We start from the raw sequence: 57671 nt of genomic DNA on the forward strand, positions 1-57671 counted from the left end.
GGCTGAAGGCCGAGCAAGCCTGACAGGCCCGAAAAGCCCGGCACGGGCGTCGGCGGCGATGACGGCGGCGGCATTATCCAGGGTTGATGATGGAAGTGGAGGATATCGACAACCTCTCGCGCAACCAAGACATCGCGGTCGGACTGCAAGTGATCTTGAAGCCACGGGCCCGTCCCACCCCGACATGGACCTCGATGCCCGAACGGACGTTAGATTTCGAGTTCTAGGCGTTCTGCGATGAAGGTTGGATCCCAGCCGGGATTGAAAGTGTCGACGTGGGTGAATCCGAGCCGCTCGTATAGGCCACGCAGGTTCGGGTGGCAGTCGAGCCGCAGCTTGGCGCACCCCTGCGTTCGCGCGGCATGGCGGCAAGCCTCGATCAGCGCGGAGCTGACACCCCGGCCCGCATGTGTCCGTCGCACCGCGAGCTTGTGCAGATATGCGGCCTCCCCCTTGAGGGCGTCGGGCCAGAACTCGGGATCCTCGGCCGACAAGGTGCAACAGCCGACGATGCCGTCGCTGCAACTCGCGACTAGGAGCTCGGATCTCAGGACGAAGGTCTCCGCGAATGTCCGGTCGATCCGCGCGACGTCCCAGGCGGGCGTTCCCTTGGCGGACATCCACGCCGCAGCGTCGTGCATCAGCCGCACAACCTCGTCGATATCACCCGAGCAGGCGACCCGAACGTTCGGAGGCTCCTCGCTGTCCATTCGCTCCCCTGGCGCGGTATGAACCGCCGCCTCATAGTGCAGTTTGATCCTGACGAGCCCAGCATGTCTGCGCCCACCTTCGCGGAACCTGACCAGGGTCCGCTAGCGGGCGGCCGGAAGGTGAATGCTAGGCATGATCTAACCCTCGGTCTCTGGCGTCGCGACTGCGAAATTTCGCGAGGGTTTCCGAGAAGGTGATTGCGCTTCGCAGATCTCCAGGCGCGTGGGTGCGGACGTAGTCAGCGCCATTGCCGATCGCGTGAAGTTCCGCCGCAAGGCTCGCTGGACCCAGATCCTTTACAGGAAGGCCAACGGTGGCGCCCAAGAAGGATTTCCGCGACACCGAGACCAATAGCGGAAGCCCCAACGCCGACTTCAGCTTTTGAAGGTTCGACAGCACGTGCAGCGATGTTTCCGGTGCGGGGCTCAAGAAAAATCCCATCCCCGGATCGAGGATGAGCCGGTCGGCAGCGACCCCGCTCCGTCGCAAGGCGGAAACCCGCGCCTCGAAGAACCGCACAATCTCGTCGAGCGCGTCTTCGGGTCGAAGGTGACCGGTGCGGGTGGCGATGCCATCCCGCTGCGCTGAGTGCATAACCACCAGCCTGCAGTCCGCCTCAGCAATATCGGGATAGAGCGCAGGGTCAGGAAATCCTTGGATATCGTTCAGGTAGCCCACGCCGCGCTTGAGCGCATAGCGCTGGGTTTCCGGTTGGAAGCTGTCGATTGAAACACGGTGCATCTGATCGGACAGGGCGTCTAAGAGCGGCGCAATACGTCTGATCTCATCGGCCGGCGATACAGGCCTCGCGTCCGGATGGCTGGCGGCCGGTCCGACATCCACGACGTCTGATCCGACTCGCAGCATTTCGATCGCCGCGGTGACAGCGCCGGCGGGGTCTAGCCGCCGGCTCTCATCGAAGAAGGAGTCCTCGGTGAGATTCAGAATGCCGAACACCGTCACCATGGCGTCGGCCTCCGCAGCGACTTCCACGATGGGGATCGGGCGAGCAAAAAGGCAGCAATTATGAGCCCCATACCTACAAAGCCCCACGCATCAAGCTTTTGCCCATGAAGCAACCAGGCAATGGCTGTAATTATGACGACGCCGAGTCCCGACCAGACTGCATAAGCAACACCGACAGGGATGGATTTCAGAACCAGAGAAAGAAAATAAAATGCGATGCCATAACCGATTATGACAACGGCGGAAGGGGCAAGCTTAGTAAAGCCCTCGCTAGATTTTAATGCGGATGTTGCGATTACTTCGCCAACTATTGCGATAACAAGAAAAAGCCAGCCTTTCATGATATATCTCCCAATTTGTGTAGGGCTTATTATGCACGCTTAAAAATAATAAAAGCAGACTTGACCTGATAGTTTGGCTGTGAGCAATTATGTGCTTAGTGCATCTAACGCTTGAGTTAAGCCGCGCCGCGAAGCGGCGTCGGCTTGAACGAATTGTTAGACATTATTTGCCGACTACCTTGGTGATCTCGCCTTTCACGTAGTGAACAAATTCTTCCAACTGATCTGCGCGGGAGGCCAAGCGATCTTCTTCTTGTCCAAGATAAGCCTGTCTAGCTTCAAGTATGACGGGCTGATACTGGGCCGGCAGGCGCTCCATTGCCCAGTCGGCAGCGACATCCTTCGGCGCGATTTTGCCGGTTACTGCGCTGTACCAAATGCGGGACAACGTAAGCACTACATTTCGCTCATCGCCAGCCCAGTCGGGCGGCGAGTTCCATAGCGTTAAGGTTTCATTTAGCGCCTCAAATAGATCCTGTTCAGGAACCGGATCAAAGAGTTCCTCCGCCGCTGGACCTACCAAGGCAACGCTATGTTCTCTTGCTTTTGTCAGCAAGATAGCCAGATCAATGTCGATCGTGGCTGGCTCGAAGATACCTGCAAGAATGTCATTGCGCTGCCATTCTCCAAATTGCAGTTCGCGCTTAGCTGGATAACGCCACGGAATGATGTCGTCGTGCACAACAATGGTGACTTCTACAGCGCGGAGAATCTCGCTCTCTCCAGGGGAAGCCGAAGTTTCCAAAAGGTCGTTGATCAAAGCTCGCCGCGTTGTTTCATCAAGCCTTACGGTCACCGTAACCAGCAAATCAATATCACTGTGTGGCTTCAGGCCGCCATCCACTGCGGAGCCGTACAAATGTACGGCCAGCAACGTCGGTTCGAGATGGCGCTCGATGACGCCAACTACCTCTGATAGTTGAGTCGATACTTCGGCGATCACCACTTCCCTCATGATGTTTAACTTTGTTTTAGCCACCAATGATGCCCTCACTTTCCATGATTTTGGTGGGAATGGATTTTCTTAGCGGCAACTTACTTTCGTTGTCTATATCCATGTTAAAGGCGAAAAAGTAAACCTCTGTCTCCTTCTCAACCCACCCAACCCACCATGCGACACCAGGATTTGACTCAGTTCCCACACCAGAAAAACCAGTTTTTGAATGCACTAGATATTCAGGTGCCGCCTCCGTTACCAAAGCCTCTTTTACTATTAGCTGGTTTTCTTTAGATGCTGACAATTTATTTAAATATAGAGACTCTAGAAACTCCACTTGATTAACTGCGGAAATTCTAAGCTGGCCTTCCAACCAGAATTTGTCAATGCCACCACTGATATTCTGGTTGCCATAGGAAAATTTTTTAAGGTATTTCTGCATTCTTACTTCGCCAACTTCTCTGGCGATTTGTTGAAATACGGGAACAGCTGAAACTTGTATTGCCCCTCTTAAGGTCAAGTCTCTTTCCCATTGCTTCATGGCTCTTGGCTTTCCGTCCCATTTGAAAACCTGATGCTCATTCTTTATGACACCAGTTTCTAGGCCGATAATTGCGTTGGGGATCTTAAATGTTGATGCTGGAAGATATTCCTTTGATGCACGAGCTAAGTCATTGGTAGCGCAGGATTTACTGCTACTTTTACAAAGCACGAAGACACCATTGACGGCTTCGGCAGAGAACTCTTTGTTCCAAGACGTATTTTCTGTAATTGAACCAGCTAATGCCGTACTCGAAAGACACGCGATAATTACATATGCGGCAAATGTTTTCATGGCACCTTCTTGGTGGCTAACGTTAATTCGACCTCAGAGGCGTTTAAGTCAAAATACCTCTGACGTCTAACATGATTAATCAAAGTCTGATTTTTTAACAAAATCAGAAAGATAGACGCGAAACTTTAAAACAAAGGCGTCAACACTTCAAGTAGCGATCTTTCGCTTCGGCGAGGCCTAACGCCTGAGCTCAGCCGACCGAAACCGCGTAGCGGTTTTGGGTCGGCTGCAGCGATTTGTTGGGCGATAGCTTGCCACATTCTCTCAACGATTGGGATTTGATGTACTTTCCGCACTTTGTAGCGCGACCACATCATGCTCCCCCTGGCCGCGAGAGCCCTTCACTCGGGAAACACAAGACAGACCGAGCACGACTGTTGCAAGGGTCAAACAGTACACGACAACCGGCCAAGCCGTGTTGCGCGGCAACAGCGAAATGATCAACGTTCCGATGCTTCCTAGCAGTACACCGCCCAAGCAGAAGTAGACTGCCGTGACCGTTCCAGCAACATGGTCGAATCCTCGAAGAGCGCCATTGGGCGACACAGATACCGCTGTGGCGACACCAATACCCACTAGCCACATTGGAGCAATAAAGCCTAACACGGACTGCGAAGCCCATATTTCGGTGATGGCAAGCAATACTGCTCCAGCTATCAGGCATCCCATTCCCATTCGCAAGACACTTGGGCTGCCCCACTTGGGTATCACACGCCCCATAAAACGAGCCGTAAACACCATGGCAATTGCCACTGTGGCGAACAGCAGGCTGAAGCCAAGCTGAGACACACCTTGCCTGCCCATCATTAGTCCGGGCGCAATGGAGAAAAAGACGAAGAAGCTACCCATTCCAGCGGCGTAACACAACGTGTACAACCAGAAGTTCAGGCACTTAACGGGGAGTAGCAGCTGCGACCATTGCAAGCCCGCAACTCGTTGCACCCGGGTTTCAGGCCAGAATCGCCACGCTGCTGCAGATGCAGCGATCATGCCCAAACCTAGAAACGCAAAGATAGCCCGCCACCCAAGCCACATGTCGACGAGCGCTCCGAGCAATGGGCCTACCGCCGGGACCATGGCCAGCATGGATCCGAGTATGCCGTAAATGACATTACTTTCCTCGCGACCTGCGTAAATGTCACGTACTGTTGCAAATGTGGAAACAAGGCACGCCGAGGCACCACAAGCCTGAAGAATCCGAAGCCCCAGAAAGACTTCAGCCGATGACGTAAGAGCGAGGCCCATTGACGCCACAACGTAGGCGAGGCCACCTCCCAGTAGAACGGGGCGGCGCCCCAGTCGGTCCGATAGCGGTCCAAACAAGAGCTGACCGGCACCAATCATGACCAAGTACGTTGTCAGCGTAAGCTGAATTGTGCTCGCTGTCGTACCAAGCGCGTTTGGCATAAACGGCACTGCTGGCAAGTACATGTCCATGCCGAGTGATGCCAATAAATCGAACGGTGATAACAACAACACCGTGGCGGCAAGGGAGTACCGCCAACTAAAGTTTTTTGAGCGCACGAAACCATCTCCTTGAACAAAGGATTTGGCGGCGCTCCCGTAGAGCAAAAGGATTCATGAGAACGCCGCAACAACCGAAAAATGAAGGTTGCTGCGGCTTACTTGTCTGCGTTCTTGGAAGTGCTCATCTGCTGACTATCTCATGATTGAATTTGAATCGTAACAACTTTCAAGCAACTCTGCGAGGAGCCTTATTGTGCGCCCAACGCCGCCATAAACGGCGACAGGGTGGCGCGCCTATTGCGCATAAAATGGCGAAGCCATGCGCAACAGGCGCGGAATCTCTGGCGTCCGGTTTGATGGCTTTGTTATGCAAAGGACTAGTCTTCAATGACGTGTAAACCACGGCGCTTTAAGTCCTCTAACGAATCCAACATTCCCCTTATTAATTCAACAGGATGCCCCTCCCAGTCTTCAACAACGCCAACAATTCTCAAGGGTTCGCAGGTTCTATAGGACTGTGTTGGATTACCGGGAAATTTTTTGTTCGTAAGATTCGGATCGTCTTCGAACGGTCCTGTTGGCTCAACTATGTATATGTAGCCGCGACCCTCGAGGCCAGACAGTGACATAGCAAGTTCAGCTCCCCAAACTGCTGGCTCCATCAAGGCTGAAAAGTAGATGTGCTTAAGAATACGACCGTCCTCGAAATGAGAGATGAACCCTGTGGTTAGCAAGTCACCAATCGCCAAATTGGCTTTGGTTCCATGATAGAACGGTCCTTGCACCTGCTTGTAATTATCATGAGAGATGGGAATCCAATCTTTTACCATTTTAAGACCCTTAATTGTTGGGATTTGGCTGCATAACACCTGAGTTAAGCCGCGCCGCGAAGCGGCGTCGGCTTGGACGAATTGTTAGGCCGCATATCGCGACCTGAAAGCGGCACGCAAGACCTCAACCTTTTCCGCCCCGAGTGAGGTGCATGCGAGCCTGTAGGACTCTATGTGCTTTGTAGGCCAGTCCACTGGTGGTACTTCATCGGCATAGTAAAAGTAATCCCAGATGATCGCCTCCCAGCTGTTACAACGGACTGGCCGCCCGGCGATGACGCCCTCAGCCGCCTCTGGGCACGAGCCCTGCGGAGCCTCCGCGATTTCATACGCTTCGTCTGCCCACCAAGCAGGTTCGCAGTCAAGTAACTCATCCCCGATCTCCGCTAAGAATCCATAGTCCAACTCCTCCATGACGCGCCCGCCGAGCATTTCAACTATTGCCTCGAGCTCGCCGCGCCTCTCGCCGGGAAACGTCAGATCAATATCATCGTGCTTGCGTGTTACACGCCCTAGCCGTGCATCGATCGCCCAGCCCCCACCGATCCAGAGCGGCAGATTTCGCTCATCTGCCGCAGCTAGAATTTTGTGTATCAATGTGACCTGCGTTGTGTCCATGCGGCCTAACGGTTTGGGCTATGGGCAGTGGCGGTTTGCGTGAGCCTTTCCTGTCAAACCGAGAAAACGCTCGGGCGGGCTACCGACTTTGCAAATTGCACTTCAACCCGCCATTGCCTATGAGCCAGTGTTAGCGGTAGTTTTTTATTTATTCAAATAGTAATTCCACGTTATTTTTGCAATGTCTGAAATAATCTTTTCATTAATTTCCGAAGTTTCTTTGGACTCTGCAACAAATACGCTTATAAAAATTAATTGTCCATTCGGTAAAGTAATTACCCCAACATCATTAGTGGCTGCTGCAATTCCATTATTTATTCCGGAAGTCCCTGTTTTATGAGCAACAATTGTATTCTTTGGTAATTGTCCTTTTAATCGGTTACTTCCTGTTGTTGTTTCTCTCATAATTTTCCAAATAAAATCATAACTTTTTTTAGAAAGTAATTGGTTCTTATTATTATAAGTATCTATTAACAGTTTGTTCATCGCTGTTGGGGTTGCCCAATTTTGATATTGGGTATTCCAATCCTTGTGCATTTGTTCTTCGTTTGCTTTGATTGAAATATCAGTGAAATGATTAGCATTCAAGAATTTTTGAACAGAATCAGTTCCTCCGATTAATTTTAGCAAAATATCACAACCAATATTGTCGCTCTCTGATACTGTATAATTTAGTATTTGTTCAATCGTCAAAGTTGTTCCATTAGGGAATTCCTCTTTAATCGGACTCCACGTTTTAGGCAAAAGGTCTTGAGGGGTAATCTCTATTTTTTGTTCAAAAGAAAGATTCCCTTTATCTATCTCAGACAAAACGGCTAAAGCAATCGGAAATTTCATAACGCTTTGCATCGGGAAATGGAAGTCGTTATTAATCTTCAAAGTATCCTTCTCATTGCTGTTGAATATTGCTACTCCTATTCTGGCATTTTTTGCCTTTAAAACATTCTCAATTTTCAAAGTTAAGTTGTCAGTTTGAGCATTTGAATACACAATTGTAAAAAATAAACTTAACAATACTAATAATATCCTTTTTACGATTTTCATATGTCTGTACTCCTATCTGGTTAAATTACCGCTAACTTTGTTTTAGGGCGACTGCCCTGCTGCGTAACATCGTTGCTGCTCCATAACATCAAACATCGACCCACGGCGTAACGCGCTTGCTGCTTGGATGCCCGAGGCATAGACTGTACAAAAAAACAGTCATAACAAGCCATGAAAACCGCCACTGCGCCGTTACCACCGCTGCGTTCGGTCAAGGTTCTGGACCAGTTGCGTGAGCGCATACGCTACTTGCATTACAGTTTACGAACCGAACAGGCTTATGTCCACTGGGTTCGTGCCTTCATCCGTTTCCACGGTGTGCGTCACCCGGCAACCTTGGGCAGCAGCGAAGTCGAGGCATTTCTGTCCTGGCTGGCGAACGAGCGCAAGGTTTCGGTCTCCACGCATCGTCAGGCATTGGCGGCCTTGCTGTTCTTCTACGGCAAGGTGCTGTGCACGGATCTGCCCTGGCTTCAGGAGATCGGAAGACCTCGGCCGTCGCGGCGCTTGCCGGTGGTGCTGACCCCGGATGAAGTGGTTCGCATCCTCGGTTTTCTGGAAGGCGAGCATCGTTTGTTCGCCCAGCTTCTGTATGGAACGGGCATGCGGATCAGTGAGGGTTTGCAACTGCGGGTCAAGGATCTGGATTTCGATCACGGCACGATCATCGTGCGGGAGGGCAAGGGCTCCAAGGATCGGGCCTTGATGTTACCCGAGAGCTTGGCACCCAGCCTGCGCGAGCAGCTGTCGCGTGCACGGGCATGGTGGCTGAAGGACCAGGCCGAGGGCCGCAGCGGCGTTGCGCTTCCCGACGCCCTTGAGCGGAAGTATCCGCGCGCCGGGCATTCCTGGCCGTGGTTCTGGGTTTTTGCGCAGCACACGCATTCGACCGATCCACGGAGCGGTGTCGTGCGTCGCCATCACATGTATGACCAGACCTTTCAGCGCGCCTTCAAACGTGCCGTAGAACAAGCAGGCATCACGAAGCCCGCCACACCGCACACCCTCCGCCACTCGTTCGCGACGGCCTTGCTCCGCAGCGGTTACGACATTCGAACCGTGCAGGATCTGCTCGGCCATTCCGACGTCTCTACGACGATGATTTACACGCATGTGCTGAAAGTTGGCGGTGCCGGAGTGCGCTCACCGCTTGATGCGCTGCCGCCCCTCACTAGTGAGAGGTAGGGCAGCGCAAGTCAATCCTGGCGGATTCACTACCCCTGCGCGAAGGCCATCGGTGCCGCATCGAACGGCCGGTTGCGGAAAGTCCTCCCTGCGTCCGCTGATGGCCGGCAGCAGCCCGTCGTTGCCTGATGGATCCAACCCCTCCGCTGCTATAGTGCAGTCGGCTTCTGACGTTCAGTGCAGCCGTCTTCTGAAAACGACAAACGATGTCAGAATAGAGTTAAATTTCCTATTGATTGACATATTCCGTCAAAGGTAATAGATTTCATCCTGACACTTTTGCCTTTGGAGGCATCTTGCAAGGTCAACGCATCGGCTATGTCCGCGTCAGCAGCTTCGACCAGAACATAAGCACGCCGTTGGCGTGAGCATCGCGGCAGAGCCGCTCTATTCCTAGGCAACTCCCTGTTCGTCTTTTATACTCTGCTCTATGTATATTCCCAGACCCACTAAACTGCTCTTTCAATACGATGACGGATGGAACCGCTTCATTGATAACAACACCGTCGATGAATGGCAACTCATCTCTGTCGAAAAGATGCTCGCCTGCAGCACCTGTGCGATGGGCGTTCGCCGTTATTGCTGTTCTTCTCCTGAATGCACCCATTCTCGTTTCTTTTGCCAAACCTGTAAATCCAAAGCCTGCAGTGCCTGTGGCCTCAAAGGCACCGAACAATGGATTGCCCAACAACGGCATATTTTGCCAGATTGCGAGTGGCAACACATCACTCTCACTATGCCTCACCTGCTTTGGCCTTTCTTTAACAACAACTGGGCCTTACTTAATCAACTTTTTCGCTGCGCCACTCGTGCCATGCTCAAACACGCCAAGCGCCTTGGCCTCGAAATTGGTATTTTTTGTGCGCTACATACTTATGGTCGCCAACTCAATCAACATCCACACATTCATTTATCGGTGACACGAGGCGGACTCACAAAATATGACACCTGGAAACCCATTTTTTTCAAAAAGAAAGACGTCGAAAAAGTCTGGCGCAGCGCGGTCATTCGGCTTCTTCGAGATAGCTATTTTCAGCTACAACCCAACACATTACAGGGCTTCGGGCATATTCGGGATTATCCGACCTGGTGTCGTTACCTCAATGCCCAGTTTCAGCGTTATTGGAAACTCCATTTTGCCAAAAAGACACGAGGGGCTTGGCACAATGTAAAATATCTGGGCCGATACCTAAAACGTCCGCCTATCTCGGCTTCCCAACTGAAACATTACAGCGGGGGCACAGTAGTGCATCATTATTATGACCACCATAGCCAACAATACCGACGACAAACCTTATCCCAAGAAGAAATGATACGACGTTATGTCAATCATATCCCTGCCCGACATTTTAAGATGATCCGCTATTACGGTTTTTTAGCCAATCGCAAACGCGGCAGTTTATTACCTAAAGTGTATGATGCGTTGGACATCATGTCCCCTAGCGTACCCGAAAAACCAGGCTTTGCCGCACTGATGAAAGGGTTTTTAAACACAGATCCGTACCAATGTATTTTATGTGGAAACCGACTGCGATTTATGAGTGCGGAAAAAGGCATACACGCAGCCACTTTACTGTCTGAAAGGCGGGATAAAATGGCCAAAAAACGATGGTTACAAACCGCGGCCTAGGGTCAGTGTGCCTATTATTTCCATTTTTGGCTAAAAATAGCGCAATTACACGTTATCATGGTTAGGTTAAATACGAGATAGATCCTTTAGCAGACTCTAATACCGAAACATATCGTTATAGATCCGTTAAACCATTCATCCATTTTCCTAACCATGAACTAACGCTGTTAGCGTGGTTTTTTGCATCATTGGCCCTCAAACCCCAAAAGTGACATAATGACACTTTTAACATTGAAAATAACATACAAGACTGGATTTGAATTGAAATTGTGGCGACGAGGAATGAATTGGGATCAGGAACGCGCGGCTGAAGAACTGGGCGTCAGTGTGCGAACCTATAAACGTTATGAAAAAGCGCAAAACATCGCTAAACTCATTGAGCTAGCGACGTTTGCGTTAAGCACAAAAATGACAAAGGAATAGGGTGATACTACTGAAGGGAAATGAGCTCTTCGCGGCTTAAACCGGTACTTTCAATGATAAGATCAAGGCTAACACCGTTCTTGAGCAAGCTACGAGCCATTGTAATTTTAGCCTCTCGCATGCCTTTCTCAATACCTTGCTCAATGCCTTTCTCTATGCCTTTCTCTAGGCCTTTTTCCCAGCCGATTTTCTCGCCTTTATCTTGTAAGCGTTGTGCAATATTCATGATTGCCTCCTTGTGCCTTTCTGCCTGTTCACTCAATTGCTCGACAATATGTTCAAAGTTGGGGGAGTCCAGTGCAATGAACAGATAATTGAGGATAGTGACGATGTCGTTATCACTATTATAGTGTTGATTGATGGCTTGTGCCAATAGCGGGATAACACGGTCAAATTCATCCCGCAAATATTTGTGCTTCATCGCCAGCTCCATCACGGCCACTTTGCGATGATTGACCAACTCATCATCATCAATCACCGTTACATCAACCAACGGGAACGGCTGGGTATATAATTCATTAGCCATATCCGGTAACGGGAAACAATCGGTCCACAATTGAGAATAGGGGTAGGGTGAACGGCCACCGTGATAAAACAGTACCGGCACGACTAACGGTAACGTTTTATGCCCTTGCTGAAGATGTTGGTTCATGGCTAAGAAAGCATAGTGCATGAGTCTCCAGGCCATGAGTTTATCGGGCGTGGACTGGTGCTCGACGAGAAGATAGATATACCCTTCACCTTCGGTGGTTTGCACCGAATAGAGCACATCGGATAATCGAGACCGCAGCTGTTTATCGATAAACGAGGAATTTGTCAGTGCCAATGTGCTGAAATCACACAACGCTTTGATGTGATCAGGCAGGTGAATGTCAAAAAAGTCCTTTGCGCTGTCAATCTGCGTCATAAACCCTTTAAAAGCCGCATCATGTGCCGTCGGCGTGTGCTTAGGTTTCATTATTCGGTTACTCACTCCTCACGAAAGAATGTGCATCATAACGCAGAATTAATTTTCTGTCTGTTTTTCGGATTTCAATGTTCGTGTGAAGTCTAATTTGCATTTTCGTCCACAGACTCAATGCATTTAATGACACAATTTCAATGAATTAGTTAGCTAATGGACGATAAATAAAAAATTAAATGCGTTTTAGTCTAAGTCACCATGTCAATCAAATCATGGTAAATGTTAACCTTATTCACCAAACGGTCAGGGGATTTAACAAAATTGACACTGATTCATGTCTAAGTGACAAACCATTCAAGGATTAGCTTTACATTTCATTCCATAAACGGGGAGCTGGCGATTGCGTGATAATGAGAGTTACCGTTAATAAAATAAAACAAAAAATCAATGTATTTAAATATTTATCTGACCCACCATGAAGACGCGAACGCAGATACACAAATAACATCAAGCAAAACACAATGACTTGCGTCGTCATTAAAATGATAAACACCATTAACTCCTCACATTAAAGCATGCCTTCCCGGCCGCCATAACATTCACTAAGCATTCCGTGACATAGTCCGCGTATTGATTTAATGCCGGTCCTGCATTGTTTAATGATTGCTTTGAATAGTGTTCAGCCAAAATACCTTTAATCTGAGTCACATTCAATCGAGGCATGTCAATATTGAGCGTCACCAACAACGTATCAATACGACGTAATCGTAGGACATATTCTCGTACTGAACTCGGCTTCATGGATAAATCGACTAATAAATAGTGCTGAAAACCCACCAAATCAAAAAAGACAGATAAGGGTGGCGTATGCAATTCACGGCAAAAGCGGCACAGCACCTTCAATCGCGTCGTTTGCAGGGTATGCCACTCCTCGACATTCAGCTGTTGTGACAAGTGACTGATATCCTCTTTATTAATCGCAACACCATCAAGCATTAACGACACCCGATTTAGCTTAACCTGACAACACGAGCAACGATGTGGCTGGTCTTTAAACTCAATCAAATACTGCCTTAACGTACGTATTTTGGATTTTTTTCTGGCCATCTGCCTTTCCCCTTATCGATAAAAACAGGAAAACGAGTGACGCCAACTACAACGGCAATAAACGATAGCGCGGTAAAACGTTATCAAATTCGCCCTGAAGATGGTGTTGTTTGATGACGTCACTAAATTGTGCTTTATCACCCAGTACCCAAAACGCCACTGAGTCTATCTGTTTTCCGTCATCACTGAACCCCGTAGTTAAAGCAGAGGCAGTCACATAGAAGGTAGGAATTGCAGTGACTATCGGCTTTTTCATTATCAGTTTTTGCCAGCGGTCTTCACTGAGTACCACACTGTCCCAGCCCAAATCTTTAAGCAGCTCGGTCGCGTAGGTTAAGCGAAACAAATCACTTTGGCTGGCCATATCACAACAACACGAACGCCACAGATATTCTAACCGTGATTTTAATTTTGAGGTCATTAATCGTTGTTGGCCCAGGCGGATTAGCCATTCAAAGTCATGAACGACACAGCGGTGAAATCGTTTTTGTTTCAGGGCCGTTTGTAGCCAGCGAAGCAGAAAAAGATTTTCAGACTGGGCGTTTCGGGCGGCTTTTCCATCCCACTGCGCCAGTTTGAGCGCAATTAAGGCAGCAAACGCTAATTTACCTAACCAATGATTTTTTTCTTCAACAGTAACAGGGGAAGTGATTGTTTTTGTCATGCGGGTCGTGATTGTTGTTTAACCAGTTTTTGAATGCGTTTTAACGTATCGGCCACATCCGATTCCGTGACAGTCCCGTTCGGTTGACCGTCTTTATCATAGCGTACTGCATCCGGCATAATCGTGGTGCGGTATTTGACACTGTGACTAATGGCCGCCAGGCTGCGTTTCAGTTTTTTAGTTGAAATAGGCAGTTCACGGACTTTTTTGTCCGCAAATAAGGCTTCACGCGTGCCAACCGCCATGGGTCGAAGTTGCCCATTGGGAAAGAGTTGTGGCCAATGGGCTGAAATATTGGCAATCGCCTCCTCTAACGGCAGATGTTGTTTTGGTGGCGTTGGCGGAATGACTTTCTTTTCTAACGGGATGACAACCGCTTTCTGTTTTTTCGCAGGGGTTACTTTTTTAGTTGATTGAGTTGGCGCTGTTTTGGCGGGTTTATGGGGTTTACGCTGTGTATTAACCACCACCTGTTTACGGCGACGTTGAATAACCGGTTCAGTACTTTCCGAGTCTTTTTCTATCGCCGGACGTTTTAACGTCAGTGTTTTGCGTTCCATTCCAACCTCACACCAAAATCGTGTTTATCATCAATGCATTAATCGCAGATTATCATGAAATTTCACCGAAATCACCCGCCCGTAGGGCTGTAGACGGCAAAAATAGTCACAAAGAACGAATAGTGGTTAGGGCCGTCGAGACCCGCGTGAGCGGTTACGTGCTGTTTAATACCCCAATCTCCCCCCTGTCCTGGTAGAGCCAAATGATATTAACACCATTATTTAGGTTATTTGTCCCTTTGAAAAACGCAGTGAGACGGGCAAGAGGCGTAGCCTCGATGAACGGCTGTAGCTGCGCGTTAAGGTGGCCAGAGGCCAGCTTTACGGGGGCAATGGTACGATATTGACACCGTAATCTGAGCGACAGCCATTTATGGCTTGTAAGCGAAGGCTTTATTGGGTTTATCTCTTTAGAGTGTGCGGCTTGAAAAAGCAGAGCCGCAACTCCTTTTATTAAAAAGGACGTTTAGTTCAGAACCTAAAAACGAATTTAACCATAAAATACCAAACTTATTCGAAGTTAATTGCAGAGAATAAACGCATTCGAAGTTAATGGGGTAAATATTTAGCGAAAATGTTCCCACAGTCATCATCGAGATGAATGGAGAGATTGAGATAACGATTTTACTGTTCAAAAAACACGCTATCCAGATTTAGGGCGAACGAAACCACCGCCAGTCAAGGCGGTAAATTTAGGGGGATGAATTAGGAGTCTGGCAAATGTTCCAAGTAATGCAGGTAAATAGCCTGCCCTTGAACACTCGGGTACAGGGTCTTCATTTTACGCTCAAAGGCCATGACTGCTGCTATGGGCTGCGTCACCTTCCACGATTCAAAACGACGCCAGGCGGCATGCTCGGCGCTTTCTGGTGCTTCCAAACTTTTGGCTAACGCTTTCTTTTCCTTCAGGGCTTTAGCTAAATGCTTCTTCTCTTGTTTGAGCGCTTCATCTTTCCCAACCACGAGGGTTTTGAGCTTGTTGAGTAGGTTGCGAAGTTTGTGCTTAGTGTCCAGTGACGCCACATTCGCGCGCGCAAGTCGCAAGACATGTTGGGCGTAGCGTTTTTGGTAGCTCTCTTTTAATCCCTTTTTTTCCATCCAACGGCTAAAGCTGGCGACCACTTCCCGCAGCTCTAACGCGGAAAATCCGAGTCCATGGAAAAATTCAGGACGTATCCAAATGCGCATCGCTTTGTATTGTTTGGCCTCAATATCAAAATCACGGTCAATCACAATCAGGTTGGCTTGTTCCCAATCACGCAAGGCATGCAATATCGGGTCGTAACTTTTACGCCCACTGTCATAGCGATACAGTTGACCGCACAACTCCGCCAGTTTTTCCACTGAGCACATCACTTCAAACAACGCGTCACTTTCAGGGTTGTAATCCGCATAGGCAATCATCGCCATCGCTAACGCATCAAACGTTTCGCGACGCTCTGAACGCACGGATATCCGCTGTTTTCGGCTGTAGCGCAGTTGGTAAATATGGGGGTTTCGGTTCCAATCGTGACGCTTTAACGCCGCCGCAAAGCGACGCACAGGCACTAATTTCGGTAATTGCCCTAAAAATTTTGGCGCATAATGCCGATGAATTTTACCGACGGAACAAGGAATTGCAGGAATTGAGTTCCCATTAGACATGTCTCTCCGCACTTATGTTGTACGGAAGGAGTTGAATTTTTTTGCGCATAATTCTATACTCCCCGCTAGGAGTTCAACATTACCCCTAGCGGAATTGCTCTGAATGCCCCTGATAATCTTTCGATCCCGCCAAGAATTGAGAAGATGTCAGGGGTTTTCTATTTGGGTTCACAGCACATGTTTGTGTGTTACATCCCATCACTTGCCACCTTTCGGCGTGGCGACCACAAAATTCACATCAATTGTCGGCTAATTTAGCACTCTATGCGCATTCAAGCAACGTCTTCACGATAAAGACGCGATTTATTCACAAAATTTGTAATAAAACTTGAGGTTCGACGCGAGAGAAAACTAAACGAAACTGGCGGAAATCGCCGACAATGCGGGTTAAAACATAAATAACAGGGTGTTAATCACCAAATTCACGGTCACGGGATTTTTCCATCACCATTTCACGCTCTTGTTGACGCAAAACGTCTCGTTGTTGTTGCTGATGTTCACGCTCAAGCTGAACGGCCTTTTCAATGACGCGCTCTTTCGCCTCCATTAAGTCATGTTCCCCTTTCAGCAAGCTATCACGCTCTTGCGCCATCACATGCCGCAGTTCGTCCTCACTCAGTTCTGGCACTTTAGGCTCGCTGTTTGCTTGCTGACGTAGGGCAGCTTCAGCCTCTTTTAAGGCTTTATCAATCGCCTGCTCCTCGGGGGTTTGCAGGTTTTTCGGGTCACTGTCCGCTTTATCGGTTTGCGCAGTATTTGGGTTGGAATAGGCGTTATCCACTTCCCCTTGCGTGATTTTCTCAATCATGGCCGTGTGTAAACGTTCATCAGGATTGAGTTGCACCACCACACCCTGTTCAGGTTGCTGTGCCATCGTCTCAAAGGCGGATTCTAGACTGTTCACAATCACGGTTTGCCCGTTTTGACTGGGTTTCACAACAATAAATTGTGCCTGCTCGCTCCCCAGTAAACGCCCTTCAGCGCGAAGCCCCTGCAATTTATCCCCGTCGAGTTCAATGGCTTGTAATACCGTACCTTGGGCTTTGCCGTGTTCATTAAAAGCAGGCCACGCGACATGCGGTTCGGGGTGCTTGGTGGACGGGTAAACAAATTTTCCTTCGTGTGACTCCCCCAACCCCATTTGGCGGCTTAATGCGCGACCAATCGCCGTATCATTAAGGGGTTTCGCATGGTCAAACAATTGATTACCCACTTTAGCCGCGCGGTCTTGTTCAGCTAACAACACATCGTGGGCGGTCTTCCGGTTGCCGGGGTTCTCAATGGCTTTTGTCCATTTATCCAAGTCATCACTGTAAGTTTGGACATGTGCCTTAGTACGCGAAAGACTGACATACGCATCACGCAAGGTGGCGAGCATACGCCGCCCTGATTCGACACCGCCGAGGACAATCACATACAAACTGCTTGCCCCTTGCGCTTTGTATGCCGTGCCCGCATAGCCGTAATCCAGATGTTGGTCTGTCAATTCGCTATTCGGGTTAAGTACACGAGATTCATCGCCCTTAGTCAGGGTGATTTGCCCGTGTTCGCTGACCTCACTGACAGTCCAATCGCTGTTCATCACGCGCCCCCGCTCTTTGTCTGTGCGCGTAAAGTTAATTTTTTCCCCTGCGGCGATATGACGGGTTTCTTGGCGGTAAATACCAATATCCAGCAAGCTACTTTCAAAGGCCGAAAGTAAATGCCCTTTGCCGTGTTCATCAACCAGCGTCACCACCCCGTCACTGACTCCCTCACGGGTCACTTCAATCCGATAGTACTGCTCTTGGATAAGCGCCACTTTACCGGCATGCTTTGCGAGCCCTGCAGTTGATAACAAGGCCTCTGTGCGCGTACTCTCACGCACCAATATCGGGACGTCTTTCCCCCCTTGTAATTGCCCTTGCTCAACTAAGATTTGATGAATACCGCGATTAAGTTCATCTTTATCACGGTTGGTTTGCACCACAATCAGTGTTTCTTTTTGCGCTTCAGCCGTTCGCCCGCGATAGTCATCGAGAATATGTGTGATGACCTTGTCGCCTGAATTTATCACCGACTGTTCGGGTAATTCCGCCCCCGCACGACGAGGCACCACATCGGGCGTCACGCGATTCATTGTATCCATAGCCGTTTGAACTTGACCCGCGATGATGGCTTCAATGGCAGGACGAAGCTCGGGTCTTTGCCGCACGATTTCGTTCACAACCGCAGTCGTCAGCGCTGAACGGTCTTGTGCGAGGGCTAATGGGTCACCACTGTCCACCGACAATAACTGCGCCCTATCCCCTGAAATGGGCGCTCGCCCGCCACCGCGCCCAATCACGTCTAACACCTCAGTCATGATTTTGTTACCGACCATCGAGCCTTCATCCACTAAAAACAGGGTGTTTTTAAAATCCAGTACCTCCCCTTGCTGTTGGCGTTGGTTGGCATCCATCAAAAAGGCATGCAAAGTTTGTGATTTCACCCCCACTGCCGCCATTTCCCCTACGGCTCTGTGCGTAGGTGCAAGGCCTATCACTTCCGGTCGCTGCGCCGCAGGGAGTGTGTCCAGAGCCTTAAGAACGGCTTTCAGCTGGGTCGTTTTCCCCACCCCGGCATAGCCTTGTATACCAACAAATTGGTCACGCGTGGTTAAAATCAATGTGGTCGCTGCCTTTTGCCCCTCCGTTAATCCCGCCAATACGGCATCGGGAACAGACTCCATCAGTGGGGTTTGCGTCCCTTTACCGGCTAAAATGGTGGTCAGGATTTGCTTTTCCATCTCCCAGGTACTCGCCGTCACGTAATGTTGTTGAGCGGCACCTTTGCCACTGGTCACGGGAATGATGGCTTTTTGGGCGACTAAGCGGTCAAAGGCTTTCCCCAGCGATTGACTGTCGAGCAAGTTGTGTAATGGTAACGCTTTGGCAATTGCATCGATGCGCGAGAAAAAAACCTGACTCTCTTGTGCTAACGCCATGCCTTGTTGCAAGGCTTTTTCGGGCTTAGACAATAACGCTTCCGTGGCTTTATCGGCCGCTTGCTCAATCGCTTTCGCATCCGTCCCCTCAACCCCCGCTAACTGTCGCGCTTGCTGATAGACTGGCGAACGCGATAAACGACGCTCAGTTTCCATCTTATCCAGTGGCGTATACACGGTAATATGTTCACCACTGCGTGCAGCGGTATTCAGTAAGGTCGGCTGCGTATCCCGCGCAGACGCGACCAATAACACCGTACCCGTATCGTTAGCCTGTTGCCCTGGTGCGGTAACATAACCATAATCGGCTTTGACACCGTCCCGCACATCAATACGGTGCGTTTTTCCGTTGAAATTAACCATAATGGCGTTTGGCATAAATCCCGATACCGTGACCCTGTCACGTGCAGAGAGCTTATTTTGCTTCGCCAGTATGGTTAACTGTTCACCTTGGGCAATTTCCATCGTTTGATGCTGATAGGCACTCCACTGGCCATCAAATTGCTGCGGTTTCATCACCTGTTTTTGCCCTTGACTATCAAGCAAGGTGACCGACCTAGTTTCCGGCGTCACACGATCAATGGTGTAGCGTTCAACTTCTTTTTTATCCGCGTTCCAACGCTCCATCACCATGCCTTCACGGTAACTGTCGATTTGCTTGCGCGAATGGCTGTCGAGCCACACGGGTTTGAGCTGTGTCACTGTCACCGTTTTTTCACTGAGCATTCCGCGCTCGGTGAGCGTTTGGCGAATGGTATCGGTCACGATTTTTTGCTCCCGAACGCCACTGACCTGCGCAACCACGGGTTTCATGTCGCTGTGCAGCTGTGCATAGTCCGCCGCCAGTGCCGCATAACGATGATTTTTATCGGGTATATGCGCGGTTTTCACCGTCAAGACAGATGAAGCCTCGCCTTGAAAACGCGGCACTCCCGCATCTTGTAAGGTGGCCAACACGTTTCCCGTGCCTTTACGTCCACCACTGTCCATCATGAGCACCTGCACATTGGCAGATTGCGCACTTTCCAGTAGGGATAAGGCCGATTTCAAGGACAGTTTTTCGGCATTGGCAACCACCAAGGTACTGTTGGGTTTAAGCGGTTGACCGTCACCCAGCGTCATTTTCGGTACAGTGGCAAAGCGATTATCATTGGTAAAGGCTTTACCGCTGGTCGCATCGAGGGTCATCACCGCCACGTCACGTCCTTGTGACTGCGCCATCGTGACACCGTCTAATACCCCATCCCGCTGTGCTTTACCCAGTCCTTGACTGGCCACAATCGCAATATTGGGTAAGGTGTCCGCGACTTTCTCCATTACGGGGCTGAAGGTTTCTGTCCGCGCCTGAAAACTGACGGTGCGATTATGTTGCTTCATGTCAGTAGCAATTTGTTGCAGCTTCAGCTCGTCCATTAAATGAATCGAGGAGGTAAACAGCCCTTTTTTCTCATCCAGTGGGATAAGTTGACGCTGTTCAATCGCCACATCAATCGCTTCACGTACCTGTGCTATCATGCCCGCACGAGCTTCCAATCCCCCAAGCGTTTTAGCCAATACTTGGCTGTAGGTCATACTAAGCTGCTTATCACTGAGTAACGCTATCGCATCGGTGACAGCGCGGGTGATATCGGCCTGTATCTCTCGAGAGGTATCCCCCAACTCGCCTTTGGCAAGGCGCTGCTCCGCTTCGGCATAAAATGCTTTACGTTCTTCAGAGCCAAAACCATTTTTCTCCAAACGGTCAAACCAGTCGGTTAACAACTCACTTTTTTCAGGGGTTGTTTTCGCCTGACGAGTATCGAGGGCGGCCACATCACGGGATTTGAGTGAAGCTTCATGCCCCACCGCATCCATGATTTGGTAATGGCGCTGAGAAAAAGGCACAACGGGCACACCCACGATTTCCCATAACCCATTTTTTCCCGTTTCATGGGTTTGCATGCCAAAGCTTTCCACTCGCTCACGTAAAGCATGGCGGTAGATTTGGCCAAGTGATACTTGCAATGCATAAACGGCCTCGCTGAAGCCGCTTTTTTGTTGTGTATCACTGGATAACGTGCGCCACTCGCCATTATGCTCGGTCATGTTCATCACCAGTGCGTGCGTGTGCAGTTGTGGGTCATGCTCCCGAGACGTATCATGGTTAAATGCCGCGACAACCAGATTTTTGGTCATTTCTAATGAGGTTTTGCCGTCAACCATTAAACGCGTTGAGGCCAGGCTCTCGACCTCTTTCAGGGCGACCTCGACCGCATAATTATGTGCGTCAATCATCCGCTTATCACCCAGCACAATACCGAGCACGGACACACTTTTCGGGGCTGAAAAGGTTAAATCTTGCCCTTCACGGTGGACGTTTTTACCATTTTCCATGCGCTCTAGACTTTGGCCATTGGGTAAGCGCCCCTCAAGGATCTCACCTAATTGGTCTTTAGTGACTTCGCCTTCTAATCCCAGGGATTTAGCACCTTCGCCCATCCAGCGGGCTTCAAGGTTGCCGAGGAAATAATAATTGTCTTCATGGGTATAATAATTTGCCGCATTATTGGCAATCGGTGCAACCGTCAGCATCACCATTTCTCCCAATTAGGATCATCATGTTCAAACTCTTGTGAAGAACTCGAATGATTTGCATGAGGATCACCCAAAATTTCCTTTTCTTCCTGCCGCATCCGGGTATAGCTGTCATACAGGTCTTGTGGGTTTTCTTCGTGCCCTGTGGTCGCCCCCAACACTTCCCCCGTATCGGTGTTGACGCGCAAATTATCAACAACCACTTCTCGCCCCCCTTGGCTTTCCGTTAGGTTTTCGGATGATGCGGTTCCCGTTGCTATCTGACTGTTTTTGGGCGTCGTTGAATTCGGTGTTGGTTGAACGATAGGTTGAGGTTGAGCAACGTCTGTAACGGTATTATTAGGTGTGGTCTCAACAGGCAATTCAATCGGATGACCGCTTATCAAGCTATCAATGACCTGATTGACACCGTCAGGGATAGCGCCCATTTTTAATCGCTCGTTAATTTCAGCTTCAATCTCTTGGTCTAAGCTGTCATTAATCGCACGAGCCGTGAATTCGGCCGCAACGGGTTTGATTTTTTCGTAGCGCATTGCATGTTTAACAACAGGATATTGGCCTGGTAATGTGATATAACACGTCAAATCGGGTAGCGATTGCACATCGGAGTAGTTAACTAAGTCACTGTCTTCTTGCTGTTTATTAAACGAAACCCCATCGCGTACCGTCTCTTTACCGTAACTGTATTGCTCACTGAACCGTTTGATCCGTTCTTGCCCGAGCTGGTCACGTACCCACTTCGCCACATTTTCATCCGGTGAACGAAAGAAAAAACGGGTATTGAGTAAATCCATCATCGCATCGGCATAATCTCGGCCGTAGGTATAGTCCAGCTGCGGTTTATTTTGAAAACCAAGCGTGAAACATCCGCCAAACTTACGGGCTTCAGACAATACTTGCGGTAATTCAGGGAGTTTATGCAGTGAGGCTAATTCATCGTATATAAACCACACACGACGCTCCGGATTTTCCCCCATCTCCAGCAAACAGTTGGCGGCCTGTGCTAACCACATGGAAATTAACGGTTTTAAGGATTCATGTTGACGGGCATTACTGGTGATCCACAACCAGCCGTGACGCGCCTTTTTCTCATTGACGGTTTTCATCCATTCACGGATCGCAAATGGCTCTTTACCGTTGCGCTCAATCCCTTGCAGGTAGCGTAATGCTTTGACGTAGTTAGTCAGAACACCACGGATTGAAATCGCGGTTTTTTCAACTTTCTCTTCCATCAAGTTGCTAGCTTCCGTCCCCGCCACATACGCGCGTAACGTTTTGAGGTCAATGGCCAATAAAGTCCGCAATAACTTGTTATAACTGCGTTTATCATCAGAGCCGAGTTTAGCCGACACGGCGGTAAAGATAGTGCGCGCCGAGCCTGTCCAAAACGGGTCTTCTGACGTACTTTGGGGAATAAGCGTATTCGCCATGCTGTCAAAATCGGGTGTTGTGAGACACTCTCGCCACAAATCCCAATTTTCACAACGTTCATCTAATGGATTGAGTAATTTATCGATGTTTTCGTTATAGTGCTTTTTGACCAAAGAACAGCCCTTATCGAACACAATCACCATATCGCCCCGCTGCCGTAATTGAATAAGCAGCTTATTCATCGCATTGGATTTTCCTGACCCTGGTGTACCGTGCATCAACATGTTTTGCACTTCACTGTTGAGTTTTAACGGGAGCCCATCAAAGGTAATCGGGGAGGCTTCCCTGCGAGCATGAAGCATATTACGGACAAGCTTAATATCTTCAGTTAATGTCCGTCCTCCAATCACATCGTCTTTGGCTTGACGCTGACCTAAACGGTGCAAAAAACGGTAAATAACAAAGGCGAGAATGCCGACAAACACGGAGGCCCACACAAAAGAGAGCCAGAGTTCTTGCAGAAAGATATCGCCTGCATACATCATGTAGGGATCTTTTAAAATATTGGCCGACGTAAATCGAAAGAGTTGGCCATCAAAATGCACATCATAAAGTGGCGGAACTCGATATAAGGCTTTCTCGCCCGCCGACGTGAAATAAAGCCACCAATACAGACCGCCATTTTTAATTTCTTGTAGAGGGACTTTTAAATAAAAAATTAAGGGTAATAGAATTAAATAAAAATTAACGAGCCAAAACGAAATCCGCTTATTTACCTGCATGAACATGCCGAGCATATAGCTAAAGACTTGTCCACCCTGCGTAATATGCTTGGTTGAACTCATGATAAGATCACTCCTTCGAAATAACGAATAGCGAATAAATTATAAGAGATAAATAATTCGATTTTATTGCATTAATATATCATTGACTGACTGTTTAGATTTAAGCGCACAAAATGTGATACCTTGCTCTCGACTCAAATTGTTCGTTTTAATATATACAGGAATGTCAGCTATTATCTTTTTTGAACTCATCTTCTCGAGTTCATTAAGAATGAACTCTAAATCAGGTGAGAGCACATGAAGGTAATTCAAATATTGATTCACATTTTCTTGATTTGATTGATTAGGATACTGATAGCCAACAACGTATTGGCTGCAACTGATAATGACATCCCGTTGCGTATGATAATTTAGCATCTCTTTATTGAGTTTATTTATTTCATGAGAATAGGAAAATTGACTCAAAAATAATAAAGACAAGGTAATACCCACTTTATTCAGTGTTGATTTATTCATAATAACCTCAATTTAATAGTCGATATAAAAGTAGGAAGGGATAATTTAAAAACGTGATTATCTTAGGCGAGAACACTCTTGGTGCTTGATACAATTAACACAATGCTGCACACCAGGTAATGCAAGTCGGCGTGCCAGCGGAATACTCTCACCGCACTCGATACAAACTTTTGCACTTTGACCTTGATATTTAGCACGTTGACTCAACCTTAAAGACAGCAAAAACTCGCTCTCAGCTTGAGAGACATCAATTTCATCCGCCATTAGAAACCTCTAGAAACGAGAGGGTCTATTCCCCTGAAAAATTTATTATTTAGGGGAATAGACCGTTAACAAACGAAGTGCGTTAGGGTTTAATTAGATTTTTGATTACTAAAGATTTCACTCATAAGCTCTTTCACTTTTTGTGAGTCTAAATTAGATTTGAAATTAATTAATATCGCACCTATAAAATATACACAATCAACTTGTGCAAGAACAAAAAGAAGTGTATTTAACTTTGTGAATAACCTATCCATTAACAAGTCAATTACTGGAGCTATAAATATAATAATACTTAAAAAAACTTGAACATATGCCTTTTCCTTCATTTTTGAAGTTGGAACTATTTTAAATGACACATAACTCCAAAAAATAGCCACGCCAAAAAAGAATGAATTAAAAATAAACGCATATCTTTCAAAATTAATAACTTTGTATTCAGCATTGAATGCTAAATATAAGCACAATAGCAGCAATCCTATATTTTTAATGAAAATTATTTTTTTGTATTTATTCATAAATGTTCCCTTTTAATCACTATTCTTTTTATAATACTTTTCTTTACTCATAAGTCCATTAGAGTCTGGTGTTTTTTCAACCCTTCGAGTATCCGTAATTAATCCTGCATCCATGTGCTTTTCTCTTTCTTTTTCCATTTTCACTTCATGCTCTTGTATTTTTTCTTGGTGATTTAATTTGAGTTCATCATGACGTCGTTGAATTCCCACCGTGCCTTCATTTATTTTTCCTTTTACTGTACCAATTTTATCTTGATATTCCTTTTCTTTTTCGGTGACTTTTTGAGCAGCGTCATGTTTTATTCCAGCATTCTGACTGAGCGTATTAACATCCTGTACATGACCATCATATTCAGCCATTAAACTCTCTCCTGAAGGGATATTTCCTGCTGATGCCGTTTTATCCATGGCAACGATACTCGCCCGATTTTGTGCGTAATCATTTTTAACATTTGGAAGTAATCGGTCATTAATAAAATCTTTTGCCAACGCTTCACGTTCTCTTGCTATTGCTAAATCACTCGTATTACTTAATATCGCATCAGCGCGACTTGGCACGGCTTGTCGTACATAATTAGCAAACTCTTGGTCTAAGTTACTGTCAATCTGCGCACTATTATTCGTCACATAGCTGGCCATATCACTGTACTCTTGGCTTTCGGTCGTACTGCGAGAATACTGCTCATATTGATTTTTAGCTGTATTCAGCGTTGCACTGAGCTGACTGATTTCCGAGCTAGCCTCATTATCGTGACGATTTGTACCATCTGATATTTTACTGCTATTGAGTAGCTCAAGCCCTTCATTAAATTCCCGTGTCCGTTGAGCACTTTCTTCACTTCCTGCATCTTGATTTCTAGCACCTCTTTCTTGGGTACTATTTTGTGTGCTATCCGTATTTCTGGCATTACTATCAAGGTATCCCTGCACACCTCCAAATACTGGTAAAGAGAATCCCCCTTCAGCTTTTGCTCCTGCTGTTTTAGAGAAATCTACGCTATTACTGAATAATTTCGATAGTGCCTCTTCCGTTGTACTGTTATCCGCTTTTCGCTGAGAGTCCACTGCATTCTTGATTTTTCTGTAACCTTCACTCTGATTGCTACTTATCCCAGAATCTGTCATAGCGGATACAGTTGCACTGTTACCAAAGTTTTTACTAAATTGAGCTAATTGATTGGTTGCCACATTGACCGAACTTTGGAAAGCACTCATGGCTTGCGCAGCCGTTGCCTGTGCATGTTTAGCACTTTGCTGCAACGAACTCACCATCGCCTCACTGCCTTTAATGGATATTGGTAAGCGTGACATGGCACCACTGGTATCCATAATTTCTTGACCGCCACTGGTCACCGTATTCATGGCACCGCTGGCGAGTTGTCGTGTCATTTGACCATCACGGAAACTCGAGTTGGTATCCCACTTATTGCCCGCCACATTATCCGTTTGCATATTATTAAACGCCCACGTTCCATCTGCGGCTTGCGATGAACTTGCTGATGCCGAACTGTTAATGGCCGTACCGAGATAATTTCCAGCCTGTGCGACAGCAGGACCTAACCCTTTCACAATCGCCATGGCAATAAACGGAATAGACAACGTTAACCAACCCGCAATTAATCCGATATCACTGTGGATTTGCTGAATATGCGCCTGATTCGCTAGGTTAAAGTCCAATCCATTGGTTTGCCCGCGCAAATAAAAGCTCGTTGCATGATTGAGTATGGCGAACATCGGTGCCCAGGATTGCAGATAAATAATTGACATGATGTAGTTAAATAACATACGTGTCGTCAGCGCATGAACCGTCATCAGCAGTATAAAAATGGGGAACAACGCCACAATTAACGAAAACAAAATGGTATATAACAACGGCGTAAAACTAGTCGCCACTCTAGTCGATGTGGCCCATGAAAGCCGCATTTTATTATACGATGATGTGGAGGCTAAATTTACTAAACTGGCAGTATCGCCACTTTGTGCGCTGTACCCTGCAATCCCTTGTTTAAGGGCATTCCTGACAACAGAGCTACGCATTAATTGACTGGCGGTTTCACTGCCTGAGTAGTAATAATTGTAGCTATCTCCAAGCATCGAAGCAAAAAGCACATCCGAATTTGGACGTCCACCAAAAATGCGCCTAACAGTATATCGCCATGTTTGCCCTGTTGAACCAGTATCCGTATTAATCGCGTTCATCAGTACATTTTTAGCTAAATCTTGGCACGTCCAAAAGCCCGCAGGTGAAGCTTCGTTATTACCCTCTGGCACCATTACACCCCGAAGCGGACTTGGATTTCGAAAAATTACAGTGTAAGGGTCTCGACTGTTCATCAATTCTTGGAATGAGTACTTATGGTTAATTAGGATGTCGCCGATGACACAGTTTTTGGTGTATAAACTCATCAATTCAGCTATATCACCATTCACTGACATGACATCACTGACATTTCCGACTAAATTTGCCCCAAATAACATGCCCGTTTTACTGTAACTTAATGAGTCTGGCATATGGAAAATTGACTCATACAATTCCGTTAAACTTGTACCAATGGAACTTATCATATGCGCAGGGGCAGCTAACCCGAGCGGAACATTATCGACAAGATAAACCCCTGTGGGGTCGGTTCGGTCGATTATCTGCACAGAACGCTTAGGGCCAAGGAGTACACTGGAAACCAAAATAATGTAAGCGGCAAACTTGATGACCTCCTTCGGGTCATGCCCTCGTAGATACACCACAAAGAAAGAGGCAGCAGAAATAAGCAAAGCAATACGGAACATGGATTCCCATGATGAAGAGCCCACAATCGCCGCGACGCCATTGAAGACCTGCATCATGTATTCACCACCGCCTAAGACATACACGGTATCGATAGAAGCCATAATGGATTAACCTCCCTGCTGTGTTTTTTGTTCTGGGGTAAACATATTGAAATGATAGTTACGCTGGTAACGCTCTTGTAATTGACTGGATGTCTGCTGACGCAAGTAACTCATTTGCCGTTCCATTTCCATCAACACATTGGCTTTCACATCAACTTGACGTTGTAAGTCTTCTAATTGTCGGCTCGCCTCTGAAACGTTTTCTCGTAACAATTTCATCGGTTCTTCAGGAAAGTTTCGATTAGCCATTGCTATTTTGGCTTGGTCAATCAGCTCTAAAAGATACTGAAGTAAAATGTCATACGCGATGTAATCTGACAGCGCAGGTAATATTGACACATTTAGATTGAGTTGCATCGGGTCGACCAAATATCGCAAAATTGGAATTGACGTACTTTGAATAAACCCTTTTTCCGCAGGCGTTAAGGCTGTGTCGTCTTTTAACTTGCTTTGTATTTGACTAATGGTTTTCGATACCAATGAATTTAAGCCATTTGCTTTTGTGACTGTTACCGTTTTCTTTTTAAGCTCTAAGCAACCATTGACCGAGACACATCCTTCAATATTAATCGTTCCGCCATACATTAACGCCTTAATAAGCTCTTGCCGATTAACCTTGGGTATTGTTGTCGTGACCTGATTATCTTTTCCAAAAATTAAGGTGCCAGTAAGATTCATAATCAGCTCTTTGAGCTCATTATCCCCATCCAACATCTTGTTGCTATTGAGTACTTCCCACATCAAATTTTTATTTTGGATAACCTGATCTTTCATATTATCTGGAGCACGATTAAAGGCGTTATTCATTTGCCCGCCAACAGTACACCCCTGACGCGATGCCGCCCAGTCCGAAAACATATTGGTTTGCCCTGCAATATCTTGGCAAATTTTTTGTGATTGAACAGTATTGGTTGGCCATAAGCCGCCCACAATACCTTGTGCCGCTTGGCAGGAAGAAATATTCATACTATTCACATCAGAAGCTAATTGCTGTAAAAAATCTTTAGCCGACTTTAATTCCGGAACGGTAGTCTGCAATGCTAAATCGAAGAAATAACCGGTGGAATTTTGCATTAACTGTTTCACAAACTGCTGAAGCTGCTCACCGTTAATATGAGAGAATGAACCTAAATAGGCATCAATTCCCCCGCATCCTGCATTAAGTGATGGCGGCGTGAATGACGCAATTTGCAGCTGTTTGACTTGATTTCGGATAAACAGATTCCCGCCTGTGGCATAACCTGCGGCTTGTCCTTGCCACGCCCTAGCATCGGTGGCATTCCCTTCAAATCCCAATTTATTGAAGAAATTGTTCATATCACTGTTCACATTGGCAACAGCCACCGTGTGACTGAATAACGCCGAACACATGACAGCAATGAGTCCTTTACGCATTAGGGCCTCCGGATTGAAGATAAATAGGCCAACACGAAAATAAGGCAGGGTTTATCGCCTTATTCCAGCAAGGAATAGGGTTAATTAAATCATTCATTGTGGGTAAACCTTATTGAGTGCCATCACCCGCAACGTTGCTGCGTGTCGGCATTAAATTTAAACGTGAGATTAAAGGGAGATAACGAGCAAAATAGCGTTATTTCATTGAAGAATGAGAACCAAACTCGGTGATGAACGCTTTCACTAACGGCTCAATCAGTGGGTCGATTATGTGATAATCTGGCTTTTTCATTTGACTAACTTCTTTTTTAACCGAGTGATTTTAAACTGCGCAAAGTAATATTCGATCCAAGAAAATACCCCTATCACAAGGTGTTTTATCGCAATACCCCAAAAACAAAAGGGCACAACATACATAGCCACATTCCACAGTCCTTTTGTTCCTAAATAGTTAGGGTCAGCGTCGAGTTTACTCTCTGGCCAACACGCCATCTCAAAAACCTGACGCATCACAAACCAAAGAACCAAACCGGCGATAACAAACCCAAGAAACTCAGAGGTGCTCTGGTCTTGGCGTTTCGCTTCACAGGATTGGTATTTTCTTAATTCACGAATTCTTTTTTGAAATTTTGCATTTTGCTCACAACTTAATTCATCATGATTTTCGGTATCGACTTGATTATCACTCATCATACGACCTCTATTTTAAAAAGTTAAAGATAGGCCAGGAGTTAAAGTACCTATCCCCACAGACCTAACACTAAAAAAAGCACTTATTACACATCTTTTTGCGCTTTACGCATTTTCAGTCACCAACTCTCCTTTATTGTGTCGCCAACATTAAGTTACTGTTGATTCGGTTCATCACGTCCTGCATGTCCGTTAGCCCTTGTAGCAGCGGATAAGTTCGTAGCGTATTCACGTCCACCAAAAAAACCGTGGGCGTGATGACTTGTAACCCTGTTCCAAAAAAAGACTGCACGACCTCAGGCGGAGCGGGAATGGCATTCGGAAAAGCCATATCCCCTTTCCCATCGAGGGTATACGGGAATACACTTAACCCCGTTTGTGCAGATAACAACGCAAGTTGTGGGTCAAATTGATGACAATACGGACAACTCGACTGCATAAAGAGAACCAACGTATAATCATTCAAATTCACCACGTTGCCATTGGGTAACGAATACGGTTTCACTGGCGGCTTAGCGGGAATAACGGTTTCAGGCTTGGATGTTTCAGTACTCATATTGGATTGGGCGTTTGCTTCCATTTTATGGGACTCAAGCGCGGCAATTTCATCCATCACACTAGCCTGAGCTACACTGAAACTAAACAGCAAAAAGGAAAAAAGTAACGCTCTCATGGGTGCTTCTCCTTATTTCCTCCGCCCTGAAAGGCTTGCCAGGCACGAACAGCCGCATACAAAAATCCGGCCACACCCACTGCGACACCGACGGCAAAGATAAAGACCGTACCCATATCTTGTACCCATTGAAGGGTTAACAGTAAATCGTCAGTGATACTGGCTTTACGCACTTTCAGTAACATTTCAATCAAGCACCAAAACACCACGGCCGCTATCATGAGCGCAATGCCAACATACAATAACGCATTCTCAATTAATCGAGCTTTTAAGGTTCTTTCCATCATTCTATTCTCAATAGTTCGGGGTAAAATCGGTCGCAATATCTAAAAAGCGACGTTCTAGCGCATCTTGGGTCATAAACCCGTAGGCCAACGGCTGGTAAGATTCGTTTTTCGGATCAACCAAGAACAGGGCAGGAAAATGGGTGATTTGCATTTTTGCCACTTGCCCGTTGTCTGGCTTGGTGTTCGGCAATTGCTGGCTACGCTGACCATCCACCGATATCGGGATAAGCACAACCCCGTGTTGTTCAGCAAACTGCGCCACCACACTGGCTAACTGGTTATCCAACGGCTCACCGCCCCGATAGAAGAAAAACAATCCGTACTGTGATGCTAACTGCGAAATAGCCTGTTTTTCTTTATTGCGTAATGTGGATAGCTGCTGAGGCACCGTGCTGTTATAAAAGGAATGCTCCAAGTTGTAATCAAGTGCAGGGTGTAGCAGCAGAGCTTTTTGCACAGAGCGTTCAAACTTTCCAGATTGATTGAGCCAATACCGCTGAAGTGCCACGAATTTCGCGGCATTCTCAGGGGTTGGCTGCATAATCGCCGTGTCTAACGCTTCTGCCGTTAACTTTTGCATCACCTTTTTTTGTAAGGTCGGTGATAACGTCGACAGCGGGATTTGTTCTGGCTCAGGCGGCTCCTCTTCGTCTTCCGGTTGCGGCTCGTTATACCAGTGCCAACCGACGATGGGTTCATCTACATACGTTCGTGTTTCGACCCTTTCCGCATTGTTGGCCAATCCCGCGACAGGTATCACCAAACTGATGAATAACATAAAAATCCGTCTTGTCATCCTTGTCCCCCTTGCCCTTGCAGGCCATTGGCGATTTGATTTTTCACGCGGTCAATCAGTTCTTGGTCAGCGGGGATATCCGTGCCCGACTCCAAATCGGAATAGAAATCCGCAAAATTCAGTCGGTCAAAGTTAATGGCCTGCAATTCATCGACGGTGATACCGCGACAATCACTGCTTTTGGCGCTACCAAACCCAATCCGTAACTGCCCCCCACGCCCTTGCTCTTGCACGATTTTGGCGAGCTTACTGTCAAACACGCAGTAGGCTTCTTTCTTCTGAAGACACACCCCGAGGACTTTATTCGAGCAATAGGAACCGACATAAATGGTCAGATTGCGACTTTTGGCTTTACCGAGAGCTTTTTCTTCACTGTCACAGTGCGCCAGCCCCACATCACTCCCCCAACCACCACTTTTGCAGCAGTTATTAAACCCCGCGGCAGCTTTACGACAGGTATAACGCTGACCCGTAAAGGCCCTGACGTTCACGTCATTGAGCTCTGCCACATCTTCCCCTGCGGCGGCCACTGCGGCTAAAGCCGATACCGCTTTTTGGAAACTGTTCGCCTTGTCATTCTTGATTTGGTCACACTCACCGCTGGCACAAATCAGCTCAACACCGCACATTTTCCCCCCCCCCGTCAGCCCTTTTTCACAGGAAAACACCGCTTGCTCACGCAAACACGTACTGCCAACGGATTCAATACAGGTGGTTTTCACAATGGTACACGCGGGATTTTTCATGTAGTCACCACAACTGCCACTATCCGCCGACTGCTTGGCGTAATAATCGGTGTACTGCCAACATTCACTGTAAACATCGTATTTTTTACCACCCACAGTGACCGTTTTGGTGCCCCCTTTTTCCGTACATTGGGTTTCCACCTTCACTTCTTCGGATTTATCAAACGGACAATGTTCAACCCATTCAATTTTGGGCGATGGCGTTTTAACTTTAACTGTCACCATCATATTTAAGGTTAAGGTCGCCGTTTTTGTTGACGCAAAGGCTTGATAAACCAATTCTTGAATACCCACTCGACACAACTCGCCATTGTTACCGACACAAATCCGATTGGAGGCAATAATTTCCCCCTCTTTCAACGCCATATTTCGTGCATTTAATGTGTAACGACTTGCATTTAACATTTGAAATGTCGTATTCATAAAAATGACATGCTGATTAAATAAAAACCCCGAGTTCAGTGTTAAGGTTGCACTTTGAATGGTGCCTGTGACGGGAGATTTGAACGAAAACGACCATCGGTCACCATGCCAGTGGTAAGCAAAATCAGAGGGCGGCACAACAATCGTTTGATTTTCCCACCCGTCAACCTCCTCCCACGTAATTTTGGCTGTGCGAGTACAGGCTAAACTGGCTGCGGGCGTTCGCTCACATTGATGTGACGTGATTTCAGTTTTATCCAGCATCACATCCTGACACGGCACCGTAATTTTCCCGCTTTCTGACTCCGCCTTTTCCCGCATATCAATGCCGGCTTTTAAGAACGGCGCGTCCAAATCTAACTTATCCGGTGGGCGATTTTTCATGACCTCCATCGTGGTTTGCCCCGCCTCCGTGTCATTCATCGCTTTCATGCCCGCATTTTCCAGCCCCGAGGCTGCGCCTGACGTCACTCCACCGTAATAGCCACTTTCTGACGGATTAGCGGTATAGTTCGGAATGATATTGGCGGGGTTGGTGTTTTTTATCGTATCTGTGCCCGTGTTTTTCAGGCTATTCGCAAATTCCGACCCGGCTTTATAATCATTGGCAGCAAACCCCAGTGACAGAGCCCCCACGCCACATAATGCAATCAATAACCGTTTCATTATTGTGCCCTCGATACCAGCCAATCTCGGGCAACCTGATGGCAATCGCCACTGCTGGCAATCCGTTCAATGGCAGATATCAAACGAATATTGCCGTATATCACATCAAAATCGTGCTCACAGCGCACCACCAGTGCGGGCACTTGCGTAATGCCGTATTGTGCAAAGGTTTTCGGGTCGATTTGTACGCCGCCTTCACCACTGTCTTTGGTCAGTTCAAACACGGCACTGGCCGTTTTGCGAAAGTCATTGTCAATCAAGCCATTAATCAAGGTGGGGATACCAAGCTGCGTGGCTTCAGGCACCATCTGTTTGAGTCCCGCTTCAGGAATAGAAAACGACACAAAATAGATAAACGGAGTTTCCTGAACTGCTTGAGCTTTAGCCGCATCGGCAACTTGTTGCTGCGCTTGCTGCTGTTTGGCTAATAAGCTATCAATCCAGGCTTTATCCTTGGCCGAGATTTCCGGTGGCTTAAAGCCATCCGGCGGCAAGGAGTGTTCGAGCAAGGCCGCGCTTTGGTCGCGCAGCTGTTCTAAAAACTGTTGGTCATCCGTTAAGGCATGACTCGTCGGCGCAAGCAGCACGCTTGCGAATAAAAAGAAAACGGATTTCATGAAAAAGGACCTCGTGTTAGAGGAAAACGCAGTTACGTTTACGCCAGATGAGATAACCGAAGTTTTTACGACTGTTGGGTGAAGCATGCCCCGTTTGCCAGCGCATCACCGAGCGCCCAAAGGGATGACATTGTGCGGTATCCGGGTACATATTCACCATTTGATAGCGATAACGGTCTTTCGGGATAATGGGCGACGGATAGGTGTAGCACACCTCCTGATTCTTCCCGACGCTGTTCATCACCAAACCTTGCCGATGTAACTTAAACGCCATTCGCTCAGACAGCAGAACCGAGGAAGCCTGCGGACTAAATTCATTGCCCGTATATCCCGTAAACGGATACATACTGCCTTGTGAACCGGCACACCAAAAGAGTGCATTTAACGGCTTACTGCCAATACTGGCAATCGCATCGGCGGCGCACGCCCCTTGCGCGATGGGATTGGCAAAGACAAAGGCTTCAGGGGCAATAATCGACGACAACGAACTGTCATTCCACAGTGGGTCTAGCTCCGACAAATAGGCGATATCCATATCCCCACGCTCTAAACAGCCTGCCGAGGTAATGATATTGAGCCAATAGGTCAGTGGGTATTTGTACCAATGGACATGGTAAAACGCCCCTTGGGTGGCAGGGTCATTTTGCGTGCCTTTTCCCGCGCCCATTTTACCGACATTGATGTTAAAGCCACCTAAATTCACCATGCAATACGGTGAACGGGTCACATCGGTCAGGGCAAAGGGCTCCCAATAGCCAATCGCTAAACCAATGCGGTATAAAATCCCCATCGGGCAAATTTGTATCGGCATCGAGGGGTTTTCTGTATCCGGTGCCACACCAGGGAAAACAGGCACATTACCAATCGTCATGGGAAACAGGCAATCCCAACAAATATCGGTGATCGGATTAACAAAATTTCCCTCACATAACGCATCGGCTTTCGTGGGGGCTGACAGAAAAACACTGCCGAGTAAACACGCACTGACAAGCCATTTTTTCATTAGCGCCCCTCCTGCATTGCCGCCGACACGATTTTGAGTTTGTCGCCCTCTTGTGTGACCACCGCCGGAATGTACTGAAGCCCGAGTTGGCGACTTAAACTGCCCCCTTGGTCAAAGAACACGCGCGTATTCAGTGCCTGCGTCGCCTCTTTGATATTGCCGTTGGTTAAAATAACTTTATAACGCAAGGTCGCAGGCTGCTGTGCGTTCATCCATGCGATTTGGCGCGGATCATCTGCATCCAGAAAGTACAGGGTTTGCCCCAGTGCCACATGACTCAGCGGATTTATTTTGTCGCCTTGACGGGCAAACATCACACCATTGTGGTCAGCATAATCCCCTTGAACCGTAAACGTCGGGTCGTACCACACCGTATGTGCTTCGGTATCGGTACTGAGCCAATCCACAGGCGGTGGACGCAGGGTATTTTCAATCACACGATCTTTAAAATCTTGCTGCATCTGCGCAATTTCCCCTGTACCCTCCATTTGTTTTAACCGCCCCTGGATAAAGTCCAACATGCTTTGCTCTTGAACGGGGTAGACATCGCCCCATACACCGAGATCTTTGGCAGTAACAAGGCAGGGTAAACAGAACAATACCGCTAACGTAGACTGTCGAATTCGCTTCATCTACCCTCCTTTATTGCGCCATTTTGTCGGCGATCGCGGCTTGAATATCGACCGTGATATCTTCTGCGCCCATCACCACCGCAGGTGTGACTAAAATCAGAGCCTGATGTTCATGTTGGTACTCAGATAAACTGTCACTGAGCGCCATTTGAAAACGGTGAGTGGCATCGGCAATTTGTTGCTCACTCAGCGGATTTTCGGCGTTAAACTGCATGGCCATTTGTTGCTGATATTGGTTAACCGTGCCCGCCATGTCGAAAGTGACGGTAACGGGAGCAAGCCAACGCACCACGAACACCGAAATACTGAAACTCAGGACCACGGCAATCACCATAAAAAAACTCATGGCCTTCAAGCAGGCTTTGCGCCGACGGCTCACGCCCCGTGCAGGCGTTTTTTCTGCTTTTTCGACTAATGTCGTGTTTGGGTCTGCCATTGGGATAAGGCCTCCATTTCTCTTGGGAATTTTTGTTGGGCTAACGCCAATAACGTGGCTTGCTGGGAAAGTCCCTGTGCCGCGGCATTTTCACGGAACTGGTAGTCTTTCCCATCGGTGGAAAACAAGGTGCGACTGATGGGATCAATCAACAATCGGTGATAAGACACTTGCCCTGCCACCCGTAACATAAAGGCACTAAAGTGCGCCTCTTTTGCCGAGGGGAAGCCTTCCACCACGGTACGTTCCAACACGTTAAACTGGTCGGGGTTTTTCTGGTTATATTTACGGAACGACTCCAAGTTTTGACGCAAGATAATTTTGTACGACGAGTTACTCCATGCGGCTTTCGCAGCCACACTTGCATCCTCACCATCGAAATCCTCAATCCCTTGAGAAATGGTAATGTAGGCACCACGATGTTTACGGGCGGTACGATAGCCTCCTTCAATAAAGTTACCGACAAAGCTATTTTCACTGTCGAGTAGTTTCCAACCTTCATCGATGATGGCGGCTTTTTTAATGTCCCGTGGAGATAAGTACATGCGCTGTTCAATAAAGATCATCATGGAAAACATGACGGCGGCTAACAAGTCAGGTTTATTTTGCAGACCGCCCATTTCCAGTACGGTAAACCGCACATTGTCATTAAGGGCAGGATTAGGGCTATTGAAATACTCCCCGTACAGCCCCTTAGTCGTGTATTTTTGTAATGAAACAACAATCTCGTGCATCTTATTACGCACAGAGTCAGCGTCTTCAAAAACACCGTGCTCTAATTGCCACGTTAAGTACTCTGAAATATCATCGATAAGCACCGCATTACCCTGACGTTTACTCGGTGCCGCCCCCTCCCAAACATCTTGAACCGCGTTCAACAAGATAGATTTAGAGGTGTCATCCATGTCCCCTGACGGATTGGCCAGCACCAATAGCAAGTCGCGAATGCTCTCCGCCGCCTCTTTAATATTGACGACCCCCGCAAACGGGTTGAATTTAAGGTCACGAGCATCCACGTAAACGCCCCCAACACTTTCACACAATCCTTTGTAGGATGCGCCCATATCCAAGACATAGGCCCAACCGCCACTGTCGAGAATTTGGCGAATAATGGCTTGCACTAAGAAGGACTTACCGCCCCCCGAGGTGCCACACACCCCCATGTTGTAGTTATCGTTCCCAAGCCCCGAATCATCATCAAAGATATCGAGATAAGACAACTGGTTACGATACGAGGGAATAGGTAACCCACTGCGACAAATGCGGTTATCAGCAACCACAGGCAACAAGTTGGCCACGTTAAAAGCATTAGCCCGTAGTGTGCCATTCGAACGTTTCATATCGCCCCACAAGCCCTCTTGCATAACAAACGGAAACAACGCCATGTAATTACGCAATTGCATAAAACTCGGGGGTGATAGGGTTAACCCATTGCTATTAAAGGTATTCATTAGGGCCATTTCAGCATTCAGGGCTTTATCGTCATCATCTTCACAAAATAACGTAATACCATAACTGTATCGTGCGAGCGCCGATTGCCCTTTACTCAGCTGTTCTCGGATCTCAGTCCACTCTTTCGCCTGTTGTTTCACACCTGGCACCCAACTGGAGAACTTGGATTCTGCACGTTTGTTAAAGGTGGCTGATTTGGTCATCGATTCATTTTGGGTTCGGACTAAATCTTCGACTTCCAACGTCAACGTAATAGCAAACGGGCATGACACGGAAGCCGCAGGGTCAAGTAAATTGCTGAGATTATCGCCCCCTTGCCAGAGTGCAAACCGCTGCGGGTTTTTGGCTAGGCTGTAGTTAAGTATCCGCGTATGTGATTTTTTCCCCTTTTCATCCATTAAGCTCTGATGCATGGCTTCGGGTTTCAGCTCCATCACGAACGAACGGTCAACACACTGCGCATTGAGTTCTTCATACGGTTCGATTTCGTCGGACGGCTCGGCAATATTGTGATGACGAAAATTCACCATTTCACGCACCAACTTGATTAAGCCTTTATCATCCAATCGCTCCGAACCGATACTGGCGCCGAGGAGGGATTGCTGCACCACACTCAAGGTTTGATTCAAATTTTGCAGCGTCAACGCATCCGCCCGTTTAACGGGTTCGGCATAGATGACAAACAGGCGATAGTTCCGCAGTGTTAATGGCAAGCCTTGTTTATTGGCTAAACCATTCATCGCTCCATTTTCATAGTAAGCACGAGTAATGGCATTGAATTTTGATGCCAACTCCCCATCCCAGCTAAAGTCCTTGAGGCCGTAATCCAACATGCCGCTGATGCATTTACTGCCGAGCAACAAAAAGGTGAGTGGGGTTTTGCGCGGCAATTTGTTGCGCAGGAAATAATCCAGTGCATCGACAATTTTATCGTTCGCACCAATCAAGGGAGCACATTCCAACACAAACCCAGCCGTCTCTTTGTTAATAAAAAGCCCTGAGTCGGCGTCATAATAGCGATAGGGTAAGACGCTGCTAAAGGAGGGATAGTCCATCTCCTCCAGTGCTTCATGGGCTTTGCGTGCCCCATCAGGTTGTTTCCAGTTAGAGAGGAGTCCTTTGAATAGGCTCTCCATAAACGGGGATTCACCCGCATCTTTTGCATGGGGATTGCCGAGTTGCTTCAATTTTTGCAAGAAGCCACGTTTTTGGGTCATTGTAACTGCTCCTTCCACTGGCCCTCTTTCACGACAAAGGAAACGACGGCCGGTTGATAAAAGTTTTGCTCTTCATCAATCCACGGAGCTATCCATAACCGCGCGGTACTCGCGGGAAGTCGAACTGGGGGCGCCATACCAATATCAGCCCAACCCGACCACGTTTGGGTTGGCTGTGAAATGGGAGGTAATGAATTAGCCGGAACCGATTTTTTTACGGGCGCAGATATCGTTTCAAATGCCCCCAACGCGTTCACTGTCTGTGAGGAGGCGCGATTATCCTGCACCACAGTCCGAACTGTTTGAGCCGGAGACGCAGTTGTTACAACAGGTATGGTAGGTGTTGCCAACGGCGCTAACCGCGGCAGCTCTGCTCGCTTTTGGGATGTGCCCTCACCATTAGCAGGATGGTTCCAAGACACATTTTGCTGTGCCGCTTTTTGGTTGGCTTCTTCCATCGTCATACAGCTGTCTTGCGCCGTGGCATTGCAATCAAAGGAATCTTTCATGCCCGCAGTACAACCAGCGAGCAGGGTTAATACGCCTAGAATGAGGAGCTTTTTCATAATTAAACCTTTTTGAATACGAAGTGGGTAAAAAGAAGAGAACAACAAGAAATATCGAATAAAAAACGTGAGTTAACTGAATTTAATGGCGAGTCCTACGGAAAAGAAAAACACATAAACACTAAGACATTTGATGATAAATAGGACCATTTTCTTGCGTGAAGGAAATCCGACTTTCCCTGAAATAAAGCTGGCTTTTCTATCGTCACCAATCATCAATACGACGATAATTGCACTGACGGAAACCAATATAGAAATATAGGGAATATCCCTGAATGACAAAGTAAAATAATCAACTAGGCATCCCACGAGGTTAATGACTACGATGCACAAATTAACTATCACAAAACAACGCATCACTTTAAATTGAAACAGTCGTTCTTCAGGACTGGTCATGATCCCCTCCATTTAAGTCAAGTTATTAACCCGATACCAGACTCGAACCCCAAAGAATGGGTTATTGTTATTCGCCAACAACCATTCTGGTGCCGTATTATCGACTGACTCAATATTGATGATGTGAATATCCACATCACTATTTTGATAGAGCCACCAATTTACCGTTTCAGACATCAATTGGGCTTTCTGTTCATCGGGCAATGTGGCTATTGTATTTTCAAGGGTGAACATTTTCGTTCTCACCGCATCGTAAAACCGTTTGTTTAAAAAGATTTTTGCATGCTCAACTTTATCGTAAGAAAGCCGACGCTTTATTGAGCCACTGTTTTGAACATCAAACCCACACGCCCTAAAAAAGCTCACACTCACGTTGTCAGTCGCACGCCCTGCAATGGCTGTGGTGAACGATCCCGAAAACTCATTAACGATACGTTCTATCATTTTTCGTCCAATTCCTGCTTGCCGAAAAAAAGGATGTATCGAAATACTGTGAATATGTGCGATATCCGTGTGGCTGGTAATTTTTGCAACACCTAGAACGGAATTTTTATATAATGCCTGACAAACACATTCACCGAGTTCGCTTGAGAATGAAATATGATAGTTATTGAGGATATGTTGTCTTTTCATCATCAACGCAATATCGGTCATTCTATTTTTAGTTGAAAAATGCGGTTGAGTAATTTGAGTTAAAAGTGTCATTAGGAGGTTACTCCATTCGCTTAATTATCCAATGTTGGAATTTTTTCCAAGTGAGACTGAATTTGGTCAAATAATTCCTCTACCGATAGGTTTAATTTAATATAACTTCCGGTTATCAAATCTATAAACGCACCGCCATTAAAGGTCGAAATCATATGAATAAGTTCAATTTGAAGCACTGTGACCTTGCCATTCCTATCGGTAACTTTCACTAAATGCCTTGGGTTATGGGCTGAATTATTGACTACCGATTGATTTGTCTCGTGTTTATCAAACATTAAATATCTCCGTAATCTCACTGATTAAAGTCATCAAATTGAGCAAAGTGACAGGTACATAATTAAATGGATGGGATAGAATGACTGAATACGAACCCGAAGGCTGAAATGAATTTAATCCTTCTCTTCGCATTGTTCGGGTATTTCCCTGATTTCAGGGGTATTCCAAATTGCATAGGCAACATCATTTTCAACGACTACAAGGCCTTGATGAGTACAGCCTGCACAGGTAATTTTATCTTTTTCAAATAGGAAATCTTCTGAGCCAAACTCGGTTTCGACAATACTGTTCTCACTGCCACATACCACGCAGCGCCCTAGCCAGTTAATCTTTAATTTGCGTTTCATATTAACTTTTAATTTAGCTTATTCATTTGAACATTGCTGTTCTGGTAGGCTTCAATGGCTTCTTTGTAATCACTCACAGTGACATTTTCAATCACATCACCGCACTTGAGCTTATTGGTGTTTGACTGAAATAATCCATTATCGTTATTAGTTTCAATGAGTTGACATTGTGTTGAGTAATATTCACCTTTACTCACAACCTCTGACTTATCTTCTTCATTTAATATTGCAGCCCCGAAAATCACTGCAGCGATAAGTAAAATCATCAACGCAAATACAGATGTCGCTTCACTCGCTTTACTTGTCGCAACAATGATTAACCCTAAACATAAAATGACAACCACGAAGACAATGAATATTGTACTTAACATCACTAGCTTCCTTATCCCGTTATTTTATGGCTTCAAAATTACGATTATCGACAACACGAGGCACTTCTTTGTTAAGGATCTTGAGAAGTAACACCGAACGAGCCTCCCCGTCAGGTTCACTGTAAATCGCGCGCACACCTTGGAAGATACCGTCATAAATGACCACTTCATCCCCTTTTTGCGGTAACTGCTCACTCACCTCTTTCATAAAATTCGGCACCATCAGAGTCGCAATGATTTCATCGGGCACCACCACAGGCAATTTGCCAAATCGCACAAAGTAGCTCACACCCCGCGTTGAGTTAATGGTCGAAAAATGGATCACTTCATAATCGAATTTCACAAATAAATAATTGGGGAATAAGGGCTCCATCACTTTGCGTCTCCGATTTCGCACCATTTTCTCCGCCTCATAACGCGGGGAAAAACTGTTCACACCTTGGCGTTCAAGATGTTCAATCGCTCGTAAATCTTGCCCTGTTTTGCAATACAATAAATACCATTTATCCATCTGTTCATTCACTTTTGTTGAGAGTCGTTATTTAAGATTTGAGTCACCCAAGCACTCAAACCGGTATAGATAGCGAGAAAAAGCAATCCATCCCAGCTGATGTCGGCACATACCAATATCACCGCAGGTGAAATGATGAGCCCCATAAGAAGGACCGCTTTTAATCGCGTTTTAGTGTTGTTTTTTGTGGGTAGAGTTAACATAACTGCTCCTTAGGGTTGCCCTGGTATTGGCGATAAGGAGGCGTGAAAGACGTTATTGTTGTGTTGGGTATTGCGGGTAATTTGTGGATGGCACCGCATCCCCGAGTGAGATTTCTTGTAGCGCTTGTTTTGTCACCGTAATGCCTTGATTGAGCGTTTGCTGAACAGGCTCAGCTACAGCATCTTTGCTTTTCTTTTTGCGCATCTGTTCAATAAATTCCAATTGGAAGCCTTCTTGGAAAACGACCGTGATTTCAATTCCAGCACCAATCGGGATCACCGGATGATATTGCTCAGCACGTTTAATGAAGTATTCAGACAACATTTTTCCGGATTGTTGAACACCGCCACCGACTCCGCCTCGTATCACATCTGCCATCGTGGTCGTACTACTGGCCCCGATACCAACGGTTTCGCTCCCCACTTTGGAAAAGCCTGAGCCGACTGCTTCGATAAATCCGCCACCAAAGGCATAACCGACTAGCTCACCATTTCGAATGACCGGTTCTCCCTTAATCCCATTTTTCCCCATAAAGGAAACATGACCTTTAAAGGGCATATCAATCGTATGGCCAAACAGCTTACAAGACAGACGGTCAGTACGAACAAGCCCGCGCTCACTGGAAATATCGCCATACACCCCCGCCGTCACCGCACACCCACTTAAATCATACTCTTCGTTATTTGGCATAATCAGCTTGCCTGTTAATCGAAACTGCATGGGCGAGGGATTACTGTTCCCCGTCACGGACGCATTGGCATCCGCGCCTTCAATCACCATCGCTTTGGCAAAACTCCCTGACGGGATATAGGGTAAAGCAGGTAAGTTGTTATCCACCTTGTCCTCTTCATACTCGATAGTCATCGAATGCAAGCCTTGCTTTAATGCTGGATTTACATTGATTTGAGGCTGACCGATGGGGTATTGCCCGCTTTGATAAAATGCTGTTGGCGGCGGGATAATCGGCTGACTGGCTTGACCATTGGGTGTCGGTATCGTGCCAACAGGCAGCGTTTGAGGTTGAGGTAAGGTATTGTCGCCATGGATCAAACCATTACTCACCTCATTCAGCTGGTCTTGCAACGTCGTTAAGTCTTTATCTTGTTGCTCAATTTTGTCGCGATACGCTTTATTTTCCTGCTCTAAACGTTCGATTCGGGCGTTTACGCTTTTCATCTGCTTGTCCACTTGTGATGCAGTGGATTGCAAATCCGCCATAGCCGCTTGCCCGACTTTACGGTCAAAGGTGGAAGAGACAACCCCCGTCATGTTCGGGACAGGCTTTTGTACCGTTTGTTTGGTTTTAGGTTTTGAGGGTTTGCTGAACCACCATGCAACCCCACCAATGGCACTGGCACCTAACGCCACCATTAAAAAAACCACGAGTTGTTTACGACGCGTTTTCACATTTAAATTAGCCATGCGTCACCTCATTACTCACCGTTAACCACACGGTTGCGGTCGCACCCGGTAACACCTGTTCGCTATACGGCGAAATCAATACTGCCCTTACCCCCTGCGCATTAAACAATCGCTCAGTGATCGGTTTAGCGTTGGCCGTGGTATTACGCACCGCCAGTTTGTATACCCGAACTTCGCCGCCATTCCACATTTCATCCGCAGACACCAGATACCCCGACGGTAATGACAAGGTTGGCGTAACGGTGACAGGTGCTTTAGCAAAACCTTGCGGGACTTCGCCGTTGAGTAATGCTTTATGCAGTCCAATCAGCATTTGGGGATAAGGCAGAGAACGCTCCCATTGCTTGGCGGCTGGCCGCTTCGCAGGGACTGACGACACCAACTGCAACACGCGACCATCCCGTTTTTGCGGAACCGCCACCACGGACACGGTCAAACCGCCTGCGGTACGGACATAAAAGGTAAACGGTTTAGTTTGCGTGGTCATCAACACGACCCCGCCACTGAGCTGCCCTGTTGCCCCTTTTTGATTGCCATTGATAAACATGCCTTGCGCACTGTCAATCGCGACAATCCGGTCGCCTGGCACCACCAACATATTCGGTTCACTGTTACTAAAGGGCACACGCACTTGCGAATCAGGCGAGACAGGAATTTGTACAGGTAAAGTTGCAGCGGGCTCCGCTAAACTGAAGGCAGAAAAGAGGCCCAAACTCAGGGCCAATAACGCCAGTTGACTTAACTTACTTTTTCTTCTTTTCATCGACTTGTACCTCAAAGCCCCCTATTGTCGTGAGCCCATTTGCGTACTTCAGAGTTAATCGTAATGTCACCCGTTCAGGTAGCGATTTACGGTTGCCAATCCACGTTTGGATATCACCGTGAATATCGACAATGCCAGAATTGGGATACACATCCATTCCGGACAAATAAAAGGCACTGGTGACATTGTTTTCAATGATTTGTTTCGCTTCTTCAGCCAAAATCTCTTGCATCTGCGGTCGCTGACTATTATCAAAAAATCGTAATAAGGCTTTGTGATTAGCTTTAACCGATTCTGGTGATACGTTGTAACGCAAGAAAATCAGCGACTGGGCGGTTTGTTCGAGGTAGTTGGCATCCGCATGCGAACGACTTAAGGTAAACGGGGTTTCAAAGAACTGCGGGATATAGGTCATTTCACGGCTATCAATTAAAGTGGCAATATTCGACCACGCCAGAATATTCCCTGTAATGCTTCCTCCTAATAAGCAAACTAATATAATGAAAATGAGTGATGTGAATTTGTGGGCAGATTTGGCTGCGCTCAGTTTCACCGTGACCTCCTGTTATTTTAACCAGAGCCTGAACGCGGAGTCGGGAAGTCGTTTGTACATTCCCTGAAAACAGAAGGAAGGCAAATACCAGTAACACGCATTAATCAGCCAATCTGTTCCCCTCCCTTTTTTGAAATACCTCAGTGCAAACCAGAGCAAAGCGCCAACGACAACCCCTGCAATATATTGCTTGTCCATGACTCCCCAGCATAATGGGAGAGCAATGGCACAGGTTTCATCGAGCGGTAAGCCGATTGGACGGCTTTGCTCCGTCAGCGTCTGAGGAAAGATGAATCGCTTAGCGCGCTCTTCTTCCATTACGCTGTTCCTTCAATACCAAATGACGTATCTTATGGTGTCACGCCTGGTGCACGGGCACGGATAATGGCAAAGATAATACCGGTGATCACAAAGAACACAGGGATTAACACGAATGTCGCCGGGTTGTGATTACGCAGATACATTAAGAAGACCAACACCACTTCCGCTAACATGAAGTAATAAATCAGTGTTGAATCTTCCCCGAAGCTGGCTTCTGCATCTTCACGCCCCGCGGCCATTAAGTCATCCGCCGCCATTGCCCCTTTAGAGACTAAAAATGCCATCATCGGCAAACCGATTAAACGGAATAAAGTTTTACCCAGTTTAAAGTTCATCGCATCAATAGCACGTTTAAATAATCCCTTCTTACGGGCTGGCGTATTTTCGATAGTCAGTTGTGACATAGCAATTTCCTTGTTAATAGATGTTTCATTATTTTCAAAATAAACCCTTAAAGAGTATTAGATAGTAATTGAGCTTTTAGCTCGCTTTATTCCTTCATTAAACACAAAGAAATAAAGCGTGATAAAAACATGATGAATTGAATGCGCTACCGCCCCAGCCCGACAAATCCATTTTTTAATGGCAAAGTCTTCCCGCTGTCTTTTTATTTAACAGTTTATAAAATCATGAAATTAGAATTTAAATAATTTATTTAGCTATGTCCCAGTAACTTCCTGTAATTTCATGTTCATTGTATAGGCTATAGACAAGTCTTAATAATGCTTCGTCTTGTTTAGAGCGACCAGCTGATTTAGCTGAATTAGCTAACAATTCATGAATTCTAGAAGAAATAGGGATAGTTAATCTTATCGCCTTAAATTTTTCAGTTGTCATTAACGTGAATTCCTAAGTGAAATTTTAAACACTATATCTAATAAAAAAAATAATGGAATTAGACAACTGCCCCATATTTACAGATTGTTACAAATATGGGGCGTTCGTCCAATTTCATTAGAACAGATGTATAAAGAAGTCTTTTAATAAATCACGAGGAATATATTTTTTCCATGAATAAACTTCAGCAACATATTTAAAGTTTCCCTCACCTAACAATTCCATTTTTCCATATACAGATTTCATTTTATTTTCAACAGTAGTTCTAGAAACATTTAGAAATGATGCTATTTGTCTATATGACATACCAGAAATAAACAACCATGCTATTTTCCATTCATCCTCTAATAACTCGTCAGATGGATTAACATTTTTAAACCTTTCCAAAGGAATTTTTTCAATATCTTTATCCTTACAAATTATATTAATATCATAAAGACTTAAATTATTTGTAAATAAACTAATAGCTTTTAAAAAAAATAAATCATCATTGAATCTTGAAATTTGAATAAAATAAATAGGAGGTTCTTTTAATTGACGATTAAGCGAATAAGAAGGAAAAGAAACCACAATGTCCTTTGAGGTTACATCCCCAAAATCACTTTTAAGAAGATTAGAAAAAGAAGGGTAAAAAATGTTATATAAAAATTGTTCAATACCTGTTAGCTTGAACAGGTTAGAAGCTAAAAAAACAGAGTTTTCGTTTAATATGGCCCATACTTCTTCATTTTTAAGATGAAAATCAAAAAAATCGATCAAAACCTCTTGTTTTATTACGCTTAGATCAATAGGATCACATGCAGACATTTAACCATCTCCTTTAGGCTAGGTTATCTGTTTAGCTCAATAAGGGAGGTCGTAACTCCTTTATTGAGCGATTCATATTTTTTCTATATACCAATCATGTTGGCATTGTTAAATAATAACTTTAATTAAATAAACAATCAATTATTAATTTTAATTAATGTGATGTTTATTATCAAAATTACATAATAAAATAATATTCTAGAGAAAATAGGTACCATATTGATTTTAAATTAATCTTCTGGGAAGAAATTATTAATTAGCATTTCTGTCTCACGTTTCATCTCAGCTATACCCTCCCTAAAATCATATCGGCTATCTTCTTTTATTTCATTAATATTAAATAACATCTGAAAAATCATTTGAATACATTGTCGTGTCTTTGTCGAATCTTCTAACATTTGCTTTTTATAAAGCTCCTCCCATGTCATTCCATTGTCATCTGTTTCATCTGATTTCTTTTTTAAATTCATCGTGACACGAACGCCAATATCCAGCATTTCTGAGCAGACGCTCGACATATTTGCATCTGCATGACTTGCCCCATCAGCCCGTCGTTCATCAACAATCGTTCTAATTGCATCATAAACTTTTTGTGACATATATACGTTTTGTCTTGCCATTTATTTAACCTATTTATTTGAGTGCTAATTGAGTGCCTATTAAAATCGATAGTATCATATTCTTAGTGCTTTAGAAGTGCTAATCTTAACTTTTTTAAGCACTCCATTAGTGCTAACATCTAGGCACTAATAGAGCACTGCAATTTTCAACTTATTGTTTTAACTTAATTAGCCACAAGATAGCCACAAAACAGCACTAACTTAGCCACATCTCAGCACTCTTTTAGCACTTAACATAAAGATTTTTAAAATTTTCACCTATTTATTTTTAATTAACGCCCTGATTTAATGATAAATTCTAGCAAAATGAAATTTTGCGTGGGGTGTGAGTTCTTTCTTTCAGAGGAGCATATTTATTGCTCCTCCTTTCTTTTGGCTTGCATTTAAATATTGCTTTATTTTTTAATTAAAATGGGCGATTCTGAGTTAAGAGAGATTATTATTAAATGGGGTTTTATATGCGAATAATCTGTATTCTCATTGCGTTATTTTTTTCACCGTTTTCATTTTCGTTTGATTGCTATGATAAAGCAGGAAATGATTATCAAATAGACCCTGATTTATTACGCGCGGTTGCCTTTCGTGAAAGCTCATTTCAACCAAATGCGATTAACCAAGCTTCACCGACGCGATACGCTATTGGCTTAATGCAAATTCATTCGCAAAACTTTAATGAATTAGCGCAGTATGGCATTACCGAAAATCAATTAAGGTTAGATCCGTGTATGAATATTTATACTGGCGCGTTTTATCTCGCGAAGTTTATTCGTATACAAGGGGATATCTGGAAAGGCGTAGGGGCTTATAATGCAGGGTTGAAAAAATCCGAGGCTCAAGAACAAAAAAGAAATCAATACGCGCTTGAGGTCTATCACATTTATCTTAACATTAAAAAAAATAACTAAACTTACTCCTTTTACTTTCTATTTTTAACGCTATAATCACGTTTAATATTAAGTAATGCATGTGGCTTAGTATTAAAACGAGAAACGCGCCTTTATGGCGCGTTTTCTTTAATAACTTGTTTTCCTTAGTACGCGATTAATTTCTCCGCCTATACCGTCATTTCCAATAATTTGTTCTCGTCCAATTTTGTATAATTTACCTTGATTAAAATTTTCAACGGTCATTAACGCGGTATCAAACTCATAAGACTCGCCATATTTTTCAATCAGTGATTCTATTGCTAATGCTTTTATTTCATCACTGTAATGACGATGTGTAAAAACATAATCAGCTCCACCATAAACTACGTTAAAAGGTGATGTATCACTATAATGATAATCAGTATAACTATCAAAACGCGATGTTTCGTATTTATTGATAATTGATTCGACTTCATCCACTGTTGGGCCATCTGTCCATGATACATGGTAAGTACTGTGATGTTGTTTACGTACTGAAAATTTTGTTTTTGGAAAATGTTTTTTTAATTCAGCGCGGATATTTTTACCGACTATTTTAATTTCCTTATCTGAATTAGAGGTTATCTGTGTTAAGTGCGAATATTCTGTGTTGTTTTTTTGGAATTCGACACCTTGTTTAAATTCATTTTTCTTTCGTTCTTCTTCGGCTTTTTCTGCTTGTTCATGTGCCTCAGCTTTTTCAATTAATGATTTAATGGTTTCTTGTTCAACCATTTCATCTTCAATTTTCCATTGTATGCCGTGCAAAATACTTTCCGGCAAACGATTAGTTTTATTCCCATTAAAGAATACGATATCAAATTCAGCATTGCCCCCTGTGACCATAACATTATACATATTCTTTATGCTTTGTGGTTTTTGCTCGCCATGAATATTAACAATAACCCCCTTGCCGAGATTATATAAATTAGTATAAACCACTTGACCAACCGATAATAATGTTTGCTGTTCCATATTCGTTTACCTTTTTCTGATTTATTGATTGATGGTGTTTAATGAAGCGCAAGCCTGAGACTTGCGCGGGATAGTGTTAATCAATGGCGTTTAATATTTTGGTTTGTGATTCAGGGGATAATGTGAAAATAAAATCCCGTAATTGATGAAAATAAGCAGAAATACGCTCACAATCTTCGTGATGCTCTTTTTCATAGGTCACAAATGAAAAATGACTTAACATCATTAAGGTGACAATAATTCCCGCTTCTTGAGCACTTACATCGTCCATAAATCCATTCGGTGAAGTGAGCATATAGCCTTTTGTCGGTTGCAGATAAAAACCACCATTCGACAACGTATAAAAATCCCAATAGCCGCCGTTATAGGCTACGGCGTTCCGAGTCATCCAGTGATAGATTGCATTTTCAAACGCAATACAGTAGCGACCTAATTTTGAAGGTAAAAACGTTAAACGAGCTTGAGCATTCTTCACCTCAATAGCCGTGATGACAATTTCGTCTTTTCCATTTCTTTCGTTAGATTCTCTCGCTGCAAGGTTTTGTTGTTGAGTCATTTTAGTGCCTCCTTTTGGGTTAATGATTTCTTTCGTCGAGTTCCTGCGCTGCAAAGGGCGTGCATAGAGGAAATGAGGAAGGAAGCAAGGGCGGAGGCAAAATTGTTGGAAAGCGCAGCGACAAGAATTTTGCTGGAGTGCACTTTACCCTTGCTGGATGACGAATTGAGTCTATGTTTAAGCCCGAGCGGAGGGGCTTGGCGAAAGATTAACAGCACAGTGGCTGAAAATGACGCAACTCGACTTGCGGCGAGAGAATCGAACCGCAAGGCGTCCTTTGAGCTTAACAACGTTAAGCGGTTAATCAGGGGCTGCTCCCGCAGGGAGCTTGCATCCCTGCCCTTTGCGCCACGCGTCAGCGTAAAAAGGCGCAGGGGTTGGTGTTGTCGGATTGAGCCTGGCTCGATGCCAGGATTAAGCCGATGCGCAAAAAAGGGGAATAAATCCCCTTGAAATAACGTGAATTAGGCGGTTAAAAAGGATTTAAAGCGGAATGAATTTAACATTAACATCGGGGTATATAGCGTTTGACGAACGTCCAGCGTTAAACTGTTACCAATATTCACAATCGCAGGTATTCCCAATAATGCCAGTTGGACGTAGCACATTCGGGCAGCAACCTCATCAATATCGGTACACACTGCAATCATTTGTGTTTGCGGATTAAAACCTTGCTGTAACACAGAATTAGCACAGGCAATCACCATTCCACCTGCGCCACACGTAGGCTCGCACACACTGATATAGCCATTTTGTTCAATTATCGCCCCACAATCCCCGATGATGAGATCACTCATGAGCTGGCTAACGTGAAATGGGGTGAAAAATTGCCCCCATGCCCCTTCGCCTAATTCAAGTGACATAAACACCGAGCCTAAAAAATCGGTGGCTTGTTGGTCTAAGCCGTTAACACAAAGGGCTAATAGTTTCGCAAACGCATCCAAATCCGCTCTTTCATAACGCGCAATCACGTTAAAGTAAGTTTGTTCCAATTCAGGGCACTGTTTCACGCTGTTTTCTAATGAAATCGCAGTAACATGAATAAAATCGCGAAACACCTCTACACGACTGTGATAACGTGCCGTTTGATTAAATAATTGAATAAATTCCTTGTGAAAATCGCGCTTTGATTTGGCGTTAACTGTGGTTAGATTTACTTTCTCGACTGTTTTATCTGTCTTTGTGTCTATCTTACTGGGCGAACCTGAGATAATAGGATTGGCTACTTTCACGGGTTGGCTTAAATCCACATCAAAAAAACTCAATTGTGACATATCGACGCTCCAGAACTGCCCCTGAAACAAAAAACAGGGGCAGTGAGTTAACTTAAATCCACGATTTACGCAGTTCTAAACAGCGCAAGAGTTGCCCCAAACACTGGTTATTCATTGCAGGAATGCGAACGGGCTTTTTGCGTTTAAGTTGTTTGTCGATATGCCGCGCCATTGCCCGATAGGTCGGTTCAATATCACGAATCGCGATATCGTGACGCACGACCCGACGTTTTGACACGGTGGGTATTTGGGGCTTTACAGGGTTGGCAGCGTATGCCATGATATTTGCGTTCATAGGAGCTACTCCTTTGAGTGAGTTGATGCCTTGAGTTCCTCGCTAAAGTCATTCAAGGCACGGATTAAGCAGGCGAAAGCCTGCTTTTTTCATTGTTGCGCTAGCAATCCAGCACAACGCACACGCGAAATAATTTGCGCGTGAGATAACGTTGATACATCCCGAAACGTGAAATAGCGCCCGTCCACTTTGACAAAAATGTCCGTCACGTTCCCCAAAAACATCTCTTGCAATTTAAAGGACTCCGTATTGTTATTGCCTTGCCAATCCAACGGGGGCATAACGGATAACGCATCCATAAATTGCATTAAGGTGATTTCTGTCGGGGCAGTTTTAGCCGCTTGTTCACGTCCTATCCAATACATCAATTCCGCGCTTTGGGTTTCTTGGTAACTGTCTGTTTCGTACTGCTCTAATGCGTGATACATACTCTTTCTCCTTTTATGATTTAGTAGTTGGCTCAATATCGAACAGGCTCGATATTGAATAGCGCGTTTAGATTTCGCGCTATTCAATAGGTCGCTTTAACGGTATTGGCGAACCTGTTTTTTAAACGTTTTAAGGTGGTTGGCGCTTTCAATTTCGCGGTAAGTTAAATCGGTGTTTTTTGTTCCATCGGTTAAGGCATAGTGGTAATTCATGTTCATTTTTTCCGCGAATTTCGTTTTTTTCAGAAAAGCGAAGAATTCAGCAATGGAATTGAAGTGATAAACGTCATCCGCTTGCCCTGTCACATTTTTCTTATGGGTTTCTGCAATAAAAACTTGATAATTCATGTTGATACTCCTTTTTTTGGCTTTTAACTCATCTTTCTGGAGGTTTTGGCGTGGCGGTGTTGACGTTCACCGATGGCCTCGTAGTTCTCTTTGAAAGTGTTAATTCATCTTACTGTCAGTTCAGTCGCGGCAAGGGCGATGAAGCCATCAAGGGAAAGGTTTTGCAGGGGCGCAACGCGGCGAAGCGAACCCTTGCAAGTTCTTGAGCTTGAGGGCGTAATCAATAGCCCTAGCGAATGGGCTGATAGTAAGAAAATAACCGTCGGGTGAGGAGGCAATCGGCCGACACGCAACGCGTGGCGTCTTTAACGGCCGTGCGAAGCACGAAATGCCGTGCCGTTAGGTTTCGCTTGCTATCCGAAGGACAGAGACGCTTGCGGCTCTGCGGAAACCCATTCGTAAAACGAATGGCGTTGGAGTGTAGGCGACAGCTCGAAGATATCGAGCTGCCGTAGGAACCCATAAGGGGTTATTGTGTTTTTTTAATAACTAAATTTTATAAATTTTAATTTAAGCTTTTTGTTAAAAAGCATTATCTCATTGTTTTAAACTCTAAAAACCAACGATACGTCATCGTGCTCTCAGGAAAATCCCATTTTTTTTTAACAAACCCCAAGGCTTTTACACTCAAACACTCGCTGGTTATGCCTGTTTCAAGAGAAATAAAGGGCAGTTCGGGTTTACCCGAACTGCCCTTTATTTCTCTCATTATTCAACGGTTCCTCAAGGTCGATGACACTGTCCACAGTAGGCAATTTTAATCGCACACCATCCCACAGTGTACTGTTATCAACCATTTACCCACTAAAGTCATCAATGACGCCCACTCGACCCGAAGCGATATACAGTAGAAAAAATGTTCCATTGTAATAACAATGAACACATTGTGTTTGTTTGCTTTTTAATTGCATCGTGAACTCACTAACTGTCTTGCATCCTAAAATAGCTCAAGACACGTCGCTAAAAATGCGCCTTTAACGTCCTGACTGGAGGGGTAATAATAGGTTGCATACCCATCTCTAGGCACCGCCTTGTAATATCCTACATTGATATCTTCACAAGCTAACCACGTTTCGCGGTCACTCTGTGAAATTTCATTCGCGGCAATTGCTGAGTTAATCACCGTTTCTTTTGAGTGCTCACCGCGCATCATTAACAACAAACTGTCTTCAGTTTCGAGTAAAACCACATTTGATTCGTTCATCGTCAACGCCCTTTTAACCGATTAATTTATTGGGAATGGCATAATTATCCAGTAATTGCTCACCGTATGATCGGGTATCGATATCCTCATTGAAATCCAAGAGAGCCGACCAAAACGGGGCAAAATCAAGGTATTTTCGCAAGTTTAAATTGTTAAATCTCGACGTCCAGTTCACAAGCAATTCAATCAAATCATACTCTTCAATCCCATCATGATTAAACCGGTTGTACCACGATTTAAACTCACTGGGGGTAATAAAGGCTAACTCAATTTCGGCTTGGGCTAATCGGTTTTGATACTGTTGCTGCGCTTTAATTTGGGCTTTTTGTCGTGCTCGGCTCACAACATGCACGTGAGACTGAATTTTTCGTTCCTGCCGTTCACGGTCACGGTAATCCAGTTCAGGAAAAAAATCACGCACATGATGATCACACAACGGCAACGGACAAAGATAACCACGGGAGTGAATAAACGTATCAAGGGCGGCAAGATAGCGATTTTTTGATGGCATTTCACGTTTATCGTCAAAAGATAACACTAACGTAAAGTGCAAATCTTTTGCGGTTATTGCCCCTTTATTCCCCGTAAAAAATCGAATTAACGCACACGCATAGGGATAGCGTTTTTGGTATTGCCCTTTTTGCATTTTATCTTCGACAAAGAGAATAGCTTTTGCGGCAGCATATTGACGGTCATTAAAAGGCACAAGGGCTAAATGGTTTGGAATAGTTGTCATGATTATTCACACTGCCCTTTCGGGCAGTGTCTCCATATTGATTATTGCGCGTTATCGGTGTGGTGAGTGTCAGCATTTACATCGAGAAAACAGCTCGGCAACCAATGGGTATCTTTAAGGGTATTTTCAGCCAACTCCGCAGCATCCCCTTTTTTCATTTTGACGGCTTCAAGGGCTTTATCTGATGCGCCTGCCTCGGCTAAACAATCGCTGATTTGGTCTTTACTGATACGCCCAAAGAAGTTGGTTTTGGTTGGCTGCCACCACTGGCGAAAATCAAAGGCAATCGCCTGTTCAATTGGACGCAAGGCTTTAGCTAACGTGTTATCGTGCGGAGTATGATGGTTCACTTCACTCAACGTTTGCGCGGAACAAAACGCCAGTAATGCGACTAAATCCGCTTGCTCCCACGTCAATAACCATGAGAAGTCGGCTTGCCATGCGTCAGGGAGACGCGCTGACCATGACTCAAATTGCGTATTGAGTAATTGCAATGCTTCACTGTCTTGGGCGGTCGGGGCATTTTTGAGTAACTCGTCCTGAGAAAGCGAAAATTTAATGTTAAATGCGGTTTTGGTATACGGTGAACCAAATACCTGAATACACGCATCATGAACCAAAATCGCCAGTGCCACGTTTGGATGTTGTGTTAATGCCGCTTGAACGGCTAACGTGCGCTCAGAAGAGAGACTTTTGCACAACGCTGCGCTGTAAGTAGAAACCGTCTCAACTTGAGTCGTAGATTGCTCACTCACACTTTCAGTTTCGCTTTTTGCTTCACTGCACTGTGACTCTTGCTGTGCTAAGTCAATGACGCCGCGGATGACACACGGTTCTCCATCACGGTCAAGGTAGACAACAACGCCTTTTGTTGCTTTTCTATCGGCTGTCCACGCTTGATTTTGGGTACGAGCTTTAATGTCTTCGATTTGCTTTTCGCAATCAGCCACGACTTGGCAAAGGTCAGCTTGTTCATTTTCGTCATCGGTTTCCCATGATTGCTGACGTAAATCAGTTTCACGAGTACGCAATTCAGCCAGTAAATCCGCAAATTCAGGGGGAATGACCGCCTCGGGCGCATGACTGAGAGACAAGGTTTCTGCGTCATTACCATAAAAGCTCGGACGCTCTAAACGTGCAGTACCGAACTGCCAACCCTCAAACTCGGCTAATAGTTCCGCACAAACAGTGAGTTTATCGAGTGCTAATTTTTCTAATAGTGGGGCATTTTCAATGAAGCCGGCTTCGGTAAAGAGGTCAATTTCAAGGGTTCCCCCTGCTTGCTCGTAAGCGTCCAACCCAACAAAATTCACCAGTCGGTTATTTTCGACGGGGGTTTTGGTTTCTTCAACCGCTTCACGCAAGTAGCATGGCTCTTTTTTCCACCCAATGGCATTGTTCCATACCATGACTTGACGGTCGTGGTCAGGTGTTCCGGCTAACGCTTGCAGTTGGTCAAGGGTAATATTGTCGGCATCCAACTCCGCTAACAGCTCGGGAGCCATGTTTGCTAAACGCAGACATTTTTTCACGTGGTGAGTGCTGAACCCTAATAAGTCACCGATTTCAGCCGCATTTTTGCCTGTTTTTTGTAGCTCGATAAACGCATGAAGTTGGTCGGCTGGATGCATGGCTTCACGTTGGCTGTTCTCCGTCAGGGAAATAATCAGCGCATCAGACTCCGAAACCATTTTAACAGGAACCGGAAAACTTGACGCTAAATGCCCTTTTGTCACCAATTGTTGTAACGCCAGTAAACGACGTTGACCCGCAGCAACCCCGTAGACGTCATTGTCCATCGGGTAAACCACCAAGTTTTGTAACACCCCGACCGCTTGAATACTGTCTGCCAGTTCGGACAAGGCTTTTTCATCCATTGGACGTTTACGCACATTGAGTTCACTCTGTACCAATGCCGATAACGGCAATACGTGCGCTTCCATGTTGTCCAATGCCTGATAAATCGCGTCGGCCTGAGCCGATTTTGTGCCTTTTTTTGCTTTACGTTGTTTTGGGTTAATGATAGTTTCTAATGTAGACATATTAATCACCTATGTAGTTTATTGTGTCTAAGCTAAGGGAGGCTCAACAACTCCCTTAGCACCTAAGATGCCTGAATCAATTCAGGACGCAGATAGAACATGTTGTTTAAATTGTCACTAAATCCAATCGGATAGCCGTCTTTCATAAAAATACTGTTGGAATCGAACGCATCACTGTGCAGCGTGATTTCTTCGTCGTATAACTCCGGTGAAATACCCCCCTCGAATAACTCCAATAACCGTGTTAATGGCGCAATGTAATGCAATAAATCCGCTTTCTGGTCATGCGTCAGTAGGTCTTTCCCCCTTCTTTCGTTAGATTCTGGAGCTGCAAGATTTTGATGTGATGACATTTTTGAATCCTCCTTTGTATTAATGATTTCTTTCGTCGAGTTCCTCCGCTGCAAAGGCCGTACATAGCCGAGACGAGGAAGCAAGCAAGGGCGGAGACAAAATTGTTGGAAAGCGCAGCGACAAGAATTTTGGTGGAGTGCACTTTACGCTTGCTGTATGACGAGATGAGGCTATGTTTTAGGCCAAGCGGAGGGGCTCGATGAAAGATTAATCACACAGGTGATGAAAATGGCAGCACCCGACTTGCAGCGAGAGAAGCGAACGGCAAGTCGCCATTAACGCTTAGCGCAGCTAAGCAGTGAACCAGGGGCGGTCCCGCAGGGAGCTGCACCCCTGCCCTTTGCGCCACGTTGAAAACGGTAAAAGGCGCAGTGGTTGACCTTTCAAGCCGGTTGTCCCCATTTTCCACATTTGGCGAGCCAGTGAGCGCGCCCCAAACAGGCGCGAGAACGGGAGTGTACGGGGAACCTGCGCCAACTGTGTGTAAATGGGGTCAATCCGGCGTTCGGCTTAAGCCTGGCTCAATGCCAGCATGAAGCCGTTGCCCCGAAACGCAAAAAAAGCGTATCCACAAAATCAGTGGATAACTTGAAATAGCCCTGTTAATAACAAGGTTAATAGCCTGATTAATGAATGAATATCAACACTGCTCAAAAAAACATCACCCAATGATTAGCATTTTACGATAGGAATATCCGAGAATTGCGTTGTCCATCGGGGCGAGAGAAATTGCTGCTTCATTTTCCATAAAGCCGATTGCGATTGAACCCCCTGACCTGCAAACCAGATAGCGCCTTTTCCGCGATTAATCTGGTCAATCGTCTGCATCAGTTCACCACTTTTGCGAAAAGCATGGCCACTTTCAAACAAATTCAGCTGCACTTGCCCTGAAGGGGAAAATTCACTGAGTAATATGCCACTTTTGCTGTATTTCACATTCGGAAGCCAAAGTCGGTCAAATAACCCCACAGCCGCCTGAAGAATCTCGCGTGTATCTTGGGTCGGATAAATGAGAGCTTGGGTTTCTTGACGATAATAGTGCGGCTCATGATGGGAAAAATGGCTACTCTGCACCCA

The 57671-nt window shown here is 45.8% G+C and carries 64 protein-coding genes (1 of these 64 running past the window's edge); 4 read left to right on the forward strand and 60 right to left on the reverse strand.

The annotated features are described in order from the left end of the window. Positions 1–209: 209 nt before the first annotated feature. The 9 genes from PZ638_RS20760 to PZ638_RS20800 form a co-directional block, all read right to left on the reverse strand. Entirely contained in the window at positions 210–710 is a 501-nt protein-coding gene (locus PZ638_RS20760) for a GNAT family N-acetyltransferase (RefSeq protein WP_000376623.1), read from the reverse strand. Positions 711–837: 127 nt separating this feature from the next. Continuing rightward, a complete protein-coding gene (sul1, locus tag PZ638_RS20765; protein WP_000259031.1) occupies positions 838–1677 on the reverse strand; it encodes a sulfonamide-resistant dihydropteroate synthase Sul1 in 840 nt (279 codons plus the stop codon). Further along, positions 1671–2018, reverse strand: a complete 348-nt coding sequence (locus tag PZ638_RS20770; RefSeq protein WP_000679427.1) for a quaternary ammonium compound efflux SMR transporter QacE delta 1 — start codon at positions 2016–2018, stop codon at positions 1671–1673. Before PZ638_RS20770 ends, sul1 begins: the two co-directional genes overlap by 7 nt. Before the next feature lie 163 nt (positions 2019–2181). Further along, positions 2182–2973 carry an ANT(3'')-Ia family aminoglycoside nucleotidyltransferase AadA1 gene (aadA1, locus tag PZ638_RS20775; protein WP_001209508.1) on the reverse strand — a complete coding sequence of 264 codons (792 nt, stop codon included), beginning with the start codon at positions 2971–2973 and terminating at the stop codon, positions 2182–2184. A 16-nt stretch (positions 2974–2989) separates the two neighbouring features. Further along, on the reverse strand, positions 2990–3790 hold the full coding sequence (locus PZ638_RS20780) for an oxacillin-hydrolyzing class D beta-lactamase OXA-10 (RefSeq protein ID WP_000846390.1): 801 nt from the start codon (positions 3788–3790) through the stop codon (positions 2990–2992). 264 nt (positions 3791–4054) lie between these two features. Then, positions 4055–5314 carry a chloramphenicol efflux MFS transporter CmlA5 gene (locus tag PZ638_RS20785; RefSeq protein ID WP_012300772.1) on the reverse strand — a complete coding sequence of 420 codons (1260 nt, stop codon included), beginning with the start codon at positions 5312–5314 and terminating at the stop codon, positions 4055–4057. Between the two features lie 320 nt (positions 5315–5634). Next, a complete protein-coding gene (locus PZ638_RS20790; protein WP_000237816.1) occupies positions 5635–6087 on the reverse strand; it encodes an NAD(+)--rifampin ADP-ribosyltransferase Arr-2 in 453 nt (150 codons plus the stop codon). Between the two features lie 84 nt (positions 6088–6171). Further along, positions 6172–6705: an aminoglycoside nucleotidyltransferase ANT(2'')-Ia gene (aadB, locus tag PZ638_RS20795; RefSeq protein ID WP_000381802.1), complete on the reverse strand. Its 534-nt coding sequence runs from the start codon at positions 6703–6705 to the stop codon at positions 6172–6174. A gap of 144 nt (positions 6706–6849) precedes the next feature. Continuing rightward, positions 6850–7749, reverse strand: a complete 900-nt coding sequence (locus tag PZ638_RS20800) for an inhibitor-resistant extended-spectrum class A beta-lactamase VEB-1 (RefSeq protein ID WP_000706731.1) — start codon at positions 7747–7749, stop codon at positions 6850–6852. A gap of 171 nt (positions 7750–7920) precedes the next feature. On the opposite strand from PZ638_RS20800, the gene intI1 reads away from it, so the two are divergent. From intI1 to PZ638_RS20815, 3 genes are all read left to right on the forward strand, one after another. Continuing rightward, positions 7921–8934 (forward strand): class 1 integron integrase IntI1, encoded by a 1014-nt coding sequence (intI1, locus tag PZ638_RS20805; RefSeq protein WP_000845048.1) that lies wholly within the window; start codon positions 7921–7923, stop codon positions 8932–8934. A 430-nt stretch (positions 8935–9364) separates the two neighbouring features. Further along, complete coding sequence (locus tag PZ638_RS20810) at positions 9365–10564, forward strand: IS91 family transposase (protein WP_262961211.1); 1200 nt, start codon at positions 9365–9367, stop codon at positions 10562–10564. A gap of 282 nt (positions 10565–10846) precedes the next feature. Further along, positions 10847–10987 (forward strand): helix-turn-helix domain-containing protein, encoded by a 141-nt coding sequence (locus PZ638_RS20815; protein ID WP_241748273.1) that lies wholly within the window; start codon positions 10847–10849, stop codon positions 10985–10987. A 7-nt stretch (positions 10988–10994) separates the two neighbouring features. On the opposite strand, the gene PZ638_RS20820 is transcribed toward PZ638_RS20815, so the two are convergent. From PZ638_RS20820 to PZ638_RS21010, 39 genes are all read right to left on the reverse strand, one after another. Further along, positions 10995–11945 (reverse strand): Rpn family recombination-promoting nuclease/putative transposase, encoded by a 951-nt coding sequence (locus tag PZ638_RS20820; RefSeq protein ID WP_110592842.1) that lies wholly within the window; start codon positions 11943–11945, stop codon positions 10995–10997. 313 nt (positions 11946–12258) lie between these two features. Further along, positions 12259–12447, reverse strand: a complete 189-nt coding sequence (locus tag PZ638_RS20825) for a hypothetical protein (protein WP_239354430.1) — start codon at positions 12445–12447, stop codon at positions 12259–12261. Then, entirely contained in the window at positions 12447–12998 is a 552-nt protein-coding gene (locus tag PZ638_RS20830) for a hypothetical protein (protein ID WP_144395997.1), read from the reverse strand. The genes PZ638_RS20825 and PZ638_RS20830 overlap by 1 nt, the downstream gene beginning before the upstream one ends. A gap of 46 nt (positions 12999–13044) precedes the next feature. Beyond that, entirely contained in the window at positions 13045–13662 is a 618-nt protein-coding gene (locus PZ638_RS20835) for a DUF2913 family protein (RefSeq protein WP_144395998.1), read from the reverse strand. Beyond that, the gene (locus PZ638_RS20840; RefSeq protein WP_239354429.1) at positions 13659–14222 is read right to left on the reverse strand and encodes a ProQ/FINO family protein; all 564 of its coding nucleotides are present in this window, start codon (positions 14220–14222) and stop codon (positions 13659–13661) included. Before PZ638_RS20840 ends, PZ638_RS20835 begins: the two co-directional genes overlap by 4 nt. Before the next feature lie 705 nt (positions 14223–14927). Continuing rightward, a complete protein-coding gene (locus PZ638_RS20845; protein ID WP_110592883.1) occupies positions 14928–15866 on the reverse strand; it encodes a RepA family replication protein in 939 nt (312 codons plus the stop codon). A gap of 409 nt (positions 15867–16275) precedes the next feature. Continuing rightward, entirely contained in the window at positions 16276–21402 is a 5127-nt protein-coding gene (gene traI, locus PZ638_RS20850; protein ID WP_181420524.1) for a conjugative transfer relaxase/helicase TraI, read from the reverse strand. Next, positions 21402–23621 carry a type IV conjugative transfer system coupling protein TraD gene (gene traD, locus PZ638_RS20855; RefSeq protein ID WP_110592881.1) on the reverse strand — a complete coding sequence of 740 codons (2220 nt, stop codon included), beginning with the start codon at positions 23619–23621 and terminating at the stop codon, positions 21402–21404. Before traD ends, traI begins: the two co-directional genes overlap by 1 nt. A 63-nt stretch (positions 23622–23684) precedes the next feature. After that, positions 23685–24077, reverse strand: a complete 393-nt coding sequence (locus PZ638_RS20860; protein WP_110592880.1) for a hypothetical protein — start codon at positions 24075–24077, stop codon at positions 23685–23687. A gap of 57 nt (positions 24078–24134) precedes the next feature. Then, positions 24135–24341 (reverse strand): TraR/DksA C4-type zinc finger protein, encoded by a 207-nt coding sequence (locus tag PZ638_RS20865; RefSeq protein ID WP_094962757.1) that lies wholly within the window; start codon positions 24339–24341, stop codon positions 24135–24137. An 89-nt stretch (positions 24342–24430) separates the two neighbouring features. Further along, a complete protein-coding gene (locus PZ638_RS20870; RefSeq protein WP_110592879.1) occupies positions 24431–24856 on the reverse strand; it encodes a hypothetical protein in 426 nt (141 codons plus the stop codon). A gap of 12 nt (positions 24857–24868) precedes the next feature. Next, positions 24869–27742, reverse strand: coding sequence for a conjugal transfer mating-pair stabilization protein TraG (gene traG / locus PZ638_RS20875; RefSeq protein WP_272524402.1), 2874 nt, complete (start codon positions 27740–27742; stop codon positions 24869–24871). 6 nt (positions 27743–27748) lie between these two features. Continuing rightward, complete coding sequence (gene traH / locus PZ638_RS20880; protein WP_110592877.1) at positions 27749–29137, reverse strand: conjugal transfer pilus assembly protein TraH; 1389 nt, start codon at positions 29135–29137, stop codon at positions 27749–27751. A 288-nt stretch (positions 29138–29425) separates the two neighbouring features. Beyond that, a complete protein-coding gene (locus PZ638_RS20885; RefSeq protein ID WP_110592876.1) occupies positions 29426–29830 on the reverse strand; it encodes a hypothetical protein in 405 nt (134 codons plus the stop codon). A gap of 130 nt (positions 29831–29960) precedes the next feature. Further along, complete coding sequence (gene trbB / locus PZ638_RS20890; RefSeq protein WP_110592875.1) at positions 29961–30500, reverse strand: type-F conjugative transfer system pilin assembly thiol-disulfide isomerase TrbB; 540 nt, start codon at positions 30498–30500, stop codon at positions 29961–29963. Then, entirely contained in the window at positions 30497–30787 is a 291-nt protein-coding gene (locus tag PZ638_RS20895) for a hypothetical protein (RefSeq protein WP_110592874.1), read from the reverse strand. Before PZ638_RS20895 ends, trbB begins: the two co-directional genes overlap by 4 nt. A 7-nt stretch (positions 30788–30794) precedes the next feature. Continuing rightward, positions 30795–31583, reverse strand: coding sequence for a type-F conjugative transfer system pilin assembly protein TraF (traF, locus tag PZ638_RS20900; protein WP_110592873.1), 789 nt, complete (start codon positions 31581–31583; stop codon positions 30795–30797). Next, positions 31580–33418 (reverse strand): conjugal transfer protein TraN, encoded by a 1839-nt coding sequence (locus PZ638_RS20905; RefSeq protein ID WP_110592872.1) that lies wholly within the window; start codon positions 33416–33418, stop codon positions 31580–31582. Before PZ638_RS20905 ends, traF begins: the two co-directional genes overlap by 4 nt. After that, complete coding sequence (trbC, locus tag PZ638_RS20910; RefSeq protein WP_110592871.1) at positions 33418–34035, reverse strand: type-F conjugative transfer system pilin assembly protein TrbC; 618 nt, start codon at positions 34033–34035, stop codon at positions 33418–33420. Before trbC ends, PZ638_RS20905 begins: the two co-directional genes overlap by 1 nt. A 16-nt stretch (positions 34036–34051) precedes the next feature. Further along, positions 34052–35038 (reverse strand): conjugal transfer pilus assembly protein TraU, encoded by a 987-nt coding sequence (gene traU, locus PZ638_RS20915; RefSeq protein ID WP_110592870.1) that lies wholly within the window; start codon positions 35036–35038, stop codon positions 34052–34054. After that, the gene (gene traW, locus PZ638_RS20920) at positions 35038–35670 is read right to left on the reverse strand and encodes a type-F conjugative transfer system protein TraW (protein WP_110592869.1); all 633 of its coding nucleotides are present in this window, start codon (positions 35668–35670) and stop codon (positions 35038–35040) included. The genes traU and traW overlap by 1 nt, the downstream gene beginning before the upstream one ends. Before the next feature lie 10 nt (positions 35671–35680). Then, positions 35681–36106 carry a type-F conjugative transfer system protein TrbI gene (gene trbI, locus PZ638_RS20925; protein ID WP_110592868.1) on the reverse strand — a complete coding sequence of 142 codons (426 nt, stop codon included), beginning with the start codon at positions 36104–36106 and terminating at the stop codon, positions 35681–35683. Next, positions 36082–38694, reverse strand: a complete 2613-nt coding sequence (gene traC, locus PZ638_RS20930) for a type IV secretion system protein TraC (RefSeq protein ID WP_110592913.1) — start codon at positions 38692–38694, stop codon at positions 36082–36084. Before traC ends, trbI begins: the two co-directional genes overlap by 25 nt. 77 nt (positions 38695–38771) lie before the next feature. Then, positions 38772–39341 (reverse strand): type IV conjugative transfer system lipoprotein TraV, encoded by a 570-nt coding sequence (gene traV, locus PZ638_RS20935; RefSeq protein ID WP_144396002.1) that lies wholly within the window; start codon positions 39339–39341, stop codon positions 38772–38774. Positions 39342–39413: 72 nt separating this feature from the next. Further along, entirely contained in the window at positions 39414–39737 is a 324-nt protein-coding gene (locus PZ638_RS20940) for a hypothetical protein (RefSeq protein WP_110592866.1), read from the reverse strand. Positions 39738–39749: 12 nt separating this feature from the next. After that, positions 39750–40442, reverse strand: a complete 693-nt coding sequence (locus tag PZ638_RS20945; RefSeq protein WP_110592865.1) for a GNAT family N-acetyltransferase — start codon at positions 40440–40442, stop codon at positions 39750–39752. A gap of 20 nt (positions 40443–40462) precedes the next feature. Next, complete coding sequence (locus tag PZ638_RS20950; RefSeq protein WP_110592864.1) at positions 40463–40720, reverse strand: hypothetical protein; 258 nt, start codon at positions 40718–40720, stop codon at positions 40463–40465. A 114-nt stretch (positions 40721–40834) separates the two neighbouring features. Beyond that, complete coding sequence (locus PZ638_RS20955) at positions 40835–41068, reverse strand: hypothetical protein (RefSeq protein ID WP_110592863.1); 234 nt, start codon at positions 41066–41068, stop codon at positions 40835–40837. Between the two features lie 8 nt (positions 41069–41076). After that, on the reverse strand, positions 41077–41439 hold the full coding sequence (locus PZ638_RS20960) for a hypothetical protein (RefSeq protein WP_110592862.1): 363 nt from the start codon (positions 41437–41439) through the stop codon (positions 41077–41079). A 19-nt stretch (positions 41440–41458) separates the two neighbouring features. Further along, positions 41459–41950, reverse strand: coding sequence for a transcription/translation regulatory transformer protein RfaH (rfaH, locus tag PZ638_RS20965; protein ID WP_110592861.1), 492 nt, complete (start codon positions 41948–41950; stop codon positions 41459–41461). Between the two features lie 8 nt (positions 41951–41958). Then, complete coding sequence (locus PZ638_RS20970) at positions 41959–42153, reverse strand: hypothetical protein (RefSeq protein WP_110592860.1); 195 nt, start codon at positions 42151–42153, stop codon at positions 41959–41961. Between the two features lie 52 nt (positions 42154–42205). After that, entirely contained in the window at positions 42206–43576 is a 1371-nt protein-coding gene (locus PZ638_RS20975) for a TrbI/VirB10 family protein (protein WP_110592859.1), read from the reverse strand. Then, on the reverse strand, positions 43569–44339 hold the full coding sequence (gene traK, locus PZ638_RS20980; protein ID WP_110592858.1) for a type-F conjugative transfer system secretin TraK: 771 nt from the start codon (positions 44337–44339) through the stop codon (positions 43569–43571). The genes PZ638_RS20975 and traK overlap by 8 nt, the downstream gene beginning before the upstream one ends. Then, positions 44320–44892 carry a type IV conjugative transfer system protein TraE gene (gene traE, locus PZ638_RS20985; RefSeq protein ID WP_094962780.1) on the reverse strand — a complete coding sequence of 191 codons (573 nt, stop codon included), beginning with the start codon at positions 44890–44892 and terminating at the stop codon, positions 44320–44322. The genes traK and traE overlap by 20 nt, the downstream gene beginning before the upstream one ends. 12 nt (positions 44893–44904) lie before the next feature. Beyond that, complete coding sequence (gene traL, locus PZ638_RS20990) at positions 44905–45210, reverse strand: type IV conjugative transfer system protein TraL (RefSeq protein WP_094962781.1); 306 nt, start codon at positions 45208–45210, stop codon at positions 44905–44907. A 32-nt stretch (positions 45211–45242) separates the two neighbouring features. After that, positions 45243–45617 carry a type IV conjugative transfer system pilin TraA gene (locus PZ638_RS20995; protein WP_094962782.1) on the reverse strand — a complete coding sequence of 125 codons (375 nt, stop codon included), beginning with the start codon at positions 45615–45617 and terminating at the stop codon, positions 45243–45245. 247 nt (positions 45618–45864) lie between these two features. Further along, a complete protein-coding gene (locus PZ638_RS21000) occupies positions 45865–46050 on the reverse strand; it encodes a TraY domain-containing protein (RefSeq protein ID WP_110592857.1) in 186 nt (61 codons plus the stop codon). 117 nt (positions 46051–46167) lie between these two features. Continuing rightward, positions 46168–46857 carry a helix-turn-helix transcriptional regulator gene (locus PZ638_RS21005; protein ID WP_110592856.1) on the reverse strand — a complete coding sequence of 230 codons (690 nt, stop codon included), beginning with the start codon at positions 46855–46857 and terminating at the stop codon, positions 46168–46170. Between the two features lie 230 nt (positions 46858–47087). Further along, on the reverse strand, positions 47088–47477 hold the full coding sequence (locus tag PZ638_RS21010) for a relaxosome protein TraM (RefSeq protein WP_110592855.1): 390 nt from the start codon (positions 47475–47477) through the stop codon (positions 47088–47090). 458 nt (positions 47478–47935) lie between these two features. Between PZ638_RS21010 and PZ638_RS21015 the strand changes: the two genes are divergently transcribed. Then, entirely contained in the window at positions 47936–48382 is a 447-nt protein-coding gene (locus PZ638_RS21015) for a transglycosylase SLT domain-containing protein (protein WP_272577165.1), read from the forward strand. Between the two features lie 108 nt (positions 48383–48490). Here PZ638_RS21015 and PZ638_RS21020 read toward each other — a convergent pair whose 3' ends face one another. From PZ638_RS21020 to umuC, 12 genes are all read right to left on the reverse strand, one after another. Further along, positions 48491–49357, reverse strand: a complete 867-nt coding sequence (locus PZ638_RS21020; protein WP_110592853.1) for an LPD29 domain-containing protein — start codon at positions 49355–49357, stop codon at positions 48491–48493. Positions 49358–49433: 76 nt separating this feature from the next. Next, positions 49434–49913 (reverse strand): antirestriction protein, encoded by a 480-nt coding sequence (locus PZ638_RS21025; protein WP_110592852.1) that lies wholly within the window; start codon positions 49911–49913, stop codon positions 49434–49436. A 464-nt stretch (positions 49914–50377) separates the two neighbouring features. After that, positions 50378–51187 (reverse strand): N-6 DNA methylase, encoded by an 810-nt coding sequence (locus tag PZ638_RS21030; RefSeq protein ID WP_231137046.1) that lies wholly within the window; start codon positions 51185–51187, stop codon positions 50378–50380. Positions 51188–51239: 52 nt separating this feature from the next. After that, positions 51240–51482, reverse strand: coding sequence for a hypothetical protein (locus PZ638_RS21035; RefSeq protein ID WP_110592850.1), 243 nt, complete (start codon positions 51480–51482; stop codon positions 51240–51242). 89 nt (positions 51483–51571) lie between these two features. Further along, a complete protein-coding gene (locus PZ638_RS21040; RefSeq protein WP_110592849.1) occupies positions 51572–51910 on the reverse strand; it encodes a hypothetical protein in 339 nt (112 codons plus the stop codon). A 96-nt stretch (positions 51911–52006) separates the two neighbouring features. After that, positions 52007–52258 (reverse strand): hypothetical protein, encoded by a 252-nt coding sequence (locus tag PZ638_RS21045; protein ID WP_110592848.1) that lies wholly within the window; start codon positions 52256–52258, stop codon positions 52007–52009. A 532-nt stretch (positions 52259–52790) separates the two neighbouring features. Next, entirely contained in the window at positions 52791–52967 is a 177-nt protein-coding gene (locus PZ638_RS21050) for a hypothetical protein (protein ID WP_181420523.1), read from the reverse strand. 228 nt (positions 52968–53195) lie between these two features. Next, the gene (locus PZ638_RS21055; RefSeq protein WP_110592847.1) at positions 53196–53462 is read right to left on the reverse strand and encodes a hypothetical protein; all 267 of its coding nucleotides are present in this window, start codon (positions 53460–53462) and stop codon (positions 53196–53198) included. 13 nt (positions 53463–53475) lie between these two features. Next, entirely contained in the window at positions 53476–54198 is a 723-nt protein-coding gene (locus PZ638_RS21060; RefSeq protein ID WP_272524407.1) for a plasmid SOS inhibition protein A, read from the reverse strand. A 41-nt stretch (positions 54199–54239) separates the two neighbouring features. Then, a complete protein-coding gene (locus PZ638_RS21065) occupies positions 54240–56240 on the reverse strand; it encodes a ParB/RepB/Spo0J family partition protein (RefSeq protein WP_275612221.1) in 2001 nt (666 codons plus the stop codon). Positions 56241–56302: 62 nt separating this feature from the next. After that, positions 56303–56593 carry a hypothetical protein gene (locus PZ638_RS21070; protein ID WP_110592844.1) on the reverse strand — a complete coding sequence of 97 codons (291 nt, stop codon included), beginning with the start codon at positions 56591–56593 and terminating at the stop codon, positions 56303–56305. A gap of 673 nt (positions 56594–57266) precedes the next feature. Next, positions 57267–57671 carry the 3' portion of a translesion error-prone DNA polymerase V subunit UmuC gene (gene umuC / locus PZ638_RS21075; protein WP_071548937.1) on the reverse strand. It continues 864 nt past the right edge of the window, so the window shows 405 of its 1269 coding nt (coding positions 865–1269); its start codon lies off the right edge, out of view; it ends in the stop codon at positions 57267–57269.

The sequence above is a fragment of the Providencia hangzhouensis genome, from assembly GCF_029193595.2.
Classification (GTDB): Bacteria; Pseudomonadota; Gammaproteobacteria; order Enterobacterales; family Enterobacteriaceae; genus Providencia; species Providencia hangzhouensis.

Bases quoted from the DNA above. Each gene is read 5' to 3' on its own strand.
- PZ638_RS20760 (WP_000376623.1), bottom strand. From the start codon at position 710: ATGGACAGCGAGGAGCCTCCGAACGTTCGGGTCGCCTGCTCGGGTGAT.
- sul1 (WP_000259031.1), bottom strand. From the start codon at position 1,677: ATGGTGACGGTGTTCGGCATTCTGAATCTCACCGAGGACTCCTTCTTC.
- PZ638_RS20770 (WP_000679427.1), bottom strand. From the start codon at position 2,018: ATGAAAGGCTGGCTTTTTCTTGTTATCGCAATAGTTGGCGAAGTAATC.
- aadA1 (WP_001209508.1), bottom strand. From the start codon at position 2,973: ATGAGGGAAGTGGTGATCGCCGAAGTATCGACTCAACTATCAGAGGTA.
- PZ638_RS20780 (WP_000846390.1), bottom strand. From the start codon at position 3,790: ATGAAAACATTTGCCGCATATGTAATTATCGCGTGTCTTTCGAGTACG.
- PZ638_RS20790 (WP_000237816.1), bottom strand. From the start codon at position 6,087: ATGGTAAAAGATTGGATTCCCATCTCTCATGATAATTACAAGCAGGTG.
- aadB (WP_000381802.1), bottom strand. From the start codon at position 6,705: ATGGACACAACGCAGGTCACATTGATACACAAAATTCTAGCTGCGGCA.
- PZ638_RS20800 (WP_000706731.1), bottom strand. From the start codon at position 7,749: ATGAAAATCGTAAAAAGGATATTATTAGTATTGTTAAGTTTATTTTTT.
- intI1 (WP_000845048.1), top strand. From the start codon at position 7,921: ATGAAAACCGCCACTGCGCCGTTACCACCGCTGCGTTCGGTCAAGGTT.
- PZ638_RS20810 (WP_262961211.1), top strand. From the start codon at position 9,365: ATGTATATTCCCAGACCCACTAAACTGCTCTTTCAATACGATGACGGA.
- PZ638_RS20815 (WP_241748273.1), top strand. From the start codon at position 10,847: ATGAATTGGGATCAGGAACGCGCGGCTGAAGAACTGGGCGTCAGTGTG.
- PZ638_RS20820 (WP_110592842.1), bottom strand. From the start codon at position 11,945: ATGAAACCTAAGCACACGCCGACGGCACATGATGCGGCTTTTAAAGGG.
- PZ638_RS20825 (WP_239354430.1), bottom strand. From the start codon at position 12,447: ATGGTGTTTATCATTTTAATGACGACGCAAGTCATTGTGTTTTGCTTG.
- PZ638_RS20830 (WP_144395997.1), bottom strand. From the start codon at position 12,998: ATGGCCAGAAAAAAATCCAAAATACGTACGTTAAGGCAGTATTTGATT.
- PZ638_RS20835 (WP_144395998.1), bottom strand. From the start codon at position 13,662: ATGACAAAAACAATCACTTCCCCTGTTACTGTTGAAGAAAAAAATCAT.
- PZ638_RS20840 (WP_239354429.1), bottom strand. From the start codon at position 14,222: ATGGAACGCAAAACACTGACGTTAAAACGTCCGGCGATAGAAAAAGAC.
- PZ638_RS20845 (WP_110592883.1), bottom strand. From the start codon at position 15,866: ATGTCTAATGGGAACTCAATTCCTGCAATTCCTTGTTCCGTCGGTAAA.
- traI (WP_181420524.1), bottom strand. From the start codon at position 21,402: ATGCTGACGGTTGCACCGATTGCCAATAATGCGGCAAATTATTATACC.
- traD (WP_110592881.1), bottom strand. From the start codon at position 23,621: ATGAGTTCAACCAAGCATATTACGCAGGGTGGACAAGTCTTTAGCTAT.
- PZ638_RS20860 (WP_110592880.1), bottom strand. From the start codon at position 24,077: ATGAATAAATCAACACTGAATAAAGTGGGTATTACCTTGTCTTTATTA.
- PZ638_RS20865 (WP_094962757.1), bottom strand. From the start codon at position 24,341: ATGGCGGATGAAATTGATGTCTCTCAAGCTGAGAGCGAGTTTTTGCTG.
- PZ638_RS20870 (WP_110592879.1), bottom strand. From the start codon at position 24,856: ATGAATAAATACAAAAAAATAATTTTCATTAAAAATATAGGATTGCTG.
- traG (WP_272524402.1), bottom strand. From the start codon at position 27,742: ATGGCTTCTATCGATACCGTGTATGTCTTAGGCGGTGGTGAATACATG.
- traH (WP_110592877.1), bottom strand. From the start codon at position 29,137: ATGCGTAAAGGACTCATTGCTGTCATGTGTTCGGCGTTATTCAGTCAC.
- PZ638_RS20885 (WP_110592876.1), bottom strand. From the start codon at position 29,830: ATGATGAGTGATAATCAAGTCGATACCGAAAATCATGATGAATTAAGT.
- trbB (WP_110592875.1), bottom strand. From the start codon at position 30,500: ATGAGAGCGTTACTTTTTTCCTTTTTGCTGTTTAGTTTCAGTGTAGCT.
- PZ638_RS20895 (WP_110592874.1), bottom strand. From the start codon at position 30,787: ATGATGGAAAGAACCTTAAAAGCTCGATTAATTGAGAATGCGTTATTG.
- traF (WP_110592873.1), bottom strand. From the start codon at position 31,583: ATGACAAGACGGATTTTTATGTTATTCATCAGTTTGGTGATACCTGTC.
- PZ638_RS20905 (WP_110592872.1), bottom strand. From the start codon at position 33,418: ATGAAACGGTTATTGATTGCATTATGTGGCGTGGGGGCTCTGTCACTG.
- trbC (WP_110592871.1), bottom strand. From the start codon at position 34,035: ATGAAATCCGTTTTCTTTTTATTCGCAAGCGTGCTGCTTGCGCCGACG.
- traU (WP_110592870.1), bottom strand. From the start codon at position 35,038: ATGAAAAAATGGCTTGTCAGTGCGTGTTTACTCGGCAGTGTTTTTCTG.
- traW (WP_110592869.1), bottom strand. From the start codon at position 35,670: ATGAAGCGAATTCGACAGTCTACGTTAGCGGTATTGTTCTGTTTACCC.
- trbI (WP_110592868.1), bottom strand. From the start codon at position 36,106: ATGGCAGACCCAAACACGACATTAGTCGAAAAAGCAGAAAAAACGCCT.
- traC (WP_110592913.1), bottom strand. From the start codon at position 38,694: ATGGAGAGCCTATTCAAAGGACTCCTCTCTAACTGGAAACAACCTGAT.
- traV (WP_144396002.1), bottom strand. From the start codon at position 39,341: ATGAAAAAGCTCCTCATTCTAGGCGTATTAACCCTGCTCGCTGGTTGT.
- PZ638_RS20940 (WP_110592866.1), bottom strand. From the start codon at position 39,737: ATGACCAGTCCTGAAGAACGACTGTTTCAATTTAAAGTGATGCGTTGT.
- PZ638_RS20945 (WP_110592865.1), bottom strand. From the start codon at position 40,442: ATGACACTTTTAACTCAAATTACTCAACCGCATTTTTCAACTAAAAAT.
- PZ638_RS20950 (WP_110592864.1), bottom strand. From the start codon at position 40,720: ATGTTTGATAAACACGAGACAAATCAATCGGTAGTCAATAATTCAGCC.
- PZ638_RS20955 (WP_110592863.1), bottom strand. From the start codon at position 41,068: ATGAAACGCAAATTAAAGATTAACTGGCTAGGGCGCTGCGTGGTATGT.
- PZ638_RS20960 (WP_110592862.1), bottom strand. From the start codon at position 41,439: ATGTTAAGTACAATATTCATTGTCTTCGTGGTTGTCATTTTATGTTTA.
- rfaH (WP_110592861.1), bottom strand. From the start codon at position 41,950: ATGGATAAATGGTATTTATTGTATTGCAAAACAGGGCAAGATTTACGA.
- PZ638_RS20970 (WP_110592860.1), bottom strand. From the start codon at position 42,153: ATGTTAACTCTACCCACAAAAAACAACACTAAAACGCGATTAAAAGCG.
- PZ638_RS20975 (WP_110592859.1), bottom strand. From the start codon at position 43,576: ATGGCTAATTTAAATGTGAAAACGCGTCGTAAACAACTCGTGGTTTTT.
- traK (WP_110592858.1), bottom strand. From the start codon at position 44,339: ATGAAAAGAAGAAAAAGTAAGTTAAGTCAACTGGCGTTATTGGCCCTG.
- traL (WP_094962781.1), bottom strand. From the start codon at position 45,210: ATGGAAGAAGAGCGCGCTAAGCGATTCATCTTTCCTCAGACGCTGACG.
- PZ638_RS20995 (WP_094962782.1), bottom strand. From the start codon at position 45,617: ATGTCACAACTGACTATCGAAAATACGCCAGCCCGTAAGAAGGGATTA.
- PZ638_RS21000 (WP_110592857.1), bottom strand. From the start codon at position 46,050: ATGACAACTGAAAAATTTAAGGCGATAAGATTAACTATCCCTATTTCT.
- PZ638_RS21005 (WP_110592856.1), bottom strand. From the start codon at position 46,857: ATGTCTGCATGTGATCCTATTGATCTAAGCGTAATAAAACAAGAGGTT.
- PZ638_RS21010 (WP_110592855.1), bottom strand. From the start codon at position 47,477: ATGGCAAGACAAAACGTATATATGTCACAAAAAGTTTATGATGCAATT.
- PZ638_RS21015 (WP_272577165.1), top strand. From the start codon at position 47,936: ATGCGAATAATCTGTATTCTCATTGCGTTATTTTTTTCACCGTTTTCA.
- PZ638_RS21020 (WP_110592853.1), bottom strand. From the start codon at position 49,357: ATGGAACAGCAAACATTATTATCGGTTGGTCAAGTGGTTTATACTAAT.
- PZ638_RS21025 (WP_110592852.1), bottom strand. From the start codon at position 49,913: ATGACTCAACAACAAAACCTTGCAGCGAGAGAATCTAACGAAAGAAAT.
- PZ638_RS21030 (WP_231137046.1), bottom strand. From the start codon at position 51,187: ATGTCACAATTGAGTTTTTTTGATGTGGATTTAAGCCAACCCGTGAAA.
- PZ638_RS21035 (WP_110592850.1), bottom strand. From the start codon at position 51,482: ATGAACGCAAATATCATGGCATACGCTGCCAACCCTGTAAAGCCCCAA.
- PZ638_RS21040 (WP_110592849.1), bottom strand. From the start codon at position 51,910: ATGTATCACGCATTAGAGCAGTACGAAACAGACAGTTACCAAGAAACC.
- PZ638_RS21045 (WP_110592848.1), bottom strand. From the start codon at position 52,258: ATGAATTATCAAGTTTTTATTGCAGAAACCCATAAGAAAAATGTGACA.
- PZ638_RS21050 (WP_181420523.1), bottom strand. From the start codon at position 52,967: ATGAGAGAAATAAAGGGCAGTTCGGGTAAACCCGAACTGCCCTTTATT.
- PZ638_RS21055 (WP_110592847.1), bottom strand. From the start codon at position 53,462: ATGAACGAATCAAATGTGGTTTTACTCGAAACTGAAGACAGTTTGTTG.
- PZ638_RS21060 (WP_272524407.1), bottom strand. From the start codon at position 54,198: ATGACAACTATTCCAAACCATTTAGCCCTTGTGCCTTTTAATGACCGT.
- PZ638_RS21065 (WP_275612221.1), bottom strand. From the start codon at position 56,240: ATGTCTACATTAGAAACTATCATTAACCCAAAACAACGTAAAGCAAAA.
- PZ638_RS21070 (WP_110592844.1), bottom strand. From the start codon at position 56,593: ATGTCATCACATCAAAATCTTGCAGCTCCAGAATCTAACGAAAGAAGG.